This window comes from Lelliottia nimipressuralis (genome assembly GCF_004402045.1).
Taxonomy (GTDB): domain Bacteria; phylum Pseudomonadota; class Gammaproteobacteria; order Enterobacterales; family Enterobacteriaceae; genus Enterobacter; species Enterobacter chinensis.
Map to the genome: position 1 here is coordinate 113,450 of NZ_SOMG01000023.1, position 57,671 is coordinate 171,120.

47 protein-coding genes, 1 tRNA gene and 2 pseudogenes (2 of these 50 running past the window's edge) are annotated in these 57,671 nt (G+C 53.8%); 20 read left to right on the forward strand and 30 right to left on the reverse strand.

Translation table 11 applies throughout. From position 1 onward, the window contains the following. From dagF to E3U32_RS15400, 3 genes are all read left to right on the forward strand, one after another. Positions 1-697, forward strand: partial view of a 2-dehydro-3-deoxy-phosphogluconate aldolase gene (gene dagF, locus E3U32_RS15390; RefSeq protein ID WP_024907273.1) — the 3' portion only. Its footprint begins 44 nt before the window's first position; the window shows 697 of its 741 coding nt (coding positions 45-741); its start codon lies beyond the left edge, outside the window; it ends in the stop codon at positions 695-697. Between the two features lie 84 nt (positions 698-781). Then, the gene (locus E3U32_RS15395) at positions 782-1,918 is read left to right on the forward strand and encodes a lactonase family protein (RefSeq protein WP_134349472.1); all 1,137 of its coding nucleotides are present in this window, start codon (positions 782-784) and stop codon (positions 1,916-1,918) included. 19 nt (positions 1,919-1,937) lie between these two features. Further along, on the forward strand, positions 1,938-3,848 hold the full coding sequence (locus E3U32_RS15400) for a BglG family transcription antiterminator (RefSeq protein ID WP_134349473.1): 1,911 nt from the start codon (positions 1,938-1,940) through the stop codon (positions 3,846-3,848). A gap of 32 nt (positions 3,849-3,880) precedes the next feature. On the opposite strand, the gene nrdG is transcribed toward E3U32_RS15400, so the two are convergent. The 5 genes from nrdG to treR all read right to left on the reverse strand — a co-directional run bounded on the left by nrdG (position 3,881) and on the right by treR (position 11,155). Then, positions 3,881-4,345, reverse strand: coding sequence for an anaerobic ribonucleoside-triphosphate reductase-activating protein (gene nrdG, locus E3U32_RS15405; protein WP_134349474.1), 465 nt, complete (start codon positions 4,343-4,345; stop codon positions 3,881-3,883). Between the two features lie 105 nt (positions 4,346-4,450). After that, positions 4,451-6,589 carry an anaerobic ribonucleoside-triphosphate reductase gene (nrdD, locus tag E3U32_RS15410; protein ID WP_134349475.1) on the reverse strand — a complete coding sequence of 713 codons (2,139 nt, stop codon included), beginning with the start codon at positions 6,587-6,589 and terminating at the stop codon, positions 4,451-4,453. Positions 6,590-6,965: 376 nt separating this feature from the next. Continuing rightward, on the reverse strand, positions 6,966-8,609 hold the full coding sequence (gene treC / locus E3U32_RS15415) for an alpha,alpha-phosphotrehalase (protein WP_134349476.1): 1,644 nt from the start codon (positions 8,607-8,609) through the stop codon (positions 6,966-6,968). 51 nt (positions 8,610-8,660) lie between these two features. Continuing rightward, complete coding sequence (gene treB, locus E3U32_RS15420) at positions 8,661-10,079, reverse strand: PTS trehalose transporter subunit IIBC (RefSeq protein WP_134349737.1); 1,419 nt, start codon at positions 10,077-10,079, stop codon at positions 8,661-8,663. 128 nt (positions 10,080-10,207) lie between these two features. After that, on the reverse strand, positions 10,208-11,155 hold the full coding sequence (gene treR / locus E3U32_RS15425) for a trehalose operon repressor TreR (protein WP_134349477.1): 948 nt from the start codon (positions 11,153-11,155) through the stop codon (positions 10,208-10,210). Positions 11,156-11,545: 390 nt separating this feature from the next. Between treR and mgtA the strand changes: the two genes are divergently transcribed. Next, a complete protein-coding gene (gene mgtA / locus E3U32_RS15430) occupies positions 11,546-14,254 on the forward strand; it encodes a magnesium-translocating P-type ATPase (RefSeq protein WP_134349478.1) in 2,709 nt (902 codons plus the stop codon). A gap of 153 nt (positions 14,255-14,407) precedes the next feature. After that, positions 14,408-16,789 carry a beta-N-acetylhexosaminidase gene (locus E3U32_RS15435; RefSeq protein WP_134349479.1) on the forward strand — a complete coding sequence of 794 codons (2,382 nt, stop codon included), beginning with the start codon at positions 14,408-14,410 and terminating at the stop codon, positions 16,787-16,789. 85 nt (positions 16,790-16,874) lie between these two features. On the opposite strand, the gene gbpA is transcribed toward E3U32_RS15435, so the two are convergent. The 5 genes from gbpA to E3U32_RS15460 all read right to left on the reverse strand — a co-directional run bounded on the left by gbpA (position 16,875) and on the right by E3U32_RS15460 (position 20,463). Next, positions 16,875-18,326: an N-acetylglucosamine-binding protein GbpA gene (gene gbpA / locus E3U32_RS15440; protein ID WP_134349480.1), complete on the reverse strand. Its 1,452-nt coding sequence runs from the start codon at positions 18,324-18,326 to the stop codon at positions 16,875-16,877. 131 nt (positions 18,327-18,457) lie between these two features. After that, entirely contained in the window at positions 18,458-18,844 is a 387-nt protein-coding gene (ridA, locus tag E3U32_RS15445) for a 2-iminobutanoate/2-iminopropanoate deaminase (RefSeq protein ID WP_134349481.1), read from the reverse strand. 73 nt (positions 18,845-18,917) lie between these two features. Continuing rightward, complete coding sequence (gene pyrI, locus E3U32_RS15450) at positions 18,918-19,379, reverse strand: aspartate carbamoyltransferase regulatory subunit (RefSeq protein WP_134349482.1); 462 nt, start codon at positions 19,377-19,379, stop codon at positions 18,918-18,920. 12 nt (positions 19,380-19,391) lie between these two features. Next, the gene (pyrB, locus tag E3U32_RS15455; protein WP_025759900.1) at positions 19,392-20,324 is read right to left on the reverse strand and encodes an aspartate carbamoyltransferase; all 933 of its coding nucleotides are present in this window, start codon (positions 20,322-20,324) and stop codon (positions 19,392-19,394) included. Between the two features lie 34 nt (positions 20,325-20,358). Continuing rightward, positions 20,359-20,463, reverse strand: coding sequence for a pyrBI operon leader peptide (locus tag E3U32_RS15460; protein ID WP_022646880.1), 105 nt, complete (start codon positions 20,461-20,463; stop codon positions 20,359-20,361). Here E3U32_RS15460 and E3U32_RS15465 point away from each other — a divergent pair. Next, positions 20,443-20,560: pseudogene (locus E3U32_RS15465) on the forward strand (hypothetical protein). The gene E3U32_RS15460 and the pseudogene E3U32_RS15465 sit on opposite strands and share 21 nt — an antisense overlap. Positions 20,561-20,563: 3 nt before the next feature. Here E3U32_RS15465 and E3U32_RS15470 read toward each other — a convergent pair. The 5 genes from E3U32_RS15470 to arcA form a co-directional block, all read right to left on the reverse strand. Continuing rightward, positions 20,564-21,043, reverse strand: a complete 480-nt coding sequence (locus E3U32_RS15470; RefSeq protein WP_047346435.1) for an arginine repressor — start codon at positions 21,041-21,043, stop codon at positions 20,564-20,566. A gap of 80 nt (positions 21,044-21,123) precedes the next feature. Continuing rightward, positions 21,124-22,527, reverse strand: a complete 1,404-nt coding sequence (locus E3U32_RS15475; RefSeq protein ID WP_134349483.1) for a YfcC family protein — start codon at positions 22,525-22,527, stop codon at positions 21,124-21,126. Between the two features lie 47 nt (positions 22,528-22,574). Continuing rightward, complete coding sequence (gene argF / locus E3U32_RS15480; RefSeq protein WP_032647051.1) at positions 22,575-23,579, reverse strand: ornithine carbamoyltransferase; 1,005 nt, start codon at positions 23,577-23,579, stop codon at positions 22,575-22,577. Between the two features lie 25 nt (positions 23,580-23,604). Then, positions 23,605-24,516, reverse strand: a complete 912-nt coding sequence (gene arcC / locus E3U32_RS15485) for a carbamate kinase (protein WP_134349484.1) — start codon at positions 24,514-24,516, stop codon at positions 23,605-23,607. 10 nt (positions 24,517-24,526) lie between these two features. After that, positions 24,527-25,747, reverse strand: a complete 1,221-nt coding sequence (gene arcA, locus E3U32_RS15490; RefSeq protein ID WP_134349485.1) for an arginine deiminase — start codon at positions 25,745-25,747, stop codon at positions 24,527-24,529. 675 nt (positions 25,748-26,422) lie between these two features. Here arcA and E3U32_RS15495 point away from each other — a divergent pair. The 5 genes from E3U32_RS15495 to E3U32_RS15515 all read left to right on the forward strand — a co-directional run bounded on the left by E3U32_RS15495 (position 26,423) and on the right by E3U32_RS15515 (position 33,223). Further along, entirely contained in the window at positions 26,423-26,875 is a 453-nt protein-coding gene (locus E3U32_RS15495) for a YhcH/YjgK/YiaL family protein (protein WP_134349486.1), read from the forward strand. A gap of 226 nt (positions 26,876-27,101) precedes the next feature. Beyond that, complete coding sequence (gene yagE / locus E3U32_RS15500; RefSeq protein ID WP_134349487.1) at positions 27,102-28,010, forward strand: 2-keto-3-deoxygluconate aldolase; 909 nt, start codon at positions 27,102-27,104, stop codon at positions 28,008-28,010. A gap of 14 nt (positions 28,011-28,024) precedes the next feature. Continuing rightward, positions 28,025-29,992 carry a xylonate dehydratase YagF gene (gene yagF, locus E3U32_RS15505; RefSeq protein WP_134349488.1) on the forward strand — a complete coding sequence of 656 codons (1,968 nt, stop codon included), beginning with the start codon at positions 28,025-28,027 and terminating at the stop codon, positions 29,990-29,992. Positions 29,993-30,218: 226 nt separating this feature from the next. Continuing rightward, positions 30,219-31,601: an MFS transporter gene (locus E3U32_RS15510; RefSeq protein WP_134349489.1), complete on the forward strand. Its 1,383-nt coding sequence runs from the start codon at positions 30,219-30,221 to the stop codon at positions 31,599-31,601. Between the two features lie 11 nt (positions 31,602-31,612). Next, complete coding sequence (locus E3U32_RS15515) at positions 31,613-33,223, forward strand: glycoside hydrolase family 43 protein (RefSeq protein ID WP_134349490.1); 1,611 nt, start codon at positions 31,613-31,615, stop codon at positions 33,221-33,223. 4 nt (positions 33,224-33,227) lie between these two features. Here E3U32_RS15515 and xynR read toward each other — a convergent pair whose 3' ends face one another. The 3 genes from xynR to argL all read right to left on the reverse strand — a co-directional run bounded on the left by xynR (position 33,228) and on the right by argL (position 35,247). Then, positions 33,228-33,986: a DNA-binding transcriptional repressor XynR gene (gene xynR, locus E3U32_RS15520; protein ID WP_134349491.1), complete on the reverse strand. Its 759-nt coding sequence runs from the start codon at positions 33,984-33,986 to the stop codon at positions 33,228-33,230. 191 nt (positions 33,987-34,177) lie between these two features. Then, a complete protein-coding gene (argF, locus tag E3U32_RS15525) occupies positions 34,178-35,182 on the reverse strand; it encodes an ornithine carbamoyltransferase (RefSeq protein WP_046092339.1) in 1,005 nt (334 codons plus the stop codon). Beyond that, the gene (gene argL / locus E3U32_RS23805) at positions 35,152-35,247 is read right to left on the reverse strand and encodes a putative translational regulatory protein ArgL (RefSeq protein WP_213014347.1); all 96 of its coding nucleotides are present in this window, start codon (positions 35,245-35,247) and stop codon (positions 35,152-35,154) included. Before argL ends, argF (E3U32_RS15525) begins: the two co-directional genes overlap by 31 nt. 99 nt (positions 35,248-35,346) lie before the next feature. On the opposite strand from argL, the gene rraB reads away from it, so the two are divergent. The 4 genes from rraB to E3U32_RS15545 all read left to right on the forward strand — a co-directional run bounded on the left by rraB (position 35,347) and on the right by E3U32_RS15545 (position 37,521). Continuing rightward, entirely contained in the window at positions 35,347-35,772 is a 426-nt protein-coding gene (gene rraB / locus E3U32_RS15530; protein WP_039261087.1) for a ribonuclease E inhibitor RraB, read from the forward strand. A gap of 46 nt (positions 35,773-35,818) precedes the next feature. Continuing rightward, positions 35,819-36,577: a tRNA isopentenyl-2-thiomethyl-A-37 hydroxylase MiaE gene (gene miaE / locus E3U32_RS15535; RefSeq protein WP_134349492.1), complete on the forward strand. Its 759-nt coding sequence runs from the start codon at positions 35,819-35,821 to the stop codon at positions 36,575-36,577. Positions 36,578-36,607: 30 nt separating this feature from the next. Next, positions 36,608-37,330, forward strand: a complete 723-nt coding sequence (locus E3U32_RS15540; protein ID WP_134349493.1) for a topoisomerase II — start codon at positions 36,608-36,610, stop codon at positions 37,328-37,330. A 106-nt stretch (positions 37,331-37,436) separates the two neighbouring features. Further along, a tRNA-Leu gene (locus E3U32_RS15545) sits at positions 37,437-37,521 on the forward strand. A 437-nt stretch (positions 37,522-37,958) separates the two neighbouring features. Here the strand turns inward: E3U32_RS15545 and E3U32_RS15550 are convergent. From E3U32_RS15550 to hsdR, 9 genes are all read right to left on the reverse strand, one after another. Beyond that, positions 37,959-38,231: a hypothetical protein gene (locus E3U32_RS15550; protein WP_134349494.1), complete on the reverse strand. Its 273-nt coding sequence runs from the start codon at positions 38,229-38,231 to the stop codon at positions 37,959-37,961. After that, positions 38,215-39,351: a PAAR domain-containing protein gene (locus E3U32_RS15555; protein ID WP_134349495.1), complete on the reverse strand. Its 1,137-nt coding sequence runs from the start codon at positions 39,349-39,351 to the stop codon at positions 38,215-38,217. Before E3U32_RS15555 ends, E3U32_RS15550 begins: the two co-directional genes overlap by 17 nt. Before the next feature lie 10 nt (positions 39,352-39,361). Then, entirely contained in the window at positions 39,362-39,823 is a 462-nt protein-coding gene (locus E3U32_RS15560; protein WP_208527917.1) for a hypothetical protein, read from the reverse strand. A gap of 1,084 nt (positions 39,824-40,907) precedes the next feature. Beyond that, the gene (locus E3U32_RS15575) at positions 40,908-41,219 is read right to left on the reverse strand and encodes a hypothetical protein (RefSeq protein WP_048990848.1); all 312 of its coding nucleotides are present in this window, start codon (positions 41,217-41,219) and stop codon (positions 40,908-40,910) included. 676 nt (positions 41,220-41,895) lie between these two features. Beyond that, complete coding sequence (locus tag E3U32_RS15580) at positions 41,896-42,999, reverse strand: nuclease (protein ID WP_134349496.1); 1,104 nt, start codon at positions 42,997-42,999, stop codon at positions 41,896-41,898. A 138-nt stretch (positions 43,000-43,137) separates the two neighbouring features. Continuing rightward, positions 43,138-45,039 (reverse strand): AAA family ATPase, encoded by a 1,902-nt coding sequence (locus E3U32_RS15585; protein WP_134349497.1) that lies wholly within the window; start codon positions 45,037-45,039, stop codon positions 43,138-43,140. 44 nt (positions 45,040-45,083) lie between these two features. Next, on the reverse strand, positions 45,084-46,877 hold the full coding sequence (locus tag E3U32_RS15590) for a restriction endonuclease subunit S (RefSeq protein ID WP_134349498.1): 1,794 nt from the start codon (positions 46,875-46,877) through the stop codon (positions 45,084-45,086). Continuing rightward, on the reverse strand, positions 46,877-48,349 hold the full coding sequence (locus tag E3U32_RS15595; protein WP_134349499.1) for an N-6 DNA methylase: 1,473 nt from the start codon (positions 48,347-48,349) through the stop codon (positions 46,877-46,879). Before E3U32_RS15595 ends, E3U32_RS15590 begins: the two co-directional genes overlap by 1 nt. Before the next feature lie 71 nt (positions 48,350-48,420). Beyond that, positions 48,421-50,862: an EcoAI/FtnUII family type I restriction enzme subunit R gene (gene hsdR, locus E3U32_RS15600; RefSeq protein ID WP_134349500.1), complete on the reverse strand. Its 2,442-nt coding sequence runs from the start codon at positions 50,860-50,862 to the stop codon at positions 48,421-48,423. A 329-nt stretch (positions 50,863-51,191) separates the two neighbouring features. Between hsdR and E3U32_RS15605 the strand changes: the two genes are divergently transcribed. After that, positions 51,192-52,052, forward strand: a complete 861-nt coding sequence (locus E3U32_RS15605) for a hypothetical protein (RefSeq protein ID WP_166790951.1) — start codon at positions 51,192-51,194, stop codon at positions 52,050-52,052. Positions 52,053-52,380: 328 nt separating this feature from the next. Here E3U32_RS15605 and E3U32_RS23970 read toward each other — a convergent pair. From E3U32_RS23970 to E3U32_RS15615, 3 genes and pseudogenes are all read right to left on the reverse strand, one after another. After that, positions 52,381-52,518 (reverse strand): annotated as a pseudogene (locus tag E3U32_RS23970) (phosphorothioated DNA-binding restriction endonuclease); the annotation flags it as partial. Between the two features lie 33 nt (positions 52,519-52,551). Next, a complete protein-coding gene (locus tag E3U32_RS15610; protein WP_134349502.1) occupies positions 52,552-54,585 on the reverse strand; it encodes a hypothetical protein in 2,034 nt (677 codons plus the stop codon). Between the two features lie 315 nt (positions 54,586-54,900). Further along, complete coding sequence (locus E3U32_RS15615; protein WP_134349503.1) at positions 54,901-55,770, reverse strand: phosphorothioated DNA-binding restriction endonuclease; 870 nt, start codon at positions 55,768-55,770, stop codon at positions 54,901-54,903. Between the two features lie 302 nt (positions 55,771-56,072). On the opposite strand from E3U32_RS15615, the gene E3U32_RS15620 reads away from it, so the two are divergent. The 4 genes from E3U32_RS15620 to E3U32_RS15635 all read left to right on the forward strand — a co-directional run. Continuing rightward, on the forward strand, positions 56,073-56,540 hold the full coding sequence (locus E3U32_RS15620) for a SymE family type I addiction module toxin (protein ID WP_134349504.1): 468 nt from the start codon (positions 56,073-56,075) through the stop codon (positions 56,538-56,540). A gap of 167 nt (positions 56,541-56,707) precedes the next feature. Next, on the forward strand, positions 56,708-57,238 hold the full coding sequence (locus tag E3U32_RS15625; RefSeq protein WP_134349505.1) for a DUF2778 domain-containing protein: 531 nt from the start codon (positions 56,708-56,710) through the stop codon (positions 57,236-57,238). Further along, complete coding sequence (locus E3U32_RS15630; RefSeq protein WP_134349506.1) at positions 57,213-57,476, forward strand: hypothetical protein; 264 nt, start codon at positions 57,213-57,215, stop codon at positions 57,474-57,476. Before E3U32_RS15625 ends, E3U32_RS15630 begins: the two co-directional genes overlap by 26 nt. A gap of 21 nt (positions 57,477-57,497) precedes the next feature. Continuing rightward, positions 57,498-57,671, forward strand: the 5' end (the start) of a protein-coding gene (locus E3U32_RS15635) for a hypothetical protein (RefSeq protein ID WP_134349507.1). The gene runs 261 nt beyond the window's last position; 174 of the gene's 435 nt are visible here — the first part of the coding sequence; it begins with the start codon at positions 57,498-57,500; the stop codon falls past the right edge of the window.

The window sequence follows — 57,671 nt, forward strand, 5'->3', positions numbered from 1 at the left end:
CGTGCTGGCAGGCTCGAAAGCCAACGCCAGCGCCATTTACGAGGCGGCGGAAGGTCATGTGCTGGTGGGCGTGCTCTCCAAAAATTACCCGGATGTGGCGAGCGCGGTGGCCGATATGCGCGAATACGCCGCCCTGATTGATAACGCGCTCTCCGTAGGCCTGGGCGCGGGCGATCCGAACCAGTCGGCGATGGTGAGCGAAATCTCCCGCCAGGTACAGCCGCAGCACGTTAACCAGGTCTTTACCGGCGTTGCGACCAGCCGCGCGCTGCTGGGGCAGAACGAATCGGTCGTCAATGGCCTGGTCTCGCCGACCGGCACCGTCGGGATGGTCAAAATCTCCACCGGCCCGCTGAGCAGCGCGGCACCGGACGGTATCGTGCCGGTTGAAACTGCGATTGCCCTGCTGAAAGATTTCGGCGGCAGCTCAATCAAATACTTCCCGATGGGCGGCCTCAAGTGCCGTGACGAGTACAAAGCGGTAGCGGAAGCCTGCGCCCGCCACGACTTCTGGCTGGAGCCAACCGGGGGAATCGATCTGGAAAATTATGAAGAGATCCTGCAGATCGCTCTGGACGCGGGCGTGAGCAAAATCATCCCGCATATTTACAGCTCAATTATCGACAAAGCCAGCGGCGATACGCGCCCGGAAGATGTGCGCACGCTGCTTGCGATGACGAAGAAGCTGGTGAAGTAAAACCTGCCCCTCACCCTAACCCTCTCCCTTTGGGAGAGGACCGGGGTGAGGGGAAACACACCGCACAAACCTGAAGGAGCCACCATGCACACCCGTAACCTGCTTGTCGCTTCACTCTCTTTACTTGCTACCGCCGCCGTTGCCCAGAACCAGTATGCCTGGGTGGGTACCTATAATCCGAACGGCGAAGGGCTGTACCGCTTTACCGTTGACCCGCAAAGCGGCGCGCTCGATAACAAAACGCTGGTGAGCAAACTGCCGAACGCCGCGCAGCTGGCCGTTTCACGCGACGGCAAAACGCTCTATCTGGCAAGCGAAGTGGAGCAGGGCGTGGTGCAGGCGCTGCGCGTGGGCGATAACGGCGAGCTGAGCGAACTCAATCAGGTGACCTCCGGCGGCGCGGGGCCGGTGTATCTCTCCCTGACGCCGAACGGCAAGCACCTGCTGGTGGCCAACTACGTCAGCGGGTCGATTGCCGTATTACCGGTCAAGGCAGATGGCAGCCTGGGTGACGCCACGGATCAGCACCAGGATCGGGGTGAGCCGGGCGCGGCAAAACCGGAAGCCGCTGCTGAGGGCAGCTTTGCCATCAGCGATCACAACGGTCCTCACGCGCACATGATCGCCGCCGATCCGAGCGGGAAATACGTGTTTTCCACCGATCTGGGGCTGGATCGCATCTACCAGTACCGCTTTGACGATCGAACAGGCAAGCTGACGCCGAACGATCCGCCGTTTGTCAGCGCCTCCTCAAAAGGGGCTGGGCCGCGCCACTTTGTCTTTACGCCGAAAGGCGATGCCCTGTGGCTGATTAACGAAGAGGCGTCTACGCTGACCCACTATTCGGTGGAGGCAAACGGTACGCTGAGAGAGGGCAAAACGGTTTCTGCCCTGCCGGAAGGGTACAAAGGTACCAGTTTCGCTGCCGGACTGGCGTTAAGCGCCGACGGTAAACAGCTGTATGTGGCTAACCGTTTGCATAACAGCATCGGGCACTTTACCGTAACAGCGGAGGGCACGCTGACGCATCAGGACGACGTGTGGACGCGGGGCGACTATCCGCGCACCCTGACGCTCGATAAACAGGGACGCTGGCTGTACGTCATGAACCAGCGCAGCGACAACATTACCCGTTTCCGCGTCGATCAGGACGGCAAGCTAAGCTTTGAGCCAGACTATACCCCGGTCGGCAGCCCATCCCAGATGGTCATTTCACCTTAAGCCGTAAGAGGACAACGACGTGCGATTCCCGAATCAACGTTTAGCGCAACTTTTCGAACTGTTGCAAAACGAGACGCTGCCGCAGGACGAGCTGGCGCAGCGGCTGTCGGTCTCCACGCGAACCGTCCGTGCGGACATCACCGCCCTGAACGCGCTGCTGGCAAGCCACGGCGCGCAGTTCATCCTGAGCCGGGGCAACGGCTACCAGCTCAAAATTGAGGATGCCGAACGCTATCAGCAGCTGCAGGCCTCCCACCCGCGCGCGCTGCGTATTCCGCGGACCGGGCCGGAGCGCGTGCATTATCTGGTGGTGCGTTTTCTGACCTCGGCGTTTTCCCTCAAGCTTGAGGATCTGGCGGACGAGTGGTTCGTCAGCCGCGCCACGCTGCAAAGCGACATGGCGGAGGTACGCGAGTGGTTCCACCGCTATAACTTGACGCTGGAAACCCGTCCGCGTCACGGGATGAAGCTGTTTGGCAGCGAGATGTCGACCCGCGCGTGCCTGACCGATCTGCTCTGGGAGCTGGCGCAGCAGGATAGCCTGAACCCGCTGGTGACGGACGTGGCGCTGAATGTGGGCGTGGCGGAGCAGATGGTGCCCGTGCTGCACGACGCGCTGACGCGTCATCACATTCGCCTGACCGATGAAGGCGAGCTGTTCCTGCGCCTGTACTGCGCGGTGTCGGTGCGCCGCATTAGCGAAGGTTACCCGCTGCCGGAATTCCATGCCGAAGACGTGGAAGAGAACGTGCGCGAGGCGGCGAAAGATATCGCCGTGACCATCCAGCAGCTGGCGGGCAAAGCGCTTTCGCCCTCGGAGGAGAGCTGGCTGTGCGTCCACATCGCCGCGCGGCAGATTCAGGAGATCGCGCCCAGCGCCATTAACGCCGATGACGACGAAGCGCTGGTCAACTACATCCTGCGTTACATCAACACCCACTATAACTACAACCTGCTCAGCGACGAGCAGCTGCATGCGGATCTGCTCACGCACATCAAAACCATGATCACCCGCGTGCGGTATCAAATCATGATCCCCAATCCGCTGCTGGATAACATCAAGCAGCACTACCCGATGGCGTGGGATATGACCCTGGCGGCGGTGTCGAGCTGGGGCAAATACACGCCGTACGTCATCAGCGAAAACGAGATCGGCTTCCTGGTGCTGCACATCGGCGTCGGGCTGGAGCGTCACTACAACATTGGTTACCAGCGCCAGCCGCGCGTGCTGCTGGTGTGCGACGCCGGTAATGCGATGGTGCGCATGATTGAGGCGGTGCTGCAGCGCAAATACCCGCAGATTGAGGTTACGCGCACGCTCACCCTGCGCGAGTACGAGCTGGCGGAAATGATTAGCGAAGACTTTGTGATCGCCACCGCCCGCGTCAGCGAAAAGTCGAAACCGGTGGTGACGATCGCCCCATTCCCGACCGACTACCAGTTAGAACAGATCGGCAAGCTGGTGCTGGTGGACCGCACCCGACCGTGGATGCTGGATAAATACTTCGATGCAGCCCATTTCCGTATTCTCGACAAACCTGTCGACCAGCAAACGCTGTTCCATGAACTGTGCGCGCAGCTTGAAGGCGAAGGCTTTGTTGGTGCGGAGTTCCTGGATTCGGTCATCGAGCGTGAAGCCATCGTCAGCACCATGCTCGGCGACGGCATCGCGTTGCCGCACTCCCTCGGCCTGCTGGCGCAAAAAACGGTGGTCTACACCGTGCTCGCCCCGCACGGCGTCCAGTGGGGTGACGAAACCGCGCACGTTATCTTCCTGCTCGCCATCAGCAAAAGCGAATACGAAGAGGCGATGGCGATTTACGATATCTTCGTCACCTTCCTGCGTGAACGGGCGATGACGCGACTCTGTAGCTGCGGTGATTTTGCCGAGTTTAAGGCGGTGGCGATGGAGAGTTTGAGCCGGTTTTGAGATAAGGGCGGACGGATAACATCCGCCTTTGATCAACGCAGATGATGCACTACCTGGTTACTGCTGCCGCGCCAGATAAGCGACGGGTCTTTTAAATCCTGCACAAACTTGCCGTCGACCAGGACGTTAATCAGATCCACTATTTCCATTTGCTGCGCGTTCAGCTCATCCAGCCTGTAGCCTGTCCAGACCCAGATGTCTTTTCCCGCACACTCTGCCCGAATGCGCTTCACCAGCTTCAGGATATCCGGCACGTTTTGCGGATGCAGCGGATCGCCACCGGAGAGGGAAATCCCCTGGCGGTGAATGCGCGTGTCGTTCAGGTCGCTGATGATTTTATCTTCCATCTCCGCGGTGAACGGCATGCCGGAATTAAGGCGCCAGGTGCTTTTGTTGTAGCAGCCGGGGCATTCATGAACGCAGCCTGAGACAAACAGGGTGCAGCGGGTGCCGGGGCCGTTGACGATGTCGACGGGGTAGTATTGATGAAAGTTCATAGCGGATAACCAAGCCGGGTGGCGCTGCGCTTACCCGGCCTACAAAAGAGTGCGGTCCGTAGGCCCGGTAAGCGCAGCGCCACCGGGCATTAACGCGGCAGAGGGTTAACCGATCTGCCCATTCCCTAAATGCTTCACGCGGCGCTTCACCTCTTCCTGCTTGCCGGCGTTAAACGGACGTGCATCCGGGCTGCCGAGATAGCCGCACACGCGGCGGGTGACGGAGACGCGAGCCGCGTCGTGGTTGCCGCATTTCGGGCAGGTAAAGCCTTTGCTGGTGCACTCAAACTCACCGGTAAAACCGCACTCATAGCACTCGTCGATTGGCGTGTTGGTTCCGTAATACGGCACGTGCTGGTAGCTGTAATCCCATACGTCTTCCAGCGCTTTCAGGTTGTGCTGAATGTTCGGATACTCGCCGTAGCAGATGAAGCCGCCGCTGGCGATAGGCGGATACGCCGCTTCGAAGTCGATCTTGTCGTACGGGTTTACCTTTTTCTCCACGTCGAGGTGGAAGCTGTTGGTGTAGTACCCTTTGTCGGTCACACCTTCCACAATACCGAACTCGGCGGTATCCAGACGGCAGAAGCGGTCGCACAGGTTTTCGCTCGGCGTGCTGTAGAGGCTGAAGCCGTAGCCGGTCTCCTCTTTCCACTGGTCTACCGCGTCGCGCAGGCGCTGAACGATGGCGATGCCTTTCTCACGCAGCGCGGCGCTGTCGTACATGTGCGTGCCGCCGGCCAGCGCGTTGATGGTTTCGTGAATGCCGATATAGCCCAGCGAAATCGACGCGCGCCCGTTTTTGAAGATCTCAGACACGTCATCGTCCGCTTTCAGGCGCACGCCGCAGGCTCCTTCCATATAGAGGATGGGCGCGACGCGGGCTTTGACACCTTCGAGGCGCGCAATGCGGGTCATCAGCGCTTTACGCGCCAGCTGCAGGCGCTCGTCCAGCAGCGTCCAGAAGGCGTCTTCATTACCTTTCGCTTCCAGCGCGATGCGCGGCAGGTTCAGGCTGATAACGCCCAGGTTGTTGCGTCCGTCGTGGATCTGCTCGCCGTTTTCATCTTCGTACACGCCGAGGAAGCTGCGGCAGCCCATTGGCGTTTTAAACGAGCCGGTGACCTTCACCACCTGGTCGTAGTTCAGAATGTCCGGATACATGCGCTTGCTCGCGCACTCCAGCGCCAGCTGTTTAATGTCGTAGTTTGGATCGCCAAACTTGTGGTTCAGGCCGTCGCGGATGGCGAACACCAGTTTCGGGAACACCGCGGTTTTGCGGTTTTTGCCGAGTCCGGAGATACGGTTGCGCAGGATGGACTGCTGGATCAGACGCGATTCCCAGCTGGTGCCCAGACCGAAGCCGAAGGTCACAAACGGCGTCTGGCCGTTGGCGGTGTGCAGGGTGTTTACCTCATATTCCAGCGACTGGAACGCGTCGTAGCACTCTTTCTCGGTGCGGGAATGCGCATAGCCGTCAGCGTCCGGGATCTGCCACTCTTCGGCCGTTTTACGGTGCTTGTTGAAGCTGGCCGTCACGAACGGGGCCAGCACTTCATCAATACGGTTAATGGTGGTGCCGCCGTAAATATGGCTGGCGACCTGGGCGATAATCTGCGCCGTGACCGCGGTGGCGGTGGAGATCGACTTAGGTGGCTCAATCTCGGCGTTACCCATTTTAAAACCGTGGGTCAGCATGCCCTTCAGGTCGATCAGCATGCAGTTGAACATCGGGAAGAATGGCGAGTAGTCGAGATCGTGGTAGTGGATCTCACCGCGCTCGTGCGCCGACACTACGTCGCGCGGTAGCAGATGCTGACGGGCATAGTGTTTGGCCACGATACCGGCCAGCAGATCGCGCTGGGTAGGGATCACTTTACTGTCTTTGTTTGCGTTTTCATTGAGCAGCGCAGAGTTGGTCTGCTCCACCAGGCCGCGAATTTCCTGGTTCAGACGGCCGCGCTTTTCGCGCTGAACGTCACGATCGTGGCGATATTCAATGTAGGCGCGCGCCAGCTGCTTGTAGGGGCCCGCCATTAGCTGGTTCTCAACCGCGGTCTGGATCTCGTTGATATCGACCTGGCTGCGTTCATTCATCTGGCTGCTAACGACTTCTGCGACGGTGGCGCAGTAATCTGCGTCATCGACTCCCGCTGCTTTAGCTGCACGCAGAATGGCTTCCTGAATGCGCTCTGATTTAAACGGCACTTTACAGCCATCACGTTTCATCACATGCGGTGTCATGATCACTCCATTTTTTAAAAACAGGTTATCCACAGAGGCGGAGAAGTATTCAGAGGCTGTATTGTCAGCCAGGTGAGAGACTTCCCTCGTTTCTGACCCTTGTTATCCACAATTCCGGAGAGCGGAGTCGCCGTCTTGTTGTTGGAATAGTAGACGATTAATACAAGATGTTGGGTCGGCGTGCATTTTAAGTTCTACATATAGTGATTTGCATCAAACATGTTTGCGATTTATTTGATTCAGAACAAAGTAAAAAGACGAGAGTACAAACGGCGGGCGCTGTAGCGATTGTAAATACGAAAAGGAAAAATCTGATTAATTATTCAACAAAAACAGTAAAGTAAGCCGGGCGCAACGGGTGCGCCCGGCGAAGGCATTACGCCCGTAGCCACCAGACGGCTTCAAACGGCCGCAGCGTCGTTTTCTGCGGTGACGGATAGTTGCTCATCACCGTCTGCCACTGGCCGCTCAGAAGGTCATTTGTCCATTCATGAGGGTTATCGCTCAGGTTCGCCATCACGATCAGGGTCTGTCCCTGCCACCGGCGGCGATAGCACCACAGGGAAGGGTGCTCAGGAAGCAGATCCTCATAATCACCCCACGTCAGCACCGGCAGGGTTTTGCGCAGGCTGATGAGTGACTGGTAGGTGTAAAACACCGAATCCGGGTCATCGAGCGCCGCGCGGGCGTTCACGGTCTCATAGTTATCGCAGACGCCAATCCAGGGTTCACCCTCGGTAAAGCCCGCGTTGTGCGAGGCATCCCACTGCATCGGCGTGCGGCCGTTGTCGCGAGACTTGCTCGCCAGAATCGCCAGGAGTTCGTCCGGTTCGCGGCCGTTGGCCCGCAGTTCGGCGAACATGTTCAGGCTTTCCACGTCGCGGTAATCGGTGATGCGGCTGAAGTGCGGGTTGGTCATGCCCAGCTCTTCGCCCTGGTAGATGTACGGCGTGCCCTGCATACCGTGCAGCACCATGCCGAGCATCTTCGCCGCCGGTACGCGGTATTCCCCTTCGTCACCAAAGCGCGACACGATGCGCGGTTGGTCGTGGTTACACCAGAACAGCGCGTTCCAGGCTTTGTTATGCATGCCCTGCTGCCAGTGGCGGAAGAGGGTTTTCAGCGCTACGAAGTCCGGCTTCGCCTTCGTCCATTTTTCGCCGCCGGGGTAGTCCACCTTCAGGTGGTGGAAGTTAAAGGTCATCGACAGCTCGCGTCCGTCGAGGGACGCATACTGCTGGCAGTTTTCCAGCGAGGTCGAGGACATTTCGCCCACCGTCATCAGGTTGCGCGGCGTAAAGACGTCGCGGCTCATCTCCTGCAGATATTCATGAACGCGCGGCCCGTCGGTATAGAAACGGCGACCGTCGCCGATGTCGTCATTTGGGAAATCCTGATCTTTCGAAATCAGGTTAATCACGTCCAGACGCAAGCCGTCCACGCCGCGATCGGCCCAGAATTCGCACACCTTTTTCAGCTCGGCGCGCACGGCAGGGTTTTCCCAGTTGAGATCCGCCTGCTCCGGGGCGAAAAGGTGCAGATAATACTGCTCACTCTCGGCGTGCCAGCGCCAGGCGTTGCCGCCAAACTTGGAGCGCCAGTTGTTGGGAAGCTGCTCCGGCGTGCCGTCGCGCCAGATGTAGAACTGGCGGTACGGGCTCGCTTTGTTCAGCGATTCCCGGAACCAGGCGTGCTGTGTGGAGGTGTGGTTAAACACCATATCCAGCACGATGCGAATGCCGCGTTCGTGCGCCCCGGCAACCAGCGCGTCGAAATCATCCAGCGTGCCGTAGGCCGGGTCAATGGCGGTGTAATTCGCCACGTCGTAGCCGTTATCCACCTGCGGGGAGATATAAAACGGCGTCAGCCAGATGGCGTCGATGCCGAGGGTTTTCAGGTAGTCCAGACGCTGCGTTACGCCGCGTAAATCACCGGTGCCGCTGCCGGTCGTGTCCTGAAAACTCTTTGGATAGATCTGATAGATGACGCCGTTCTGCCACCAGTGAGGAAGGGTATTCATAATGCGTTCCTGCAAATGCGAAGGGGCGCAACTGCGCCCCGAAAAAGGAGGTTAAACAATCTGCAGCGCGCCCTGACGGAACTTACGCTGATAAACCACGGTGGTGAGCGCCATTGGGACGATAATCGCGATGGCCATCGCCAGGGCAAACACCTGCCAGAAAGCGGGCTGAATAGAGAGGATACCCGGCAGCCCGCCAACGCCAATCCCGTTTGCCATCACGCCGTACAGACCACACACCAGGCCTGCCAGACCGGAACCGATCATCGCGCAGAGCATCGGGAAGCGGTATTTCAGGTTGATGCCGTACATGGCCGGTTCGGTGACGCCGAGGTAAGCGGAGATAGCTGCCGGAACGGAGATCTCACGCTCGTTATGCTTACGGCTGACGATGATGATCCCGGTGACCGCCGACGCCTGCGCAATGTTAGACAGCGCGATGATAGGCCAGACCGGCGTGCCGCCGAGGCTCTGGATCATCTGCATATCAATCGCCAGCGTGGTCTGGTGTACGCCGGTGATCACCAGCGGGGCGTACAGGAAGCCAAACAGCGCGGCACCAATCGGCGCGAAGCTGCCGGTCATCAGGTGACGGACCGCGAAGGCCACGCCGTCGCCAATCATGCGGCCAAACGGACCGATAAACGCATGCGCCAGGAACACCGCCAGAATCAGCGAGCAGACCGGCACTACTACCAGATAAAGGTAATCCGGCACGATGCGCTTCAGCCGCGTTTCAATAAAGCCCAGCGCCAGACCAGCCAGCAATGCCGGAATCACCTGCGCCTGGTAGCCCACCTTAGCGATGGTAAACAGCCCGAAGTTCCACACTTCCGGCACCTGCTGACCAAGTAAGTAAGCGTTCATTAACTGCGGAGAGACCAGCGTGACGCCCAGCACGATACCCAGAATCGGGGTGCCGCCCATCTTGCGTACCGCGGACCAGCAAATCCCCACTGGCAGGTAGAAGAAGATCGCTTCGCCAATCAACCACAGGAAGTCGTACACGGTTTTCAGCGCCGGATACATCTGCGCCAGGGTTTTGCCGTCGCTCATCGGCACATCACCAATGACGTTACGGAAACCTAAAATTAAGCCCCCGCTGATCAGCGCTGGCAGCAGCGGGAAGAAGATCTCCGCGAAGTGGGAGATCAGCTGCTCGTGCCATTTCATATTCTGACGTGCGGCCTTCTTCGCCTGCTCTTTATCAGCGGAGGAGTGCCCGGTTGTTGCCAGCAGAGCCTGATAGTAATCGCCCACTTCGGTACCAATCACCACCTGGAACTGCCCGGCGTTGGTGAAGCAGCCTTTTACCATTTTCAACTCTTCAATGGCTTTCGGATTGGCCTTGGCCGGATCGTTCAGCACGAAGCGCAGGCGGGTAATGCAGTGGCTGACGGTCGCGATGTTTTCACGTCCGCCGACCAGGACGATCAGCTGATCGATATCGGCTTGTTTGACTTTACTCATCATGAAACCTCATGACAGATGGTGAAGGGGGTAATGACCTGAGCGCAAGCCTACTCCTTCAGCGTGACGGCGAAAATGGGAACGTTCCCGAAATCGGGCGAAGATCACAATAAACCGTTGAGCGGGGGTTAAGAAAGGTGGGCGGGAATAACGATCTGACGCGGCTCAGCGCGCCCGTTGATCTGCTCGATAAGCTGCGCGGCGGCCTGTCTGCCAGACTCGGCGTAGCCCGGATCGACGGTGATAATTTCCGGGTGCAAAAACTTCATCAGCGGCGTACTGCCCACGCTCGCCACCTGCAGGTTATCGATGCGTTGTTCCTGGATATATTTGCTCGCACCCAGCGCCAGGGTATCCGTGGCGCACACCAGCGCGGTGGTCTGTGGCGTCAGAACGCCAGCGACCTGCTCGTAGCCCTGCTTCATGCCCAGCCCCGGCAGAGAGGCCACGGCGGAGAGGTTGTGCTGTTTGCAGAAGGCCAGATAGGCTTCATGGCGACGCTTGCCGGTGGTGATGTCCGCGTGAGGAACGCCGAGGAAGCTGATGTGGCGATGGCCTTGGTCGTACAGGCGCTGCATTAGGGTAATAATCGCCCCTTCATCGTCATAGCAGACGGACGCGAAGCCGTGGGCATCACGCGCCAGCAGCACCAGCGACGGCTGCCAGGGTTTCAGCATCTCGTCTTTGATGCCGGTAAAGCCAAACAGCACCACGCCGTCAATGTTGCGCCGCTGGAGCATACCCAGATGCTCTTCAACCAGCTGCACAGAGAACTGGCTCTCCATCATGATCGGATCATAGCCCTGCTCGTAGAAGGCGGGCAGCATGGTCTGGACGGCGAGATTTTCGGAGAGCGAATCCAGACGCGAGACAATGATCGCGACAACTTTGTCACTCTGCCCGCGCATGGCGCGCGCGGAGCGGGAAGGCGAAAAGCCGTGCTGGTTCATGACCGCCTCAACGCGTTCGCGGGTGCGTTCGCTGACACCACTTTCGTTGTTCAGCACGCGCGACACGGTGGATTTCCCCACGCCGCTTAAACGCGCGATGTCTTTAATCGTAAGGCGGTTCTGCATGCTGTATTCCCTGTAACAACGACAAAGTGGTCAATTGAGCCTAATGCTATAGCGCGATTTCGCTATGGGCAAAGTCTGGTTTACGTTCGGTTTATTTGCGTGGGGTTATAATACCGTCCGATGCGCCACGAACGGTATGGATAAATCCTTATACTGCGTGGCGAAACCTGACTTTTTACTTACCGGAGGCCACATGGATCCCGATCCCACACCTCTCCTGAACGGGAGAATGCGTTCTATCCGGTAAGCCAGCCTGTTGCTGACTCACCGGTGATGTGAGGCAGCAACGTCATAAACGTTCCTGCTTGAAAAATTGAGTGCCTCTCAGGTACGGCTTTGCCACGCCTGAAGGAATGCTGCATCCGCGTTTGCGGATGCGGAGGAATGACTATGTTTAAAAATATTACCCGTCAGCTGCAGGCGCTGCTGAGCCGCCACCTGCCACACCGTCTTGTTCAGCGCGACCCGCTGCCCAATGGCAAAAACATGGCGGGCGCCGCGATCCCCGCGTCCCTGACCGAGCGCTGCCTGAACGTGGCGGCGATGGATGAAAACGAAGTCTGGCGCGCCTTTGGCGGCCACCCGGAAGGGCTGAACGCGACAGAAGTCGAAAAAATCCGCGCCGTGCATGGCGATAACCAGATCCCGGCGCAAAAACCGTCTCCGTGGTGGGTGCATCTCTGGCTCTGCTACCGCAACCCGTTCAACCTGCTGCTGACCGTTCTCGGCCTTATCTCATATGCCACGGAAGATCTGTTTGCCGCAGGGGTGATTGCCCTGATGGTGGGCATTTCCACGCTGCTGAACTTTATCCAGGAAGCCCGCTCCACCAAAGCGGCAGACGCCCTGAAGGCGATGGTCAGCAACACGGCAACCGTTTCGCGCGTGATTAACGATCTCGGCGAAAACGCCTGGGTGGAGCTGCCCATCGACCAGCTGGTACCGGGCGATCTGGTGAAGCTGGCGGCGGGAGATATGATCCCGGCGGATTTACGCATCATTCAGGCACGCGATCTGTTCGTCGCGCAGGCTTCCCTGACCGGGGAATCCCTGCCGGTTGAAAAGGTGGCGCGCAGCCGCGATCCGCAGCAGATGAACCCGCTAGAATGCGACACCCTGTGCTTTATGGGCACCACGGTGGTCAGCGGTACGGCGCAGGCGATTGTCACCGCCACCGGGGGCAACACCTGGTTTGGTCAGCTTGCCGGACGCGTCAGCGAGCAGGAGAGCGAACCCAATGCCTTCCAGAAAGGGATTGGCCGCGTCAGCATGCTGCTGATCCGCTTTATGATGGTGATGACGCCGATCGTGCTGCTGATCAACGGCTACACCAAAGGCGACTGGTGGGAAGCGGCGCTGTTTGCGCTCTCCGTGGCCGTCGGCTTAACGCCGGAAATGCTGCCGATGATTGTCACCTCCACGCTGGCGCGCGGGGCGGTCAAACTGTCCAAACAAAAGGTGATCGTCAAACACCTCGACGCCATTCAAAACTTTGGCGCGATGGACATCCTCTGCACCGATAAAACCGGCACGCTGACGCAGGATAAAATCGTGCTGGAGAACCACACCGATATCTCCGGCAAAACCAGCGAGCGCGTGCTGCACAGCGCGTGGCTGAACAGCCATTACCAGACCGGGCTGAAAAACCTGCTCGACGTCGCGGTGCTGGAAGGGGTGGATGAAGAGTCGGCCCGCACGCTCTCCGGACGCTGGCAGAAGGTGGATGAGATCCCGTTCGACTTCGAGCGCCGCCGTATGTCGGTGGTGGTGAGCGAGCAGCAGGACGTCCACCAGCTGATCTGCAAAGGGGCGCTGCAGGAGATCCTGAACGTGTCGACGCAGGTGCGCTATAACGGCGACATCGTGCCGCTGGACGACACCATGCTGCGCCGCATCAAGCGCGTTACCGACAACCTGAACCGTCAGGGGCTGCGCGTAGTGGCGGTCGCGAGCAAGTTCCTGCCCGCGCGCGAGGGGGACTATCAGCGTATCGACGAATCCGATCTGATCCTCGAGGGTTACATCGCCTTCCTCGATCCGCCGAAAGAGACCACCGCACCGGCGCTGAAAGCGCTGAAGGCGAGCGGTATTACTGTCAAAATCCTGACCGGTGACAGCGAGCTGGTAGCGGCCAAAGTGTGCCACGAAGTGGGGCTGGACGCGGGCGATGTGGTGGTGGGGAGCGATATTGAGCACCTCTCCGATGACGAGCTGGCGAAGCTTGCCCAGCGTACCACGCTGTTTGCCCGGCTGACGCCGATGCACAAAGAGCGCATTGTCACCCTGCTCAAGCGAGAAGGGCACGTGGTGGGCTTTATGGGTGACGGCATCAACGATGCGCCTGCGCTGCGTGCGGCGGATATTGGTATCTCCGTGGACGGCGCGGTGGATATCGCCCGCGAAGCGGCAGATATCATCCTGCTGGAAAAGAGCCTGATGGTGCTGGAGGAGGGCGTGATTGAAGGACGTCGCACCTTCGCCAACATGCTCAAGTACATCAAGATGACCGCCAGCTCCAACTTCGGTAACGTCTTCAGCGTGCTGGTGGCGAGCGCGTTTCTGCCGTTCCTACCGATGCTGCCGCTGCATCTGCTGATCCAGAACCTGATGTACGATGTCTCTCAGGTGGCGATCCCGTTTGATAACGTCGACGACGAGCAGATCCAGAAGCCGCAGCACTGGAACCCGGCGGATCTCGGGCGCTTTATGCTGTTCTTTGGCCCGATCAGCTCCATCTTCGACATCCTGACCTTCTGCCTGATGTGGTTTGTGTTCCACGCCAACACCCCGGAACATCAGACTCTGTTCCAGTCCGGCTGGTTCGTGGTGGGACTGCTGTCGCAAACGCTGATTGTGCATATGATCCGCACCCGCCGCATTCCGTTCATCCAGAGCCGTGCCGCGTGGCCGCTGATTGTGATGACGGGGATTGTGATGGCGCTCGGCATCGCGCTGCCGTTCTCACCGCTGGCAAGTTACCTGCAGCTGCAGGCGCTGCCGCTGAGCTACTTCCCGTGGCTGGTGGCGATCCTCGCAGGCTATATGGTGCTGACCCAGATGGTGAAAGGGTTCTATGCGCGTCGGTATGGGTGGCAGTAACGGCAAGCCCGGTGGCGCAGCGCCACCGGGCAATAGCTTTCCTCTCAAATTCAACAACCTGTGATCTCCGTCGGCGCATTCGCTTGACGACAAAATGAACGCATGTTAACAGAATGTTTTGCCTTTATTTGGCCCGTCAGATAAGGAACATTCATGTTACGGTACAGTCTCTTAACCGCCGGGCTGATGCTCGGCGCGTCGGCGTTTGCCGCCCCGGCAGGCGATCTCCCTTTAATGCCCTGGCCCGCGAAGGTCGAACGCCCGACAACCCAGGGCGCGCTGGTGCTGAGCAACAACGTATCCATTAGCGTCAGCGGGGACGATCTCGGTGACGCCGTCAATCGCCTGCGCCAGCGTATTGCCCTGCAAACGGGCTGGACGCTCCAGCCGCAGACTGAAAAGCCAGAGAAACCGACCATCCGCATTGCCATCGCCAAAAAGGTCAAACCGCAGCCGCTGCCTGACAGCGACGAAAGCTATAAGCTGACGGTGGACGCCAACGGGGTGAATATCTCCGCCAACACCCGTTTCGGTGCATTGCGCGCTATAGAAACCCTGCTCCAGCTGGTGCAGAACGGTGCGGAAAATAGCTCGCTTCCGTGGGTCTCTATTGAGGATTCCCCACGCTTCCCGTGGCGCGGGCTGCTGCTGGATTCGGCGCGCCACTTCATCCCGCTGCCGGACATCAAGCGGCAGATTGACGGCATGGCGGCCGCCAAACTTAACGTGCTGCACTGGCATCTGACCGACGATCAGGGCTGGCGCTTCAGCTCGACGCGCTATCCAAAGCTGACCCAGCTTGCCAGCGACGGGCTGTTCTACACGCCGGAACAGATGCGCGAGGTCGTGCGTTACGCCACCGAGCGCGGCATCCGCGTGGTGCCGGAGATCGACATGCCGGGCCACGCCTCGGCAATTGCCGTGGCCTATCGCGAGCTGATGAGCGCGCCGGGGCCGTATCAGATGGAGCGACACTGGGGCGTGCTGAAGCCGGTGCTGGATCCGACAAAAGCGGCAACCTATGCGTTTGCTGAGGCGATGGTCAGCGAACTGGCGGCGATCTTCCCCGATCCGTATCTGCATATCGGCGGCGATGAGGTCGACGACTCCCAGTGGAAAGCGAACCCCGCCATTCAGCAATTTATGCGCGATAAGAAGCTTGCTGACAGCCATGCGCTGCAGGCTTACTTCAACCGCAAGCTGGAAACGATCCTCGAGAAACACCACCGGCAGATGGTCGGCTGGGACGAGATCTACCATCCCGATCTGCCAAAAAGCATTCTGATCCAGTCCTGGCAGGGGCAGGACGCGCTGGGGCAGGTGGCGCAGAACGGCTACAAGGGCATTCTGTCGACCGGTTTTTATCTCGACCAGCCGCAGTCCACCGCCTATCACTACCGCAACGAGATTGTCCCGCAGGGGCTGAACGGCGTGGACGTGATAGCGGACACCGACAGCGCCCAGAGCTGGGCCTTCTCTATGCCGCGCCTGAAAGGCAAGTCGGTAGAGGGGAGCTTCACGCTGGTGAAAGGGGATGCCGGCTGGCGCGGGTTTATTGATTTTGCCGGCAAATCCCGTCGTGCGGTGCAGGATATTGAATGGCGCGATGACAGCCAGGTGACCTTTACCGTCGACACCTGGATGGGCGAAACGCGCCCCGTGGTGTCGGTGAATAACGATACCCTCACCGGCTACTTCCTGGTGGGGAACGTCCGCTATCCGATTAGCGGCACGCGCCTGGACGAAGTGCCGAAAGGCCTTCCGCCAGTCGTGCCGGATGTGGCGAACCAGGCCAACCTGCTCGGCGGCGAAGCCGCGCTGTGGGCGGAAAACGTGGTCGCGCCGGTGCTGGATATCCGCCTGTGGCCGCGCACTTTTGCGGTGGCGGAGCGCCTGTGGTCCGCGCAGGACGTCAACGATGTCGACAACATGTACACCCGCCTGCAGGCGATGGACAGCTGGTCAGCGGTGTCGGTCGGGCTGCAGCAGCATACCCAGCAGCAGGTGCAGTTCACGCGCCTTGCGGGCAATGCCGATACGCTGCCGCTGCAAATCCTCGCGCAGGCAGTTGAGCCGGCGCAGTATTACACCCGTCAGCACCTCAAGTTCCAGGCCGGAAACTACCATCAGTTTGAGCCGCTCAACCGCTTCGCGGATGCGCTGAACGCCGAAAGCGCCACCGTGCGGCAGATGAACAAATGGGCTGACCGTCTGGTGAGCGACGCAGAAGACGCGGAAAGCGCCGAGGCGCTGCGCCACGTCTTTACCCGCTGGCAAAGCAACACCAGCGATGCGCTGGCGTTAAGCGAAAACAGCTATCAGCTGAAGGCGATCAAACCGGTGATTCAGGAGGTCGACAAGCTTTCGTCGATTGGCCTGCGGCTCACCGATCTGGTGGCACGTCAGGGCACGCTGGACGATAAAGAAATAGCGTCGATTCAGAGCGAGCTGGATAACGCGGCGAAGGTGCAGGACGAGGTGGTGATTGCGGCAGTGTACCCGCTGGAGACGCTGCTCAGAGCGACGCGGAATTAGTAAAAATGCCCGGTGGCGCTACGCTTACCGGGCCTACGTAACGTGTAGGCCCGGCAAACGCAGTGCCGCCGGGCATGAAGGCGTCTCAGTTCTTAAGAACCCACGCCTCTTTCCATGCTGAACCCGCACCCGGCTCAAACTGGGTGGCATGTTTACTCCACTGCATGCAGTAGCCGCTGTATGGGAAAGGCTTACACTGGTAGGTCTTACCGTCTTTCGGCTGCAGCACCACGGTGCCGGCTTTGTACGACGCGATATTATCCGGGAAGATAAAGTCATGTTGACCGGAGTTGTCCGCCGCCGCTTCGCCTTCCAGCATCAGGTTCAGGACATCCTGCGCAAACAGCGTGCCGTCTTTGTTGGTGGCGTAGTACTTGAGCATGTGATGGCCCGCTTCAACGCCGGTTAGCGTCATGGTGACGTCCTGATTCGCGTTGTTCATCTCCTGCTTCAGATACCCTTTTTCCGCGCCGTGATGGTTCATGACGTGGGCTTCGAAATCGACGTTACCGTGGGTATTTACGTGGAAGGTCACGGTGGCGTTGCCCTGTTCGATTTTGCTGTACTGCAGGCCGGAGACGGCAATCGTCTCGTTAACCTCCGCTTTCTGCTCCTCATAAGAGATCGCAACAGATTTCAGCGTGCTGCCGTCTTTCACGTAGACGCTGTTCGCGCCGTGAACCGGGCTAATCTCGCCGCCTTCATCCTTCACGCCGACGCGTACGTTCTGGTGCGCGGTGTTAATTTTCTGCGCCAGATCGTAAGACCACTGGTTGGCATCGCCCTGGGCGGCGGTGGCGATCGTCATGTCGGTGCGCATGGACGTGACTTCACCGTGAGCGTCGAAGAAGCGGGCAATGACTTTATCGCCTGCGTTCAGGTTATTACCGGCAATCTGGCCGCTCAGGGTTTTGCTCCATTCGGAAACAACGCCCGGGGTTTCATCCGGCGTAACGTTGCCGCCGTTCCCAAAATCAACGTCAATGGCCTGGTAGAAACTGTTTGAGGTATCCGCAATTTCCCAGACGCCATAAATCACCTGGTAACCCGTGCGTGCCGGCACATTACAGGTCATGGCTTTACGCATCTCAGGCGCCTGGCCATTTCCATTAACGGTACAGAACGGGGTTAATTCAAACTGATCGCGGGTCAGGGGCTTATTCGGATCCCAGTTTTGTCTGGTGATGTAATAACGCCAGTTGGTGGTTTTGTGCGGTGCGGTGTGGTACCAGACGAATTCATGCGCGCCTGCGGTCATTGGCGTTTTCGTCCAGGCGTTCATACTCTGTTTATCCAGCTGGGAGTAGTTAGCGATCCCCGCGCTGGCGAGCTGGCCGTCCGGCGGTAGCGCCCCCGTCGGGAAACCGGAGGTTTTCTCCACGCTCTGCGGTTCATACTGTACGGAACCGCAATCAATATTTTGACCGAGCTTACACATATAAGCGCGGCTGGCAGGTGATTCAATATAACCGTGCGCCAAAGCGGATGAAGCAACGGTCATCGTCGCTACCGCCAGCGCAATTTTTGATAATTTCATTGTTAGTCCATTAATAATAAATATGCAGCTCGATGTTATTAATGGCGGGTGGGGGACGTCATGCTGTGGCGAGAGGAAAAATAGCCAAAAAAAATGGACAGCCGAGGCCGCCCATTATTTATTGAAATAAATTAACGACGTACGGCAATCGCTTCGATTTCAATTTTCACGTCTTTTGGCAGACGTGCCACTTCCACGCAGGAGCGCGCCGGGAAGCTGGCATTGTGCTCGGTGAAGAACGCTTCGTAGGTGGCGTTAACGGTGGCGAAATCGTTCAGATCTTTCACGAAAACGGTGGTTTTCACGATATCGCCCACTTTCAGGCCCGCGGATTCCACGATAGCCTGCACGTTTTCCAGCGACTGACGCGCCTGTGCCGCTACATCTTCCGGCACCGCGCCGGTTTTTGGGTTCACCGGGATCTGACCTGAAGTGATGATCATGCTGCCCAGATCAACGCCCTGAACGTAGGGGCCGATAGCCGCGGGTGCATTTTCCGTCGCGAGTACTTTGCTCATGTTTTCTCCAGAATTACAGCGTTAAGAATGTTCCCGGCCATTATAACAGCCGGGATTTCATTACCAACCTCAATTAGTTGGCCAGCACCACATAATGAGAAAACTCTTTTTCGCAGTATTTGCATTTGAGTGCGATGTCATCAGCGCGTTTTTTCACTGCAAAGCTGGAGGACACCGGCTCAGCGTGGCTGATGCAGTTGCTGTTCGGGCAGACCAGCACGCTCTCAATGCGATCCGGCAGGCTCGGACGGGATTTGCCGACCACTTCATACTCGTCGATGCGGTTGACGGTGGCCTCCGGCGCGTACAGCGACAGCTGGTTGACCTGCTCGTCGGTCAGGAAGGTATTCTCAATTTTGATCAGATCCTTGCGGCCCATCTCGCCTGAAGGCAGGTTCAGGCCGATGGTGATGCGCTGGTCGGTTTCGGTCAGTTTGAACAGCGTCAGCAGCTTAAAGCCCACCTGCGCAGGGATGTGGTCAATCACGGTGCCACGCTTGATGGCTTCAACCTGGAGTTTGTTATCGTGTGTCATGGTCATTTCCCCTTACAGAGCCAATTCGCGATTCAGAACCAGTGCCAGTAACGCCTGGCGGGCGAAGATGCCGTTCCCGGCCTGCTGGAAGTACCAGGCGTGCGGCGTTTTATCCACGTCTGTGGTGATCTCATCGATGCGCGGCAGCGGGTGCAGGACCTTCATGTTGTCGCGCGCGCCCTCAAGGTCGCTGGCGCGCAGCACGAACTGCGCCTTCACGTTGGCGTACTCGGACGGGTCCAGACGCTCTTTCTGCACGCGAGTCATGTAGAGAATATCCACGTGGCTCATCACCTCTTCGATGCTGGCGTGCAGGCTCCACTGGATGCCTTTTTCGTCCAGCATGTCGAGAATGTACTGCGGCATCGCCAGCGCGTCCGGGGCGATGAAGAAGAAGCGGTTGCCGTTAAATTTCGCCAGCGCCTGGGTCAGGGAGTGGACGGTACGGCCGTACTTCAGGTCGCCGACCATGGCGATGTTCAGGTTCTCGAGCGTGCCCTGCGTCTCCTGAATGGTGAACAGATCCAGCAGGGTCTGCGTCGGGTGCTGGTTGGCACCGTCACCTGCGTTCAGCACCGGAATGCCGCCGGAAAATTCGGTTGCCAGGCGCGCCGCGCCTTCTTGCGGGTGGCGCATCACAATCGCGTCTACATAGGTGCTGATGACTGAAATGGTGTCCGCGAGGGTTTCGCCTTTTTTACCCAGCGACGTGTTGCTGCTGTCCGAGAAGCCCACCACGCTTGCGCCCAGGCGGTGCATAGAGGTCTCAAAGGAGAGGCGGGTGCGGGTCGAGGCTTCGAAGAAGCAGCTCGCAATCACCTTGTGCTTCAGCAGCTCCGGTTGCGGATTGGCCTTCAGTTTTGCCGCGGTTTCCAGAACCAGTTCCAGCTCTTCGCGGCTGAGGTCGTTTATGGAAATGATGTGTTTTTGATAAAGCGGATTCATGTTTATCTCCTGACGCCGGGCAAAAAAAAGCCCCTCAAATGAGGGGCTCTGGGAATAGGTTTAGCAACGGGAAGAAAAACGGCAGGCCAGCGTCTGATTTCAGACGCGGTAAGACGTTATGTCGTACACGCTTGACCATGCTTCCTCCCGGCAAATTGTCGGGCATTATACGCAGCTCGCTTTTCGGATCAAGCGATTTAATGCACACTTTACTCAATGCAAACGGTTCTTTGTGAATATTAATTCGTTCTGAGTAAATAATTAATTTGCTTATGCACCAGCGCGGTGCGCTTCACCACCCGGGGGGCGACCCAGACGATACTGCTGCCGGCCACCACGCCTAAAATTTCCGGAAGCTGGTGATAATCCAGAATACGCGCCACCGCGCGGCCATATCCGGCGACGGTATGCACAAGGATAAACTCGCTATTATGTTCGACGCTCACCACCATTTCCGAAACGGTACGCGCGGCGTCGGGGGCAGGGCGCAGTTGAGGATTCAACGAATAAATCTTTAGCCCTTTGGCATTTCGAATTTTTATGACTCCGAGCAACTTCAGCAGACGCGAAACGGTCGACTGGCTAATGCTGTCAAACCCTCTCTCCTGCAGGTCGCGACGGATCTCTTCCTGCGAAAGATAACCCTTTTCGGCGACCAGACGCTTGCACACCGTGAGCTGCAGTTGTTCTTTGGGAGAGTACTCTTCGTAATCCATCATGTTTCCCATATCAGTTCCCGAAATAACCGGTGACACCGCACCGATCCGTAGGCCGGATAAGCGCAGCGCCATCCGACAAATTACAACAACGCCCCCAGGCTTAACGCCACCATAATCACCACCGTCAGGATCGCCAGCAGCGGCGCGACCCATTTCAGATAGCGCACGTAAGGCACCCGGGCGATAGCCAGACCGCCCATCACGACGGCGGAGGTCGGTGTGACGAGGTTAACGATGCCGGAGGCCGACTGGTAAGCCGTAACCACCAGGTCGCGGTTGACGTTAGCGAAATCGGCAAGCGGTGCCATGATCGGCATCGTCAGAACGGCCAGGCCGGATGAAGAAGGCACAAGAAACGACAGCACGACCTCCAGCCAGTACATCACGTTGATAAACGCCACCGTGGACAACCCGCTGACCAGCCCTTCCGCGCTGTGCAAAATGGTGTGGGTAATCATGCCCTTATCCATGATCACTACGATACCGCGCGCGATGCCGATAATCAGCGCGACGCCCAGCAAATCTCGCGCGCCGTTGATAAAGGTTGAGGTCAGCTCCTCTTCACTCATGCGGGCAATCAGCCCGACGATAATCGCGCTGGCGAGGAACACCGCCGAGATTTCCGCCATCCACCAGCCCAGCACCGCCACGCCGTAAATCATCACCGCAAAGGCGAGAGCAAAAATCACGAGGATGATTTTGCGCACCGGGGTAAATTCCAGCGACTGCTCGCCTTTGTTGCCGAGGAAGTGAGCGCGGTTTTCCTCCTGTTTGTCGGCGACAATAGAGAGAGACGGATCCAGGCGCACCTTGCGGGCGTAACGCATCACCCATGCCACGCAGATGACCCAGCCGATGACCAGCAGCGCCACGCGCAGGGCGATGCCGTTGGTGAAGGGGATCCCGGCGGCGTTGGCGGCGATCACCGTCGCGAACGGGTTAATGGTGGAGCCGAGCGTGCCGATCCCCGCGCCGAGCAGCACGGTGGAGGCAGCGACAACCGGATCGAACCGGGCGGCCAGCATCACCGGCACCAGCAGGGTGTAGAACGGCAGCGACTCCTCGGCCATGCCGTAAATCGTGCCGCCTGCGGCAAACAACGCCATCAGGATCGGGATCATCCACTCTTCGCGTCCGCGCAGCCGGGTGGTGACGCGCTCGATCCCGGCGTCAATCGCCCCGGTTTTGGTGACGATCCCGAGAAATCCCCCGATGATCAGGATAAATAGCGCTACGTCGATCGCCCCGGCCTGGCCGGAAACCGGATCGTACAGGCCGGCAATCGGCGCCATCAGCACGGAAACGATCCCCTGCGGATGCGCCGCCACGTGTGCGTAGGTTCCGGCAACCGGGACTTCTTTGCCGAGCGCCTCGTTCATCGCCATCTGGTACTGACCGGCGGGGACGACCCAGCTCAGCGCCGCAACAGCGGCAATCAGAAAGAAGAGAATGGTGTAAGCGGAGGGAAACTTGAACTTGCCCATGATGTTCTCCTTAAACCCGGCGCACCCCGCGGCGCGCCGGGCGGTGATTAGTCGCCGAGTGTCGCCACCATGACCGCTTTAATGGTGTGCATGCGGTTCTCTGCTTCGTCGAAGACGATGGAGTTCGGTGATTCAAAGACCTCTTCCGTCACCTCCAGCCCCTTCAGGCCGTAGGCCATCTCGATTTCTCGGCCCACTTTGGTGTGCTCGTTATGGAACGCCGGCAGGCAGTGCATAAACTTGACGTTCGGATTGCCGGTGGCTTTCATCACGTCCGCATTGATTTGATACGGTTTCATCAGGCTGACGCGCTCGGCCCAGGCCTCCTTCGGCTCGCCCATGGAGACCCACACGTCGGTGTAGAGGAAATCGGTCCCCTGCACGCCTTCTTCCACGTCGTCGGTGAGGGTGATGCGCGCGCCCGTTTCTTTCGCGATGGCACGGCACTGCTCAACCAGACCCGCTTCCGGCCAGAAGGATTTCGGTGCGACCAGGCGGATATCCATCCCCATCTTGGCCGCGCCGACCATCAGGGAATTGCCCATGTTGTTGCGCGCGTCGCCCAGATAAGCAAAGCTCAGCTCCGGCAGGGTTTTGCCCGGCGCGTGCTCCAGCATGGTCATCAGGTCGGCGAGGATTTGTGTGGGGTGGAACTCGTCGGTCAGGCCGTTCCACACCGGTACGCCCGCGTACTCGCCCAGCTCTTCGACGATGGCCTGGCCGTAGCCGCGGTATTCGATGCCGTCATACATGCGGCCCAGCACGCGGGCGGTGTCTTTCATCGACTCTTTATGGCCGATCTGCGATCCGCTTGGGCCGAGGTAGGTCACCTGCGCGCCCTGGTCGAACGCGCCCACTTCGAAGGCGCAGCGGGTGCGGGTGGAGGTTTTTTCAAAAATCAGGGCGATGTTTTTCCCAACCAGGGTTTGCTTCTCGCGCCCGGCTTTTTTGGCCGCCTTCAGCTCGATGGCGAGGTCGATCAGGTACTGGATCTCTGCCGGGGTGTAGTCCAGCAGTTTGAGGAAGTTGCGGTTTTTCAGGTTGATGGTCATGGGTAAATCCTTTTTAAATAAGTGTTCAGTTACGAATCAACGTGCCTTTCTCGCCCGCGAGGATCTCCGCGCCGTCGGCCAGCGCGCCGATCCCGGCAATCCCATTGCAGGCTTCAACAAACTCGCGGCAGGCGGCCACTTTCGGCCCCATCGATCCGGCGTCGAACTGCATACCTCTGAGCAACTCCGGCGTCACCTGCGCCAGCGGGCGCTGGGTCGGTTTGCCCCAGTCGAGGTACACCGCGTCGGCATCGGTGAGGATCAGCAGGGCATCGGCCTCAATCTGGCGCGCCAGCAGGGCGGCGGAGAGGTCTTTGTCGATCACCGCCTCAATGCCGCGATAGCCGTTGGCGTTTTCCACCACCGGCACGCCGCCGCCGCCGTTGCAGATCACCAGATGGTCGCGCTGAATAAGCGCCGTGATGGCGTCGCTCTCAACGATGCGTTTCGGCTGTGGTGAGGGCACCACGCGGCGGAAATAGCCGCCGTCGGCCTTGAACACCCAGCCTTTCTCCGCGGCCAGCGTTTTCGCCTGCGCTTCGCTGTAGACCGGGCCGATGTATTTGGTCGGGTTGCTGAAGGCCGGGTCGGCGGCGTCCACTTCCACCTGCGTGAGCAGGACGCTCACCTCGCGCTGGGGCAGACTGTTTTTCAGCGCTTGCTGGAGCATGTAGCCGATCATTCCCTGGCTTTCGGCGCCGAGAACGTCCAGCGGGTAGGGGGCGACCTTGTCGTAGGCGCTGTTCTGCAGCGCCAGCAGCCCGACCTGCGGCCCGTTGCCGTGCACCAGCACCACGCGCCACTGCGCCGTCAGCCCGGCGATGGTGCGGGCGGCCAGCTCGATGTTCTGGCGCTGGATGTCGGCCTCTAACGGTTCACCGCGCTTGAGCAGCGCGTTGCCGCCCAGGGCCACTACCAGAGTAGGTTTTCGTTCCATGATGGCTCCTTTAAATTCCGTCGCGTTCCAGCGGGCAGCTCATGCAGCGCGCGCCGCCGCGGCCGCGTCCCAGCTCGTCGCCCGGGATGGGCAGCACGGTGATACCTGCCTTGTCGTACTTCTCGTTGGTCCAGACGTTGCGCTCGTAGCCAATCACCACGCCGGGGCGGATGGTCAGGACGTTGTTGGCGTCGTTCCACTGCTCGCGTTCGGCTTCAAAGGCATCGCCACCGGTGGTGATCAGGCGCACCTGGTTAATGCCGAGCGCCTTCTCGATGGCGTGCAGCAGGTCGGTTTCCTGGGTACGCAGCAGGCCGCCGCGTCCGTCCGGGGTGAGCGTCCAGCACTGGGCATCTTTGCGCACCACTTCCGGGTAGACGGAGAAGGTGTCCACGTCGATGTGGGTCATGACGGTGTCGAGGTGCATGCAGGAGCGGTGTTTTGGCAGCTCAACGGCGATCACGCGCTCGGCCTGGCGGTGTTTGAACAGGCTGTTGGCGAGAAACTCCACGCCCTGCGGGGTGGTGCGTTCGGACATGCCGATCAGCACCGCACCGCGGCCAATGACTAATACGTCACCGCCTTCTAAGGTGGCGTGGTCGTAATTAATATTTTCGTCGCCGAAATACTTAATAAAATCACCGTCGGCAAACACCGGGTGCCAGCGATATATTGCCCGCAGGTTATTCGTTTCGCGCTGACGCGCCGGTTTGGCCATCGGATTAATGGACACGCCGTTATAAATCCAGCAGGAGGTATCGCGGGTAAATAAATGGTTCGGCAGCGGCTTCATAATAAAATCATTCGCCGTGTGGGTATCGACTACCATATTTTTAATGGCTGCCGGAATTTCACCGTAGGTTAATCCGCCGCTTAATCTGCGCGCCAGTTCGCGGTGCGGCATATCCGCCAGCCAGCCGCGGACGTCGCCGGCAAAGGTGGGGCCGAGACGGTAGTCAGAGATTTGTGTATCCAGCAGCCAGGCCTTCGCCTCTGCAATATCAAGGGTTTGTGTCAGAAGGTCGGTCAACAGCAGGACTTCCACACCCTGCTCGCGCAGCGTGTTTGCGAAAATGTCATGCTCCTCACCCGCCCGTTCAACCGAGAGCACATCATCGAAAAGCAGCTCCTGACAATTCGATGGCGTTAAACGTTTCAGACTTAAATTCGGACGGTGCAGCATAACGCTACGCAATTGACCAATTTCAGAACCGACGTAATGCTTTTCCATAATTATTCCTTTAACTGTTTTTCAGAATAAAAAGGGCATGCGCCATGTGATGTATTTAATTGCATGGCGGCTAAGCTCAATTGATTTCGTGATTTATACTAGGCAGTTAAATAATCCGTAATGTGATATTGCTCACGCGAAACCGGATATTAGGGGGTTTGTTTTCATTTGCATGATTCGCATCAGATAATGATTAATTTCATATTATTGAGGGGTGAATAGCTAAGCAGGATCCGGTGGCATTATTTGAGGTTGTTATTATTTTGTAGATTTTAATCTTTTGGAATATGTTGTTATGTGGCTGATTTTAAATGATAAATATTATGCATAAGAATGGCTATGCAATTAACGTAATTAACTATTTTTGACTTAAGAAAAATCAATAAATAATTATGGTTTTTTAGAGCAAATTATCAAAATAGTAAAGTGTGAGGCGGCAACGGGTTTTGTTAATTAGAGAGCATGATCAAGAGGTTAGAACAGCCGTGCGATAAGCACGGATCGAGGTTATGCATAACCCCTGCATAAATGCCTGGGCAGGGTTAACAGCAATTTAACACCATTCCCGATAAACATGCGCTCGCGCAAACCTCTTCCAAAAAGGGCTGGTATGGCAGCCGGGATTCTCGTATAAAAGATAAAAATGAAACAATGTTTTATATTGAGGGTTAAAACATGATTGTTGGCAACATCCACCATCTGCAGTCCTGGCTGCCTGACGAGCTGCGTCAGGCCATTGAGCACGTTAAGGCCCACGTCACCGACGCCACGCCGCTCGGGAAACACGACATCAACGGCAACAGCCTGTTTTATCTGGTTTCTGAAGACACGACCCAGCCGTTCGCCGAGCGCCGCGCCGAGTTCCACGCGCGTTATCTGGATATCCAGATTGTGATGAAGGGTCAGGAAGGGATGACCTTCAGCACCCTGCCGCACGGTACGCCGGACACCGACTGGCTGGCGGAGAAAGACATCGCGTTCCTGCCGGAAGGCGAGCAGGAAAAAACCGTGGTGCTGAGCGAAGGGGATTTCGTGGTGTTCTGGCCGGGTGAGGTGCATAAGCCGCTGTGCGCGGTGGGAGCGCCTGCGCAGGTGCGAAAAGTAGTAGTGAAAATGCTGGTGAAGTAAGACCGTCCTCTCCCACAGGGAGAGTGTAAAAGTTCCCTCTCCCTGTGGGAGAGGGTTAGGGTGAGGGCACCAGACCGCACCCACGCATAATGTGATCCAGCTTATATTTCCCGCACTCCCTCTTCCCTTCCCATTTACCTGCGCTTTTTCTGCGTCATATTATGATCGTTAAATTAATGAACGCTGTTCTATAATGTAGAACAAAATGATTCAGCAAGGAGATCTCATGCCGCAGTCCGCGTTGTTCACGGGAATCATTCCCCCTGTCTCCACCATTTTTACCGCCGACGGCCAGCTCGATAAGCAGGGCACCGCCGCGCTGATCGACGATCTGATCAAGGCAGGCGTTGACGGCCTGTTCTTCCTGGGCAGCGGCGGCGAGTTCTCCCAGCTCAGCGCCGAAGAGCGTAAAACCATTGCCCGCTTTGCTATCGATCGCGTCGATCGCCGCGTGCCGGTGCTGATCGGCACCGGCGGTACCAACGCCCGGGAAACCATTGAGCTGAGCCAGCACGCGCAGCAGGTGGGCGCGGACGGCATCGTGGTGATCAACCCCTACTACTGGAAAGTGTCGGAAGCGAACCTGATCCGCTATTTCGAACAGGTGGCGGACAGCGTCACGCTGCCGGTAATGCTCTATAACTTCCCGGCGCTGACCGGGCAGGATCTGACCCCGGCGCTGGTGAAAACCCTGGCCGACTCGCGCAGCAACATTATCGGCATTAAGGACACCATCGACTCCGTCGCCCACCTGCGCAGCATGATCCACACCGTGAAAGCCGCCCATCCGCACTTCACCGTGCTGTGCGGCTATGACGATCATCTGTTTAATACCCTGCTGCTCGGCGGCGACGGGGCGATCTCGGCGAGCGGCAACTTTGCCCCGCAGGTGTCGGTGAATCTTCTGAAAGCCTGGCGGGATAAAGACGTGGCGAAAGCGGCTGAGTATCATCAGACCTTACTGCAAATTCCGCAGATGTATCAGCTGGATACGCCGTTTGTGAACGTCATTAAAGAGGCGATTGTGCTCTGCGGCCGCCCGATTTCCACGCACGTGTTGCCGCCCGCGTCACCGCTGGACGAGCCGCGTAAGGCGCAGCTGAAAACCCTGCTGCAACAGCTCAAGCTCTGCTGAGCCGGACGATAACCATGACCATCGAGACAATTTTCACCCCGCAGGACGATGCGTTTTATGCCGTCATTACCCACGCGGCGGGGCCGCAGGGCGCGCTGCCGCTGACCCCGCAGATGCTGATGGAATCCCCCAGCGGCAACCTGTTCGGCATGACCCAGAACGCCGGGATGGGCTGGGACGCCAACAAGCTGACTGGCAAAGAGGTGCTGATTATCGGTACCCAGGGCGGGATCCGCGCCGGGGACGGACGCCCGGTCGCGCTGGGCTACCACACCGGGCACTGGGAGATCGGCATGCAGATGCAGGCGGCGGCGAAGGAGATCACCCGCAACGGCGGGATCCCGTTCGCGGCCTTCGTCAGCGATCCGTGCGACGGGCGCTCGCAGGGCACGCACGGCATGTTCGACTCTCTGCCGTACCGCAACGATGCGGCGATCGTGTTTCGCCGCCTGATCCGCTCCTTGCCGACGCGCCGGGCGGTGATCGGCGTGGCGACCTGCGATAAAGGGCTGCCCGCCACCATGATTGCGCTGGCCGCGATGCACGACCTGCCAACCATTCTGGTGCCTGGCGGGGCGACGCTGCCGCCGACCGTGGGGGAAGACGCGGGCAAGGTACAGACCATCGGCGCGCGCTTCGCCAACCATGAACTCTCACTGCAGGAGGCCGCCGAGCTGGGCTGTCGCGCCTGCGCGTCGCCGGGTGGCGGCTGTCAGTTCCTCGGCACGGCAGGCACCTCACAGGTGGTGGCGGAAGCGCTCGGTCTGGCGCTGCCGCACTCCGCGCTGGCACCGTCCGGGCAGGCCGTGTGGCTGGAGATCGCCCGTCAGTCGGCGCGGGCGGTGAACGAGCTGGATAACCGCGGCATCACCACGCGCGATATCCTCACTGATAAAGCCATCGAAAACGCGATGGTGATCCACGCGGCGTTCGGCGGCTCCACCAATTTACTGCTGCACATTCCGGCCATCGCCCACGCGGCGGGCTGCACGATCCCGGACGTTGAACACTGGACGCGCGTTAACCGCAGGGTGCCTCGCCTGGTGAGCGTGCTTCCCAACGGCCCGGACTATCATCCGACCGTGCGCGCGTTCCTCGCAGGCGGCGTGCCGGAGGTGATGCTCCACCTGCGCGATCTCGGCCTGCTGCATCTGGACGCCATGACCGTCACCGGCCAGACGGTGGGCGAGAACCTCGACTGGTGGCAGGCGTCCGAGCGCCGTAAGCGCTTCCGCCAGTGCCTGCGCGAGCAGGACGGCGTGGATCCGGATGACGTGATCCTGCCGCCCGGGAAGGCAAAAGCGAAAGGGCTGACCTCGACGGTCTGCTTCCCGACGGGCAACATCGCGCCGGAAGGATCGGTGATCAAGGCCACGGCGATCGACCCGTCGGTGGTGGATGACGATGGCGTTTACCGCCATACCGGCCGGGTACGGGTGTTTGTCTCGGAAGCGCAGGCGATCAAGGCCATCAAGCGGGAAGAGATAAAGCAGGGCGATATCATGGTGGTGATCGGCGGCGGGCCGTCCGGCACCGGCATGGAAGAGACCTACCAGCTCACCTCTGCGCTGAAGCATATCTCGTGGGGCAAGACGGTGTCGTTAATCACCGATGCGCGCTTCTCGGGCGTGTCGACGGGCGCCTGCTTCGGCCACGTGTCGCCGGAGGCGCTGGCGGGCGGGCCGATTGGCAAGCTGCGCGACAACGACATCATCGAGATTGCGGTCGACCGTCTGACCTTGACGGGCAGCGTCAACTTTATCGGCACGGCGGAAAAGCCGCTGACGCCGGAAGAGGGCGCGCGCGAGCTGGCAGTAAGGCAGACGCACCCGGACCTGCACGCCCACGACTTTTTGCCGGACGATACCCGGCTGTGGGCGGCATTGCAGTCGGTAAGCGGCGGCACCTGGAAAGGCTGTATTTATGACACCGATAAAATCATTGAGGTAATTAACGCCGGTAAAAAAGCGCTCGGCATTTAATTATTTTATGAGATAAAACCGTCTGCGGTAAATATTCCGCGGACGGTTTTCGCGTGTCTGTAATTTTCTAATATAAACAATAAGTTGTGATATATCGTTGGCGTCACAAAAGCAAAATAACGTAATTCAAAAATAAGATATGACCATTGCTGGTTAATTGAACAGCTCATTACACTCCATTAACACGATGTTGTAATTCAGCACACTACATAAGGGTGTAATTCTGATGACGCAATTAACCATGAAAGACAAAATTGGCTACGGGCTGGGTGACACCGCCTGCGGCTTCGTCTGGCAGGCCACGATGTTCCTGCTGGCCTACTTCTACACCGACGTCTTCGGCCTGTCGGCGGGGATTATGGGCACGCTGTTTTTGGTCTCCCGCGTGCTCGACGCCGTGACCGACCCGCTGATGGGGCTGCTGGTAGACCGCACGCGCACGCGGCACGGCCAGTTCCGCCCGTTCCTGCTGTGGGGCGCTATCCCGTTCGGCATTGTCTGCGTGCTGACCTTCTACACGCCGGACTTCTCCGCGCAGGGCAAAATCATCTACGCCTGCGTGACCTACATTCTCCTGACCCTGGTCTACACCTTCGTTAACGTGCCGTACTGCGCCATGCCGGGCGTCATTACCGCCGACCCGAAAGAGCGTCACGCCCTGCAGTCCTGGCGCTTCTTCCTGGCGGCGGCGGGCTCGCTCGCCATCAGCGGCATCGCGCTGCCGCTGGTGAGCATCATCGGCAAAGGGAACGAGCAGGTGGGCTATTTCGGCGCCATGTGCGTACTGGGCCTGAGCGGCGTGGTGCTGCTCTACGTCTGCTTCTTCACCACCAAAGAGCGCTACACCTTTGAGGTGCAGCCGGGCTCGTCGGTGGCGAAAGATCTCAGGCTGCTGCTGGGCAACGGCCAGTGGCGCATCATGTGCGCATTCAAGATGATGGCGACCTGCTCTAACGTGGTGCGCGGCGGGGCGACGCTCTACTTCGTGAAATACGTGATGGATCACCCGGAGATGGCGACCCAGTTCTTACTCTACGGCAGCCTCGCCACCATGTTCGGCTCGCTCTGCTCCTCCCGACTGCTGGGCCGCTTCGACCGCGTCACCGCCTTCAAGTGGATCATCGTCGCCTACTCGCTGATCAGCCTGCTGATTTTCGTCACCCCGGCGGAGCACATCGCGCTGATTTTCGCCCTCAACATTCTGTTCCTGTTCGTCTTTAACACCACCACGCCGCTGCAGTGGCTGATGGCCTCTGACGTGGTGGATTACGAGGAGAGCCGCAGCGGACGCCGCCTCGACGGGCTGGTGTTCTCCACCTACCTGTTCAGCCTGAAGATTGGCCTGGCAATTGGCGGGGCGGTGGTGGGCTGGATCCTGGCGTACGTGAACTACTCCGCCAGCAGCAGCGTGCAGCCGGTGGAGGTGCTCACCACCATCAAAATTCTGTTCTGCGTGGTGCCCGTGGTGCTCTACGCGGGCATGTTCATCATGCTGTCGTTTTACAAGCTCACCGACGCCCGCGTGGAGGCCATCAGCCAGCAGCTGATCAAGCATCGCGCGGCACAGGGCGAGGCCGTTCCTGACGCCGCGACAGCCGCATCCCATTAACCGGAGGCAATATGGAAATCACTAACCCGATACTCACCGGCTTCAACCCGGACCCGTCCCTGTGCCGCCAGGGCGAGGACTACTACATCGCCACCTCGACCTTCGAATGGTTCCCCGGCGTGCGCATCTACCACTCCCGCGACCTGAAAAACTGGTCGCTGGTCAGCACCCCGCTGGACCGCGTGTCGATGCTGGACATGAAGGGCAACCCGGACTCCGGCGGCATCTGGGCGCCGTGCCTGAGCTACGCCGACGGGCGGTTCTGGCTGCTCTATACCGACGTGAAGATTGTCGACTCGCCGTGGAAAAACGGCCGCAACTTCCTCGTCACCGCGCCCTCCATCGAGGGCCCGTGGAGCGAGCCGATCCCGATGGGCAACGGCGGGTTTGACCCGTCCCTGTTCCACGACGACGATGGCCGCAAGTACTACCTCTACCGCCCGTGGGGGCCGCGCCACCACAGCAACCCGCACAACACCATCGTGATGCAGGAGTTTGACCCGCAGACCGGCACGCTCTCGCCGGAGCGCAAAACCCTGTTTACCGGTACGCCGCTCTGCTACACCGAAGGCGCACACCTGTACCGCCACGCGGGATGGTACTACCTGATGGTCGCCGAGGGCGGCACCAGCTACGAGCACGCCGTCGTGGTGCTGCGTTCAAAAAACATCGACGGGCCGTACGAGCTGCACCCGGACGTGACGATGATGACCAGCTGGCACCTGCCGGAGAACCCGCTGCAGAAGAGCGGCCACGGTTCGCTGCTGCAGACCCATACGGGAGAATGGTACATGGCCTACCTCACCAGCCGCCCGCTGCGCCTGCCCGGCGTGCCGCTGCTGGCCTCCGGCGGGCGCGGCTACTGTCCGCTGGGCCGCGAGACCGGTATCGCCCGCATTGAGTGGCGCGACGGCTGGCCGTACGTGGAAGGCGGCAAGCACGCGCAGCTGACCGTGAAAGGTCCGCAGGTGGTGGAACAGCCCGCTACCGTTCAGAACGGCTGGCGGGACGATTTCGACGCCAGTTCGCTCGACCCGGAGCTGCAGACCCTGCGCATTCCGTTCGACGACACCCTCGGCTCGCTCACCGCGCGCCCGGGCTACTTACGGCTCTACGGCAACGACTCGCTCAACTCGACCTTCACCCAGTCGACCGTGGCGCGCCGCTGGCAGCACTTCACCTTCCGCTCAGAAACGCGGATGCAGTTCTCGCCGGTCCACTTCCAGCAGAGCGCGGGGCTGACCTGCTACTACAACAGCAAAAACTGGAGCTACTGCTTTGTGGACTACGAGGAGGGGCAGGGCAGAACGATTAAGGTTATTCAGCTCGACCACAACGTGCCGTCGTGGCCGCTGCACGAGCAGCCCATTCCGGTGCCGGAGAGCGCGGAGAGCGTCTGGCTGCGGGTGGATGTGGATACGCTGGTCTACCGCTACAGCTACTCGTTCGACGGCGAGACGTGGCACACCGTGCCGGTAACGTATGAGGCGTGGAAGCTATCGGACGACTACATCGGCGGGCGCGGCTTCTTTACCGGCGCGTTTGTGGGACTGCACTGCGAGGACATCAGCGGCGACGGCTGCCACGCGGACTTCGACTACTTCACCTACGAGCCGGCCTGACGGCTCAGGCCGGGTAGCCCAGCGCGCGTGACAGCTGGAGCCCGGCCTGCTGAAGCTGCTCGCGGAAATTAGCCAGCTCTGCGTCGTCCACGCGTGAGGTCAGCGTCGACAGGCTCAGGGCGGCAATCACGCGGGACTCATGGTTCCACACCGGCACCGCTACGCAGCGCACGCCCTGCTCGTTCTCTTCGCTGTCCAGGGCGTAACCCTGCTCGCGGGTCTGCGCCAGGGCGCTCATTAAGGCTTCGCGAGAGGCGAGAGTAGCGGGCGTAAAGGTGGTGTACTGATACCCCTCCAGCAGGGCGTTCAGCTCGGCCTCGCCCAGCCAGGCAATCAACACCTTGCCGATGGCGGTGGCGTGAACCGGCAGGCGGCGGCCGATGCGCGAATAGGCGATAGCGGCCAGCTTGCCTTCAATCTTCTCGATATAGACCCCTTCACGCCCGTCCAGGATCCCCAGATGGGTGGTCTGCCCGGTCCGCTGGGACAGCTCCGTCAGCCAGCCTTTCGCCTTCTGGCGAATATCGATGGAGCCCACGACAAAATGGCCGCGCTCGACCAGCTTCATGCCGAGGCGATACTTGCCGTTCTCCGGGTTCTGATCGATATAGCCGTGAAGCTGCAGGGTTTTCAGCAGCGAGTGGAGGGTACTCTTGCTCAGCCCCATCAGCTTGCTGATGTCGGTGATCTTAAGCTCGGTGGCCTGCTCGTTGAACAGGTCGAGGATCTGCAACGCACGTTCAACAGACTGAATAATCGGCATAATGCTGGCATGTCCACGCTGGAATTAAGGCGAAAACGTACCTTTTTCGGGGTGAAAAATCAATGAAATGGAGCCGGCCTGATCCGCCCGGCGGCGCTTCGCTTGCATGGGCCTACGGGTTTTGTAGGCCGGGTAAGCGCAGCGCCACCCGGCAAAAAGAGCGCGCAGAATCAATAAAGTGGGAGAGAAGATCACTCCCCAAGTGTCGCCACCATCACCGCCTTAATCGTATGCATCCGGTTTTCCGCCTGGTCGAACACGATGCTCGCCGCCGACTCAAACACCTCGTCCGTCACTTCCATCCCGCCGTGCAGGTCGAACTCTTTCGCCATCTGCTTGCCGAGCGTGGTCTGGTCGTCATGGAACGCCGGCAGACAGTGCAGGAACTTCACGTCCGGGTTGCCGGTCAGCGCCATCATCTGCGCATTCACCTGATACCCGCGCAGCAGCGCAATCCGCTCCGCCCACTTCTCTTTGGCTTCGCCCATCGACACCCACACGTCGGTATAGATAAAGTCCGCGCCCTTCACGCCCGCCGCCACGTCTTCCGTCAAGGTGATCTTCCCGCCGTGCTTCTGGGCCAGCGCGCTGCACTCCGCCACCAGGCTCTCTTCCGGCCAGCAGGCTTTCGGGGCCACCAGGCGCAGATCCAGCCCGGTCAGCGCCGCCGCTTCCAGCATCGAGTTGCCCATGTTGTTGCGCGCATCGCCCGCGTAGACCAGCGTCATCTCGTTAAACGCCTTGCCCGGCAGGTGCTCCTGCATGGTTAGCAGGTCCGCCAGCAGCTGCGTCGGGTGGAACTCGTTGGTCAGCCCGTTCCACACCGGCACGCCCGCGTACTGCGCCAGCGTCTCGACCACTTCCTGACCGTGACCGCGGTACTGAATGCCGTCGTACATCCGCCCCAGCACGCGCGCGGTATCCTTAATTGACTCTTTATGCCCAATCTGGCTGCCGCTCGGCCCTAAATAGGTAACGCGTGCGCCCTGGTCAAATGCGGCAACTTCGAAAGAGCATCGTGTACGGGTTGAGTCTTTTTCGAAGATGAGCGCGATGTTTTTACCGGTAAGCTTTTGTACTTCCTTGCCATTTTTTTTATCGGCTTTGAGCTGTGCGGCAAGGGTCAGCAGAGAAGTGAACTGTGCAGGGGTAAAGTCGAGCAATTTCAGAAAGTGTTTCTTGTACAGATCAGACATTTTATCCTCACATGGCGAACGCCACTTATTGAATTAAAATTCACTTTATATGTGTAATTATTCATTTGCAACCCCGTTTCACAAATCTTTCCAACAAAGGTGGAGGCAAACCCGTCCGTGTGTGAAAATAGAAGTATCTGCCGCACTTTAAAGAGGATTGAGCCATGGCAAACCCGGAACACCTGGAAGAGCAACGCGAAGAGACGCGTCTGATTATTGAAGAACTGCTGGAAGACGGTAGCGATCCGGACGCGCTGTACACCATCGAGCACCATTTCTCTGCGGATGATTTCGACGCGCTGGAAAAACTGGCGGTAGAGGCCTTCAAGCTGGGTTACGAAGTGACCGAGCCGGAAGAGCTGGAAGTGGAAGAGGGCGACACCGTCATCTGCTGCGACATCCTGAGCGAAGGCGCGCTGAAGGCGGAGCTGATCGACGCGCAGGTAGAACAGCTGATGAACCTTGCCGAGAAGTTTGAAGTGGAATATGACGGCTGGGGAACCTACTTCGAAGATCCGAACGGTGAAGACGGCGAAGAAGGCGACGACGAAGATTTCGTCGACGAAGACGACGACGGCGTGCGTCACTAAGCGTTTCAGGCGGTGGCGCGCGCCACCGCTTTTTCAAGGCAGAACCATGGATTACCCGCAGATACTCGCCCCCGTACTCAACTTCCTCCAGTGCCCGACCCCGCAAGCATGGATTGATAAAGCCCGCGACCCGGCGAACCTGCCGCTGCTGCTCACCGACCACATGGTGTGCGAGCTCAAGGCCGCCCAGACCGCGTTATTACTCGTGCGCAAATACGTCGCCGACGAAAGCGGTGCCGACGCGCTGCTCGACTGGCTCAAACCCTACGAGCAGTTCACCTTCCGCGACGGCCCGGAGCCGGACTTCATCGCCCTGCACAAGCAGATTGGCAAAAGCGTGATGCCCAAAACCGACGACCCGTGGGGCCAGGCGCTCATCGACAGCATGGTGCTGCTGATTAAAGAAGAGCTGCACCACTTCTGGCAGGTGCGCGAGGCGATGCTGGCCCGCGATATTCCGTACGTCAAAATCACCGCCAGCCGCTACGCCAAAGGGATGCTGAAGGAAGTGCGCACTCACGAACCGCTGACGCTGATCGACAAGCTCATCTGCGGCGCCTACATCGAAGCCCGCTCCTGCGAACGCTTCGCCGCGCTGGCCCCGTACCTCGACGACGACCTGCAGAAGTTCTATCTCTCGCTGCTGCGCTCGGAAGCGCGTCATTATCAGGACTACCTGACGCTCGCCCAGCAGGTGAGCGACGACGATATCTCACCGCGTATAAAGCTTTTTGGCGAAATTGAAGCCACACTTATCTCGACACCGGACACCGAGTTTCGCTTCCACAGCGGCGTGCCGGTGTAAACCGGCATAACTCAAGGATAAGGATGCGAGATGAATAAAACGTGGACCCGTATTGTGATTGTCGTCATTGCGGCTGCCGCCGTGGCGTTCTGGGTGTTTTTCGACAGGCAGCGCGCCCCGGAACGGCAGATGGATAACGCCCTCAACGCGATGCCCGCCTGGCAGGTGATTAAGGAACAGGAGCCCGCGCTGCATCAGCGCATCCTCGACCAGATGGCTGCCCTGCAAAAAGCGGGCGAGCCGGAGCAGCAGATTATCGACACCATCCAGCCGCAGATCCTGCATCTGCAGATGACGCGCCTGCAAAACGCCCCGGACGCCAACGTGGTGAACTACATGACCATCAATATGGAGCAGACCGCCGCCATCCAGAAGGTGAGCGACGACGCCTGTTTCCGCTTCCTCTACCCGATGGTGAAGGGCGGCATCAACCCGATGCGCATGCTGGATAAAGACCTGATGGCGCGGCGCATGCAGGCCGACGCCGACATGATGCGCGCGGCCTACGGCAAAAACCGCCACACCGTGACCCCCGCCGAACGTGAGGCGGCTGTCGAGGATGTGCGACCGATTATGAAGGCACTTGCCGATAAGTACGGCGAGGACATCCAGCTGCTGCAGATGCCGGAGAAGGCGGCGGGCAAAGAGAAGCTCTCCTGCGATATGGTGCAGGAGATGTGGGCGAAGGTGCTGGCGCTGCCGGAGCAGAAGGCGGCGGGTGTGATTCGCCTGGCGGTGTCTGAGCTGGAGTGACGAAGGGCGCTGGTTTTTTGGGCACTTAGCGCGGGTTTAGCGCGTCGTCGCTTGCATGGCGGCGCGCGACAGGTATAATCCACAACGTTTCCGCATCCCCTTCAGTGCCGAAGTGGCGAAATCGGTAGACGCAGTTGATTCAAAATCAACCGTAGAAATACGTGCCGGTTCGAGTCCGGCCTTCGGCACCAAGTCACTAAATTCCTTACATTACAGCTGGTTAGACGATTAAATCTGTCTCTTTTGCTTGTAAGAAATGCTCTGTTATGTCCCTTGAAAAAGCCGCTGTGGTTGATAGTGATAATTGGGATGTTAACTCATAGCGACATGTAGTTCCAGGCGTCAAACAGGTACCGATTGAACACTGACTGAACTCGAATGCTATGACGTTGCAGGGAATAAACAGGTTTATTGTGGTGTTCGTACCTGCACACGAAATGCAGGCTCTGCCAGCGATTCGGCCTCGCTCCTTCGGGTACATGGTCATCCTGATAAACTTCACTATCTGACACTCCCTGGTGAAGTCGCCTAACGGCTCCGCGCGTTGTCTTACCTCCAACGGCATTAGGCTTGTATTGTCTAAAATCAGTGAGGAGGGGAAAGGCTGGATCTCTCCAGCCTTTGACGGTCATCTCACTTTCTTGAAGATGAGCAGGATCAGAGGGACGCAAATCACGAAACCGTAAATTGCCGCATCAAAAACACCGCTTGTAGCTTGGGCAAGTGAATCAACAGCCTGGTAATACTCTTTTAATGGAACAGGATTTGAGACAAGAGTCTGATTTTCAGAGAAAACCGCGAATGCTTGTGAGGCGACAAACAGACCGAAGAAGTAACCCAAGCTGACAATGCAAATCCCTCCCCATCGGAGAATGGTTTTAGTCCTATTCGTCAACGTCATAAGATCCACCTAATACACCGCCAAAAGTACCGCTGGAATACTGTGATAATGAATCGCCTGTAGCCGCTGCTTCGGCTGCAATGTGCTGAACTTTACCCTTTGGTGACTCTTGGTATCGCGGCAAATTGTCCTTGTTGGGATACATTTTTTTAAACTCGCCTGTCATTTCAACAACTGTCATTGATGAGAAGTCAGAACTTTTTGACTCAAGATAACGCTGCAATGAGACAGGGATTGTGAAATCTTCTGCGGATTCGATAGGAATCTGCGTCGTAGTAGATGTGTAGTTGTGCTCGAATACCCTTGAACCAGCAAACTTAATCCCTTCAACAGAGTGAGTGGTACAGTTGTTTCCTGTTACGTCGTACTCATCAATTGTGCGGCCTCTGCGTTGGGTTGTTTCTTTCATTTCCGATGTGCGAATCGCTGGTTCACCCTTATTCCAAAGATCTTCAAAGAACTGCCTTGTTTTTGTCGGATCAGCATCATCTATTCGAAACGCTCTTGCGCCCATCCGGTACAGCTCTGCTCTATAGTAAACCCTCGCATCTTCACCTTGCAGAAAGTTTAAAATTCCGTCACCAGTTAAATTCCCTGGGCCTGTTCTGCCGTAGCGACCATAGGTATAGAGATAAATCGAATTGTCTTGATGTACGGAAACGAAAGCGTGTCCTGCATCGGTGATTTCTGTCCAGATGTAAACGCCGTTCAATAACGGATTATCTTCTGGCTTGCAGGTGTTAGCAAAGCTGTTTTGCTTCTTCGCTACCTGTGCGTGCTGCACTGGCTCTACAGGCGCTATCGCCCAGGAAGGGGTATTCACCTCAACTGTGCCAGGCGCGATAAGAAAATTAGTACCCTGTGGACAACCGCAGCGGATTTCCGCACCATCCACGGCGACTGCGACGCTATTTGAGCAACGAGGATCACCGCTAACAATTACCCCCACTTTCCCGCATTTCGGGCAAGGAGTGGTCTTATCGCCGATGTAGAGTTTCCACAAGCCCATAACAGACATACCGGGGCGGGCGGCAATACATTGTGCGCCTGTAGAGGTTTTATCTCCTTGTAGACCAACGTTCTTACCGTGAACTGTGCAGCCTCTGTTAACCGATGCCATAGTGACCGCCTTATTTCAGAAAGTTTTCTGGCAACGATTCCCCTGCACGGACTACTCTTCTTCCGGCATTTTGTGGGCAGCTAATAATTTCATCGCCGTTATCCAGCAAGCTACCAACAAGGGCGATTGATTCGCCTGGTGTGTTTCCCGCACCATTGGAGATCTTCGCGGACGTTCCATCTGGGTAACGCACTTCATCGCCAACTCGAGACACATTTAGCATTGTGCCGTCATCAAGTTTGATCTGCCGTCCGTTATATTCACTGAAAACTTTCCCACCATTACGTGTCAAGCTGCCCTCTGTAGCGATCAGATAAGCTGCTGTAACTGGATGAGCGAGATTGTAGGCGTTTTGTTTTTCGATGAGAGAACGGGATTCATCGTTCATTGCGGCGAGTTGTTCGGCTGTAAATGGTGATTCGTCAAAAGCTGCTAGCATTTCAGGTGTAAGTTCGTTGGTGTACTGCTTCATAGGTCCCTCTACTTGCTATGGAAATAATTTCAGCGGCTATTTTACAAACAATAACCACATTAACAATAAGTATTATACTTAAGCGAAACTGTGTTTCGTAACAACCCGTAAAGGGGGTTAGTCCTCCTTGAATGTCCTAGTGTATTTGCACTTTTCGGACGGTCTGATCGTCACAGTCTCCGTAAGGTTGGCGTTGCTGTAGATACACACCTTCGCGTTGCCTATCTCCTGTTCATCTGTCTGATCCCTGTGGAGGCGTGGGCTGGCAGTAGAGCCAGCGTCAGCACAAACAAGCATTTCATGTTAATCACCCCAATATGTTTGCAAAGGCAGCGCCCACGCTCTTAGTGTCAATCTTCAAATAGTTCATGGTCACTTTAGGGTCTGAAGAGTTAAGCGCTTTCATAGCTAAGGCAAGGTTGCCATTGGATTTCTCCATACCTGCGTTGCAGAAAACCTGCGAAAAGAATGACACCCTATGGTTCCTTTTATTCCCACACAGGAGCTAAAACTAAGTAACGATCTCGCTTGTAAATCATGTTAACCCCAGTAATTTTGTCAGGGCTTTTGCACTTGATTTTGAACAGTGTGAAATGTCGACGTTATTACCTGTTTTTGCATTTTATTCAGAGTATTAGAGGAGCTTGCCAGACAAGCGAACGACCGTAGAAATACGTGTCGGTTCGAGTCCGGCCGTCGCTCCGTTAGTACTTCCAAGACCATCTGAGAAAGTCCAATTACCCTTAAAAATGAATGCACACAGTGATTTTACATCCTAAGTCTTCCATGGATGCCCGTTGAAATGCGGATAACATAGGGGGCATTTTAACTTCGATATGAACTGTGCCCCCAAATAAAGCTGAATGGTAGCCTGATCTAAATCTACACTAAAAAAACAAAATCTATAAAATGGCTGATGCGATGGTTTGTATCTGAAGGCTTTTGAAGGAAGATAATAAAGTTTATTTAAATCAGAATATTATGCGTATCTCTTTTGTAAATCATAATCGAGTATCTGGAACTTAATAGCGTTACCTCACTGTGATGCATAAATTTAAAAGGCTACCTTAGTAGCCTCATATAATTAAGAGTATTGATCCCAATCTCTGGGGATAAACCAGTTGGGTGTCCAGCTAACAAACTCTTGCGGGTGAAAATTTTGAGCGATTACCACTAGAGATTTAATAGCTTCAGGCCTCAAACTGAGAACATGATTTTTTTTATCACTTTCGTAATCCCAAAAATGAAACCTGTCACTTTTATCATGTGCTCTACGGCTAGGGCCGAAGTCCATAGGAGCGGTTAATCTCGTGATTGTCGCGTTATCTTCTTTTGAATAAAAAGTTAACATGATTTTAGAGCGACTATGAATCGCATCAATAAATTTATCGCGCATATACTCTCCTTTGTAGTTACTTAGATAATATTCACGATTAGTAGGTTATTGTGTGTGATCGACGCAGCATTTAAACAAACATTGCGAAGTCAAAACTTATTTTTAATTATTGTTATCTGGATGCCCCCACCACGCCTGCGCAGCATGCGCATGAATAGCCTTCAGGCCTACCTATTGTGGTGCTGACGATGAATTTTGTGTCGGTAAATCGCATGCTAATCCATGCAAGTTATGCATGCATGGATTTTTAAGGAAAAGCGGAGAGATTTTTAGGGTTAGTTGGGCGGTCTACTGCGCCGTCGGTTTTGCGCACTGCCGTGTGCAATTCAGATTCTGCGGAGGCGTGAATTTTTCACTTGTGGCCTGGTCGACATATAGCGCCCCAAGAATATACTGACCGAGTAGTGTATGGCTTAAATATAAATGGCGGGTTATTGCCCTGAATAATTAATCTCGTAGGTTGTAAGAGCTGTGACAGGCTCCGTACCGTAAGACGCCAGTTACGGATGCGATGCCCTGAGGTTCTCTAGAGAGTTAATATAACGAAAAAGTGTGTAATTATGGCATATGTTTGATGCTTTCTGGCACTGCAATCCCTGCAAAGTAAGGCGCTCAACACGCCTTACTTTGCAGGGATTGCAGTACTTTGAAGGACTTTTCACGTCTCTTTTACAACTTATTTCTCTGTATCCCATTGCGTGAAATAGCGCTTCAATTTTTCCACAGTAAAACGCCATTTGGGAGTCGTTGGTTTACAAACCGTGTTTTGGTTGCCAAAGAAACCTACCTCATTCACCGCTTCGAGTTCGGATCGGGTTTCCAGCCATTCCACAGGAACAAAATATTCTGATTTGTCGGGATCGTCTGCATTCTGGCGATATAGATCGCTGTATTTAAGAACATCTATTGCAGGCATTTCGCCGTGTTCCGTTTTGATCGTAAAGCTGCTGGCTGGTTCAACTGCGCTCTGAACAATACCGACTCCAACGTAACCCGTTGCTGGGATTTTTACCCAAACGCGGTCGCCCGGCTGAAGCTGTTTTAAAGTCTGACTATACCAGCTTCCACCACCCGCACTGATAAAGCCATATCGACGTGCCTCTTCCCAGACGCGGCTTTGCGGATCGCCGAACGAGACATAAAACTCGCCATTCCAGGGTTCCTTAGCATTGGCACTTGTTCCGGCAGTGGCCTGCGCGGCATTTGTTTGCGTTTCGCTCGGATCGATAAGCCAGGCACGACTTAAGAACTGTTCGTCACCGTGCTGGAACACTTTAAAGAACAGAACGTTAATCGAGATGCCATTCTTGCTCAGATAATCGACAATACGCTCGGTGGAGGGATCCAGCTCCGCCGCCACGATAATGATTTGATGCGACTGATTGAGCGACTCTTCTTCCAGTTCGGTATTAAAGCGTTGCTTAAATGCCGAGCCTAGATTTCCGCCACCAGAAAATTTTTCATAAATCTGCGACAGGCGATCGGCGGTTAAATCATCCACCCAAGAAGCGTAATCTAGCGCCTGCGCGACTACTTCACGCGGTGTGCGGTCACGCTTAAGCTCAATCAGGATCAGCGAGGCATCCGGCGCAATCGCCAGCAGATCGATACGCCCTTTATCGAGCGTATTTTCCTGATGGCCGATGATCATCCACTGATCAGAGAGGATAGTGGGGTCGTTTAAAATCATCTTCTCCAGCAGTTGCTCGCTGGCGAGTTTGCTGATAGTTAGCGGCTGGGGATTCTCCCCTATCCGCCAGATTGCATGATGAACTGGCATTAGTGCTTCCTCTTTAAATCTGAATCTCAAGTTATTGTTTTGATATATGCTCTTACTTTAAAAAGAAGTAGATCAGAGTGTATCGTTTCAATTTAATGGTATTAAAAATTAAGTATCTATGATGCTAACTCGAGAAATTTATGCATGGCATTTGCTCTCTATGAAATCGAACAGTGACCTAAATATTTCAAAACTCTCTGCTGGGAATGCCGGTACTATTGTTTTAGCAAATTCAGCTTTATCACCCGCAAACTCTATGATTTCACTACCTGCGGTGAAAGATCGTTTTATGAACCATTTCCCAAGCAATTCCTCTTTATAAAACAATAGTTCTATAGATAAGTGCGAGCCTCCGCGCCCCCCCCATGCTTGATTTTCTTCGTCAATAACTTGTTTTTTAATGTCATTATCCTTGGGAACAGGGAGCAACAAAGCATAATGATATTCATATTTTAATTTTTTAGCTAATCCAGAATATGGGTCCATAACAATATCTAGACCTTTAAGCCCTTTCCAATCATTATATGCATCGTCAAAATCAAATAAGGCAAACATTTTTCTGTTAGGGAAGTTTAGCTTCAATTCATCACGGGAGAATAAATTTCTCAAGAAAGTACGGTCGAAAGCATTTTGGATTCCAAATGGACAGTTTCGTCCAGGGTTTAGCTTATCCCAAGCAATGTTGAGAATTATTTCATCAGTGACCCCTTCAGTAAAAAGCACATTTCCAGAAGATGTTTTGAGAAATTGATTTAATACCAACCTGGCTTCAGTTTCTGAAAAAGAGATGATTCCGGCAGATAGATCACGAATAACCTGGTTTTTATCTTGCTTGCAGAATTTTATCTTGTGGTTTTCAGTATATATCACGGAAATATTTTTTTGCTCTAATGAAGCGATAGTTGAAGCACTGTGAGTAGTGACTAAAATGTGGTTTTTACATAACGCAATTGTATTAATTTCTTTTACTTGATTAATAAATTGATGCTGCCATTCTGGATGCAAAAAGGCATCAGGCTCATCAAGTAACGTCACACAGTTTTTATTTTTGAAAAACTCCGAAACTGCATAAATATAAACCGATTGAAATTGCCCATCACTAAAGGAACTAATGTCCCCTTCAACATTAGAATCCAATCGTAAGGGTACAGTTATATCAGAAAGCATTCCTAAAACTTTAAGGTTATCAAACTGCTGAAAAAGTTCATCCCAACGATTTACAAATTTCTCTTGTAATTTTTTTATGGATATATACAGTATGTAATGGTCTTCAGCTTGAAAGTAACCTTCATTAACGGATATTTGATCAGTATTATCCCATATGCATTGCGTTAAAGAATCAAGAAAGTTTTTAGTAATGCCTACTGCATTCCAATATCGATCCGTTTCATCGTTAAGCAGAATATTAAAATCTCTTTTACCCTTAGCATAATCAGGGCGATCTAACTTTAATCTAATGACAGGTTCAGTAACTTCTTTGGTACCAGGTTTTGTTAGGCCCAGCTTGCTAATTGCAAGTTTATTTAGAATATAATTCCTAGCAGGATTATCTTGATGCTGCGATATAATAAGAGTTAGAAGCAGACTTTTGTAATCCGGCCCGATTCCAATAAATTTACGTGAATCGGATAAATCAGCACCTTTAATTTTTCTCTGAAATAATGATTTATAATTACTAATTAAGCTAGACACAGTAGTATTATGCCCGGTGTAATATACAAGTATATTTTCAGGAAAGGGGATTTTTCCTAATTTTCGTTGGCCATCCTCATCATTGATGAGCAACCGATCCTTTGTCCATTCAATTTTAGTCACAATCCTATCAATTTCGTAAAATATACGATACTCAAAAGTAATTGTGTTGTTCTCTTGACCAAACTGATCAATATGACGAAAAATCTCAATGATAGCTTCAAAAAAATTAGATTTCCCGCTTGCATTTTTCCCAACAAAAACATCAATGCCACTGTTATCATCAAAATCTATCTGGAAGTCTTGAATGTTTTTGTATCGCGAAATGTAAATGGATTTTATACGCACCTAATACTCCTTGGTCTTCTATCAATAACGCAATAATGGGTACATTAATTTTTAAAATTAAAAACAATAGAGTCAGTTAAATTCTTTTTAATATCTTCACTTTTCACAATTAGAACTTTAAGAGTGTCGATAAGCACTAAAACACTTTCTGTAGCTGAAATTATCTTCTTTTTTTCATTGTAAGGAGGCAATGCAACAGGCAATAGAGATACTTGATTTCGTGTAACATTTTTCATTGATGCGCTGGTACCACCAGCTACAATTTCGTAATATTCACGTGAAAGCATAGAATTATTCACAATATTGATATACTTCACATCTATCAAATCGGAAAATTGGAAACGTATAATTTTATCACTAAGCATTAAATGCTTAGGCACCGTTTGAGGTACAACCACAGAGCGGGCAACCAACTCGGATGTATTTGCTCTTGATAAAAGGAAATCATTCCCTTTAACTTCATATTCATGTTTAGGCTCCAATGTTACCGGTAGCGCCTTGTTTTCCTCAGCATTGAACTCCCCCCAAGTAACTGCACTGATTTTCAAGACCCCCCAGTCATCGCCATTTCTTGGATGGGACTCGCATTGCGGGCTCCACCCGGCCTCTGAACCAAGTGCCAAATCACCTAAACGACACCATTCCCATCCCTTTGGTAGCACATAAGTTTTTTCCTCATCACTCACTGGCGGCAAAGGTTTTTGTTTTTTGATTTTTCCTTCTTTAACTAGTTGCGCTTTTTCCTGCTCAATACGTTTAAGCAACTCAGATGCAGGTTCGTTGTTAGGATCTTGCGGCACCAGTTTACCCATCACAGCCAGTTGCAGAATAGTTTGCTTAAGCGCATCGATACTCGCTTCGGTAGTAAACAGTGTGTCGAAATGCTGACTAATTCGCGCCCAGTTTTCGGCGAGTTCTTCTGCATTTGGGCTGTCGGCCAGGGTTGCTAGTAGAGTTTCTATCAGCTGTTGATGCGCTTCCAGACTGGTTAGCGATTGCTGTTCAAGTTGGTCGCAAAGAGACATGAGTTCTTCTACTTTAGAAGCAATTCGATTCTGTTCGCTAATAGGAGGAACTGAAATAACAAGAGGGTTTAACTTTTCGAGAGAAATATTAGCAATATTTGTTGTCTGACTTGAACTATCAATAAGAATAGATTTTATATTAGGAGAACGTAATACTGACATCAGAAAAGCAGCATTAAAACCATATGGCCTAATGACGCTTAAGAAACCACCAAAAGTTGCGTAGCCAGTAGGAATATTATTGACGTATGCAACTTTTCCAACCAACTCTCGACTGTTTGCCATTGACATAACAATATCGCCTTTTTCGGCGAATTGTTCAGAGCGTTTCACAAATGATTCACTGACATAAAGTAAATCATCCCATTCTATGCTGTCTTGAACATTCGCTGTCCTCAGGCAAGGAACTTTTCCTTCTGATGGTTCTTTATGCTTTTCACTCGCAGGGAATGTAATTCCACGAATAATTGCAACTGTGTTACCTAAACGAGCACACTCCCATCCCTTCGGCAGATCAAACGGCTTCTCATCCTTGCTAATCTCAGGCAGCGGCTTTTGTTTTTTAATTTTACCCTGCTTCACCAGCTCGGCTTTCTCAGCAGCAATACGCTTTAACAACTCAGACGCCGGTTCATCACTCGGATCCTGCGGCACCAGTTTGCCGCGCACCGCCAGCTCAAGAATCAGCTCGCGCAGTTTCTTAATGCCATAAAGGTCGATTTTGCCGTTACTGCCACGCCCGGCCGTGGAGCGGGTTTGCAGCGCAGAGGACCAGATATCGATATGGTCGGTGATCAGCTTCTCTACGGTCATCAGTTCGCCCCCTTGTTGCCCGCCAGAGCTGCACCAAGAATATCGCGCAACTGGTTACGCAGCTCGCTGATGTCTGCCTGCTGTTTCTGGTACTTCGCCAGCAGTTCATCCGGATCGTGGCTGATGGTTTCACCCTGGTACGGGTTCTTGATATCAAGGTTGAAGTTACGGGCGATGATGTCACCGATGCCCACTTTCCACGCCTGGTTGTTTTCTTCGCGGCTGGCAAAATCGTCAGCTTCATTCCCCCACCAGTCGATTTCCGCCTGGAACTCTTCAAACTTCATCGGTTTGGTTTTGCTGTAGTTCTTCACGCCGTCCGGGTACGGATGCTCGTAGAACCACACATCTTTGGTTGGCTGGCCTTTGGTGAAGAACAGAATATTGGTTTTGATACCGGTGTACGGGTTAAACACGCCGTTCGGCAAGCGCACAATGGTATGCAGGTTGCACTCTTCGGTGAGCAGCTTTTTGATTTTGGTTTTTACACCTTCACCAAACAGCGTGCCGTCTGGCAATACCACCGCCGCGCGGCCTTTGTCTGCCAGCACTTCGATAATCAGTTGCAGGAACAGGTCGGCGGTTTCGCGGGTCTGCATCTCTGCCGGGAAGTTCTTCTCAATGCCGTCTTCTTCAGTGCCGCCAAACGGTGGGTTGGTGACAATCACATCAATCTGCTCATCCCAGGAGGAGAGAGGCTTGTTGAGCGTGTTGTCATGACGGATTTGCACCGGTACTTCAATGCCGTGCAGCAGCATATTTGTGGTACACAGCAGGTGTGGAAGCTGTTTTTTCTCGACACCGTGAATTTGCTGTTGCAGGGTTTTATGGTCTTCGGTGGTTTTAACGTAGTTGTCTTTTACATGGTCGAACGCGCAGGCAAGAAAGCCGCCGGTACCACATGCCGGGTCCATAATCGATTCGCCCAGTTTCGGATCAATACGGTTGACCATAAAACGCGTCACCGCACGCGGGGTATAGAACTCACCTGCATTTCCGGCGCTTTGCAGGTCGCGCAGAATCTGTTCGTAGATATCGCCAAACAGGTGGCGCTCCTGGCTGCTGCTGAAGTCGATTTCATTGAGCTTGTTGATCACCTGACGCAGCAGCGTACCGTTTTTCATGTAGTTGTAGGCATCGCTGAACGCCTGTTTGACCACAAAGCCACGCGGGTTCTTATCGATCGGCGCGGTGAGGTTTTTCAGCGTCGGGAACAGATCGTCATTCACAAATTCCAGCAACGCATCACCGGTGATGCCTTCGCTGTTTGCCGCCCAGCTACGCCATAAATAACGCTGCGGGATCGGGAACTGGTAGTCATCCTGTTCCAGTTCCAGCTCTTCTTCTTGGGTATCAAAAATCTTCAAAAATAGCAGCCATGAAAGCTGCCCCAGACGCTGGGCATCGCCGTCCACACCGGCGTCTTTACGCATAATGTCCTGAAGAGATTTAATGACTGAACTAATCGACATGTTTTCTTTCCATACTTAAAAAGGATGCCACCGGTCGCAGTTGCGGCCAGTGGCAATAAATTTACGTGTTATCAGGCTGAGCGCGGCGGAAGCTGGTAAATTTCGTTTTCCAGTTCGTTAACGGCTTGCTCATACCCCTTTTTGTCGCCAAAGCGGGTTTTGATGATCTCAATTGGGCGACCCAGTGCATCGAACGGCTTCAGTTTTAGCACCTGAACATCCTCGATTTCTTGCACGCCTTCATCGGCGTATTTGTCCAGCAGGGTATTGAGAACCTGCTGAGCCGGTTCGGCGTATTTAGTAAAATAGTTACGCTTACGTACGTTGGCCGCGCGCTCCTGACGGGTTAACGGCGGCTGACCGTACACCACATGACAGAGCAAATCAAACGGGTCGAGATCTTTACCCACCTCTTCGGCCAGCACGTCCCACAGAATTCCCAGCTGCGCCAGTTCTTCAATAATCGCCTGCTTGCGAGGCGCCTCCTGCCATTTGCGCACGAAGCTATCCAGCGAGGCGTACTCGCTGTCTTTCAGCATCGTTTTGCGGGTGTAATCCTGGAAGGATTCAGTGACTAACTTGCCGTCAGAATCGTAATACTGAACGCGCTTCGCCAGGACTTTCACCGCCACGCCATTCACATAGAATTTGCGGACTTTATCTGCATCATCGCTATGAAATTCACCGTTTCCGGAATGGTTGTCGCGGCTAACATGATACTCAGCGGCGTCTTCTCGCATTTCATTGGGTGGATTATCCCCATCATCGTTCGTGGTTTCTTCATCCAGCCGCTCATTGAAGTCGGAACTTTCATCGGAGATATCGTCGGGTTTAACCACCAGTACTTTTTCCGGCAAACCGTCAAAGCGTGGGTCGGCAAACAGCTCGGTCGCTTTTTTGAAGTCGAGTATGGTGAACCACAGCTTGCCGTGCCTTTCGTTGATACGTGTGCCGCGCCCGATGATCTGTTTAAATTTAGTCATCGACTGGATGTTCTGATCCAGTACCACTAGTTTGCAGGTCTGCGCATCAACGCCGGTTGTCATCAGCTCTGATGTTGTCGCGATAACGGGGTAGGCTTTCTTAGGATTAATAAAGTTATCGAGTTGTGCCTTGCCGATTTCATCGTCGCCGGTGATTTTCATTACGTACTTTTCATTCTTCAACACCTGCTCAGGGTTGAGCACCACCAGCGCGTGGCGCATGCGGTCGGCGTGATCGATGTCGTTGCAGAAAACAATGGTTTTATCCATCGGATTGGTGCGTTTCAGGTAATCGGTGATGGTCTGCGCTACCAGCATGGTGCGTTCATCAATGACCAGTTTGCGATCAAAATCTTTCAGGTTATAGATTCGGTCTTCAATCTCTTCGCCGTACTTATCCAGCTGGCCTTTGACGGGCCGCCAGCCCTGAACATCAATATCTATATCAACGCGCACAACTTTATAGGGAGCGAGAAATCCGTCTTCTATACCCTCTTTGAGAGAATAGGTGTAAACCGGCTCACCGAAGTAGTCGATATTAGAGACGTCTTCCGTTTCTTTTGGCGTCGCAGTCAGGCCAACCTGTGTGGCGCTGCCGAAATATTCCAGAATCTCTCGCCAGGCTGAGTCTTCAGACGCACTGCCACGGTGGCATTCGTCAATCACAATCAGGTCGAAGAAATTTGGATCTACCTGTTTATAGGCTTTCTGATGTTCTTCCGGTCCGGTAATTGCCTGGTATAACGCAAGATGGACCTCGTACGCCGGATCAATGGTACGTCCGGTAACTTTGGTCATTGCTGTACCGAAAGGCTGGAAATCATTGTTCTTGGTTTGATCGACAAGGATATTGCGGTCAGCGAGGAAAAGGATGCGTTTGTTGTTTTTGGCCTTCCAGAGCCGCCAGATAATCTGGAATGCGGTATACGTTTTACCCGTACCGGTTGCCATGACCAGCAGAATGCGATTCTTACCTGCCGAAACGGCATCCACCGTTCGGTTAATCGCCTGCATCTGATAGTAACGAGGAGCTTTCCCGCTACCGTCGTCAAAATAGTCCTGACTGATAACGGGCAACTGCTCCTGAGTGAACCCTTTCCAGACACAGTATTTTTGCCAGAGTTGTTCAGGCGTTGGGAAGTCGCTGAGGGCAATTTCGGATTCGAGCTGATGCGGATTGGTTTTATCGTGGAAGATGAACCCATCACCATTGGAGGCAAATACAAAGGGCACGTCGAGCAGGCTGGCGTAGTCCAGTCCCTGCTGCATCCCTTTGCTGATGGCGTGCTTGTTAGCCTTGGCTTCGATAACTGCCAATGGCAAGTTAGGCTTGTGATACAGCACGATATCAGCAGACTTAACTTTGATACGTGAGGCCAATTTGCCACGGACGACAATCTTGCCATCTCGCAGTTTCACTTCCTGACGAATCTGCGCCAAATCATCCCAGCCTGCCTCCTTAACCGCAGGAAGGATAAATTTGCTAATGATATCCGTTTCAGTCAGGTGCGTTTTGTTCACGCCAGCCATAGCAGAGCACTCCACGATATTGGGTTAGGTCTGATTTTACACAGAATAGTGTCTGACGTAATGACCTGAAACGAGGTTTTGGGTCGTTAGCGTTAAAATCTCTTCTTGGCAAGGCAATTTCTGAACTTCTCTATCATAGATTTTCATTTTTTATAATGTCTGAAGTTAACTACATAAACGAAATATGGACTCAATTGTCTGTCAAACCAGTGATTATTCAAATCGTACACCAGCTTTTCCCATTAATTTGAACTGGATCAACTCATCTAATTAAATGTACTTTATAAGTAATGATAGGATTGATAGATAGCTTGGACGAGGGGATCTTAGTGGATAAAGCTTTGTGTACTATTGATGAAAAAGAATGGAGTGCAGATGCATTTTTCGCATTACCTCCTGCTGAGATCCAACTGAAGAGACGGAGTTTGCTTTGTACAGAATGCAAGGGGGATGCATGGTTCAGGCGTGCAAGTTACGGAAATGACTCACCTCATTTTTGCGCCCATCACCTAGAAAACTGCTCACTAGGGACATCATACGAAGCTGTAGGGGAAGGTGATGAAAATAGGGGATTACCTGCTTCAGATGCTGACAGCGGCATAGTACTTGATTTGAGATTAACGCAAGGCTACGACATTAATGTCAAAACAGCAGCGGATAACTCTGACACTACACCTCAGGGACAAAAATTCACGGGTGAAAAAATTGTTGGTGGTGGGAATCAAAAATATCCTGCACACTATACTTTAAAAAACCTGCTTTACAAGTTAGTACAGTCTAAAGGATCATGCTACGCAGATAAAAAGGTAGGGTTCACAGAACAATCCTTTAATGATTTACCGGGCCGTGGGGGAGAACTATTTGTCGAATTCATTAACGTTGCACCATGGATGGACGGTGCACGTAGAATTTTTTGGGGTTTTATTAGTGATGTTGGGCAAACAAGAGATGGAAAAATTTGGTTAAATGCAGGTAACATTAAATCTGGCTTAAGCGTTTGTATCAATCGCGAAATTGCAAGTGAGTTTAAAGAGCAGTTTAAAGTCAAAAACAGTCTTGATGAATTAGATGGATGTCATGCACTAATTATTGGTACATGCACATATGCAACAACAGGTAAACCAATACTATGGTGTGGTGATCTGAGTTATATCGTACTGAGAAGATATAAATTAGACCAAGATTTATAAAATCAGCTTGTTTTGCAAAATGCATATGAATATATATGTCTAACTAATATAAATGGAAAGCACGCTAATTTTACGAAGGTAATAGACTGTACGTGGAAAATAATTTCCCACTCCATGTGTTCAATGAACTATAAAATAACATGGCTAGATATAAGCCTGAATATAGATAATCGATGAGTTTATAATTTAGTTGGTTATCTTTTAATGGTGATATAAATTCTCACACCTCCCCTAAATACCTCCCTGATGTGCTATTCCACAAAATCCTACAACGGATAATTTCTTTCACAAACTGAAACGCAATTTTCTTCTCTGCAAAAAATTAAAGCAATCGACTGATAACCCCGCTACCATCTAACACTTGGGGTATCGTTACCCACATACTTTCATCCAGCCAAATCGATCCCTTCTCAAACGGCTTATGATGAATCGCACATAATGCTAGTTTGTTCGGGATCTCACCTGGCCGCTAAACTGCCTCTACTTCACGTGATTCATGTCAGTAATATTTTACAAATTGATTTGGAAAGACTCGTTCGACATGAGCCAATTGCTCTTGCCATCCCATAAAATCAATTTCGTATGTAAGCGATACTACCTCATCAAACTTCTCACCGAGATTGCTGGAGCATTTTACGGACTCTCTGCACATAGAATCGTAAATCTTTATCAAAGTTGGAAACGAAAGATAATCCTTGAACAGAGTCTGAGCCTCTTCGAGGGTCTGCCAGAGTGGAATGCCGTACTGATGTTTATCGTAAGGTACTGTTGCCATAAAACGCACCTCACGATCTCTAAGGTAATGAAACAAAAGTGCCGGATCTATAATCGGCACACCATTTAATGGAAAGCCAGCATGAAATTGACCGTTGATGATTACTAGTGGGATTACCTCTATTTTCTCTGTTCCTGATAAATGGGGGTAATAATCCCGACAAAAATGCTCAAGATGCTCCCTAACAAAGGTTGCTTTTCTAATTGCTTGGTTGGTTTTGTGCATCAGTCCGTTAGAGTCGAAAAGTTCATTATCATAATCTAGCGGAGTTATGGATGTTTTACGGCTACGAGCTTCTACAACAATTAGTAAATTTCCAAAAGCAAAAGAAAGATCTATCTCTTCGCTATGCCCATGATAGCTTGGTTCAATTGCATTCGTATAGTGCAAATGTTCTTTCATTACCTGATTTCCATTTCGGCACTCTTCCAATACTCTGAGCAAATCTTTCTCAAATAAACTTCCACGGCGAGTATCTTTGGGATCTATTTTGGCCATCCAGCAATCAATATTGCGGGTGAGACTTGCAGTCAGAAATGCGCTGATCGGGAAAATATAATTATCCTCAATAGAAACCAGAGGTTGCACCCATAAATCTTCCTGTGGTGATTTCCCTTTCCAGGTCAATAAATCTAAAGCCGCGATGATTTCAGCTTTACTATATTCACAACATTGTATTAGTAACTCAATAATAATAGAGCGCTCAAACTGAGGAGCAAGATGAAGTAATGTTGACCAGTCGTTTATTGACACGTTTGTATGTAGTTTTTCATCAATTTGAACAGCTAGCACAGATAGATGAACCCATACATCTAAAACACTTTGTAAAGTGCGTTCAATACAGGGGAGTGATTTCCTTGTTAATAACGCTTTAAGATGGTCATCAAGCTGAATAAGAGCCGATAAAGGCTGAAATCTGGCTATCATTTGAGCCCGTTGAGATAATGTTTGCCACGGTACTATGCTCAAAGCTGTACCAGGATCAAAATGTAAATAAGTAGAAAAAAGATGGATGTTATTAAATTTGTCCATTATGGTTCGAGCTTCAGTAATCGAGGTGGCTAAAAAATGATCTCGACGAAATTCGGCAATCGTTTTCATGCGGTGATAGTCAGAATGACATTGCATGAAAAAGACTCTTTTGTGCTGATAAGTGAATATTGCACGGCCATAAAGCAAGTCTTGCCAAAGTGAAGAAAAATTATGAAAATGCTGAGACATCTTCATTTCTGAGAGATAAAGATCAAGTTTTGACAACTTTATTGGACGATCATCAGGAAATAATATATGCATGTGATCCTTATATTTAAATAGCTCGAATAATGGGCCTCTAAGACTGTCAAGTCTATGCATATTTACACTATTAACACTAACTGGATCGCTTTTTCCTACCTTCGAGGTTTTTGAAGTAATAAACTGTTCTATAGCTGTATTGCTTATATCGTCAAACTTCTCGTTCTGTTCGTCACATACTTGCCAAAAAGCATAATTAGCGCTGGCTATATGCGCCCTAATCATTTCGTGATATTCAGGTCTGCAACCTGTTAAGAAGCAAATTTGCTTCCGAGTGTTCTCTACGCATTGGAAATGAAAATTAAGCCAATTAGCTCCTGAAATGTATGCAGAGGCTTCTGCAGTTAACGGACCTATTTCATTCATGAATTTAATCCAGTGATCTGGTTTGAATTCATTCAACTGAGCGGGATGTGGCAATTTCTTATCTCTTGCCGCTTTGATAAGGGGATGGATGGGTCGCATATTTCCTCTCTACATGAGCGTATACCAAATGACACTATAACTCTTTGGATACATCAAGATAAAGAGTATATAACAAAGAAAAAATGAAACTTTGATCACAATGTGAGCAAGGTTTTGTGGCGTGGAAAAGACATAGATCTTGTATCTATTTAATTCATAACTGGCGATCAAAGTTGCCTGCTTGATGAAAATATTGTGTTCATAAGGAACATCTCTTTTTTGCAAGATTATTAATGTATGAGTACGGGTATATCTATTTATATACTGCATCGATATAATTCTATTAGGTATGAAATTCTGGTCCAGTCTTCGAATTCACTCTCTAAACACCTCTCTTCGATGCCACTCCACAAACCCCTCCCTTGGATAATTCCCTTTCACCACCGGCAGCGCAATCTGCTTCCCGACAAAATCCCAGAACAGCTGCCCAACAATCCCGCCTCCATTAACCGCCTCCGACACCAGCACCCGCATACTCTCATCTAGCCCAATCGATCCCTTGTCAAACGCCTTATGATGAATCGCACACAGCGCCAGTCCGTTGGGGATCTCACACGGTCCGCCAAACTGCTTCCACTTGATATGCGCGGCTTCGAGTCCAACGGAGGCGTTATCATGTCGCATGTTGAATCCGCAGATGGCACATTCATAGTTATACGCACGCAACACCTGCTGGCGGAACAGCGGATCGCGAACCTTACGGATCTGCTTAATATCAAAACCCATCTCATCCGCGATCTCCTCCTGAATACTTTCAGGAAAGTGCGCTTCAAGGATCTGCTGCGCCAGCGAGCCGATCAGATTTTTGTTCTTATTCAGCAGCGCAAAGTGTTCTTCATCAAACCCGCCTGCAACGTTATTTTCTATAAGTTCTTTAACAGGCGGTTGCTTACTGCCAGTGGTCGAACAAAACTCTGTATTCTTCAGATCCCAAAAACCGTCCCCTTTGAGCCGCCAGAAGGGCATATTCGGGTAATGCGCCTTCCTCTGTGGGCCAAAGCGTTCTAACAGGTTAAGCAGCTGCTCATGGACCTCGGTTCCATAATCAAACAGTCGCGCATGCCCCTGCTGATAGTTCGCCAGCACGTACAGAAGCAATAAAGGCTTATGCGGCGCACGCTGCTCGCCTTTGCGCCAGATGGTGATGTCGGCAATTGCCTGTTCGAGAGTTTTGCTGGAAGCCATCGCGTTACGGAAGAAAGTAAATAATTGCGATGATGCTCGTAAAACCCAGACCAATCAACCCGCAATCAACAAAAAACATGACCTTACCGCACACAACCCTATTTCCTGAATCCCCCTCGCAAATTCTAAATTTACCCCACACCAAACCGCTGTATTTATATTCAGCCCTGTATAATGAGCACCAGAAATTACGCCGAACGGCAAAGGAAGTATCAAAGAATATTTAAAGAGAGAATTCGCGATATGAAGGTGCTGCAACACCCCCATACCGCTAACCACAAACAACTGAGATGGAGTTGAAAATGGCTGTGACGAATTTTAAGCCAGAGTTTACTGTTTGCAAAACAGAATCAGACGCTTTCACCGGCATGATTGAAAACCGCGAGCTGGTACGCAAAAACAGCGCCCGCCGACTTCACGGCAACCAGACCAACGCGGCGCCCGTCCATCCCCGCGCAGAAACGCCGCAGGACAGTGCCGCCTGCTGCGAACTGTATGCCCGCATAGACATGAAATACCTTCTTCTGGGTGGCGACTGGTTAACCCGTGCAGGCTTTATCAACGGCATGCCGGTAAAAATCCGCGCCATGAAAGACTGCATTGTGATTACGCCACAGCATACAAGAGAATTATGGGGATGCCTGGAAGGTATGAGCGTGGTGAATATAAATAAACAGAAAGTCGCGCAGTGGTTGAAGACGTTTCCGGGCGCGTTGAATGATACGGGAGATATACCTATGGTGAAGCGCGGAAATGGTCTGGCAGAGTAAGAATAATATCTAAAATATCCCTTCATTAATCATGTAAAAGGATAAGTTAATACGGGCTTGAATACGCATGCCCGTATTTTTCCTTTTTTAAATGAATTATTTAACTCCGCTGGTGCACTCAATAAATCGGTTGTAACATTCTCCGCAAAGCGACAGGGAGGATTGCTATGCAGATTTGTAGGATGGATTACAACGATGTCTCAGCCGATGGAAGAAGGCTGAAACTACACGTTTATGGCGTTGGGACGTTTCCCGTTTTTTCAGGAATAGAACCCGTAACCAATATTGCAGAGTGCGTCTTTATCAGGAATGCAGCAATACCTGTGGGTACGTACTGGATCGTTGATGCACCGGAAGGCAGTATTGCTAATCGGGTTGAGCGGTTTGTAAAAGACTTCAAGAACGGGACCGACCATTCTGAATGGTTCGGCTTGTTTAATGCTTCGACCATGGCTGATAACGTATTTGTGAATGGGGTAGACAGAGGCTCATTTCGACTTCATCCATTGAGGCCGAATGGTGAGGGAGAGTCGTGGGGATGCATAACGTTCTATAATATCCCTGATTTTCAACTAGTCAGACAATCTTTGCTTGCACGTAAGAAGATTCGTGTTCCTGGTGGTAAAGGGTTGATGGCATATGGACGTATTGATGTAACAGGAAGGGCTGATTATGCTTCATGCAAAGTTAAAAAATAATATCCTGGTTGGCCTGGCGTGCCTCATTGCTTCCTTCTTTATCGTCCTGTTCCCCCTGGGTGGCTTGCTCGATTACTTATCTCAAGCCAGCAATGATTTTTTAAATCGCACCGGTTTGGGGTTTGCTGATGGTGAAACAGACCCATCATTCCTGTGGGTGTTGGGTGGGATGATGTTCGTCGTTACCGCGTTACTGATGTATATCATCCGAAAGATATGCATCCTGAAACGTGCTTGAGATATTTCATTGGCGCTTTCTATGACATTCCCCTCAAAAGTCCTGAAGTGGTGCGCACTCGGGATTGCCACGGTGTTTATCCTCAGATGGCTGTTTGTCTGGCTTGTGGCATTCGGTTCTGATGATACGACTGTTTATACAGAAAACGATGTTTTCCACTACCACATGCTGACAGACAAGGATATTGAAAACGCC

Excerpts from the sequence above, each read along its gene's own strand:
- E3U32_RS15395 (WP_134349472.1), top strand. The coding sequence starts at position 782 with ATGCACACCCGTAACCTGCTTGTCGCTTCACTCTCTTTACTTGCTACC.
- nrdG (WP_134349474.1), bottom strand. The coding sequence starts at position 4,345 with ATGAACTTTCATCAATACTACCCCGTCGACATCGTCAACGGCCCCGGC.
- nrdD (WP_134349475.1), bottom strand. The coding sequence starts at position 6,589 with ATGACACCGCATGTGATGAAACGTGATGGCTGTAAAGTGCCGTTTAAA.
- treC (WP_134349476.1), bottom strand. The coding sequence starts at position 8,609 with ATGAATACCCTTCCTCACTGGTGGCAGAACGGCGTCATCTATCAGATC.
- treB (WP_134349737.1), bottom strand. The coding sequence starts at position 10,079 with ATGAGTAAAGTCAAACAAGCCGATATCGATCAGCTGATCGTCCTGGTC.
- treR (WP_134349477.1), bottom strand. The coding sequence starts at position 11,155 with ATGCAGAACCGCCTTACGATTAAAGACATCGCGCGTTTAAGCGGCGTG.
- mgtA (WP_134349478.1), top strand. The coding sequence starts at position 11,546 with ATGTTTAAAAATATTACCCGTCAGCTGCAGGCGCTGCTGAGCCGCCAC.
- E3U32_RS15435 (WP_134349479.1), top strand. The coding sequence starts at position 14,408 with ATGTTACGGTACAGTCTCTTAACCGCCGGGCTGATGCTCGGCGCGTCG.
- gbpA (WP_134349480.1), bottom strand. The coding sequence starts at position 18,326 with ATGAAATTATCAAAAATTGCGCTGGCGGTAGCGACGATGACCGTTGCT.
- ridA (WP_134349481.1), bottom strand. The coding sequence starts at position 18,844 with ATGAGCAAAGTACTCGCGACGGAAAATGCACCCGCGGCTATCGGCCCC.
- pyrI (WP_134349482.1), bottom strand. The coding sequence starts at position 19,379 with ATGACACACGATAACAAACTCCAGGTTGAAGCCATCAAGCGTGGCACC.
- pyrB (WP_025759900.1), bottom strand. The coding sequence starts at position 20,324 with ATGAATCCGCTTTATCAAAAACACATCATTTCCATAAACGACCTCAGC.
- E3U32_RS15460 (WP_022646880.1), bottom strand. The coding sequence starts at position 20,463 with ATGGTCAAGCGTGTACGACATAACGTCTTACCGCGTCTGAAATCAGAC.
- E3U32_RS15470 (WP_047346435.1), bottom strand. The coding sequence starts at position 21,043 with ATGATGGATTACGAAGAGTACTCTCCCAAAGAACAACTGCAGCTCACG.
- E3U32_RS15475 (WP_134349483.1), bottom strand. The coding sequence starts at position 22,527 with ATGGGCAAGTTCAAGTTTCCCTCCGCTTACACCATTCTCTTCTTTCTG.
- argF (WP_032647051.1), bottom strand. The coding sequence starts at position 23,579 with ATGACCATCAACCTGAAAAACCGCAACTTCCTCAAACTGCTGGACTAC.
- arcC (WP_134349484.1), bottom strand. The coding sequence starts at position 24,516 with ATGGAACGAAAACCTACTCTGGTAGTGGCCCTGGGCGGCAACGCGCTG.
- arcA (WP_134349485.1), bottom strand. The coding sequence starts at position 25,747 with ATGGAAAAGCATTACGTCGGTTCTGAAATTGGTCAATTGCGTAGCGTT.
- E3U32_RS15495 (WP_134349486.1), top strand. The coding sequence starts at position 26,423 with ATGATTGTTGGCAACATCCACCATCTGCAGTCCTGGCTGCCTGACGAG.
- yagE (WP_134349487.1), top strand. The coding sequence starts at position 27,102 with ATGCCGCAGTCCGCGTTGTTCACGGGAATCATTCCCCCTGTCTCCACC.
- yagF (WP_134349488.1), top strand. The coding sequence starts at position 28,025 with ATGACCATCGAGACAATTTTCACCCCGCAGGACGATGCGTTTTATGCC.
- E3U32_RS15510 (WP_134349489.1), top strand. The coding sequence starts at position 30,219 with ATGACGCAATTAACCATGAAAGACAAAATTGGCTACGGGCTGGGTGAC.
- E3U32_RS15515 (WP_134349490.1), top strand. The coding sequence starts at position 31,613 with ATGGAAATCACTAACCCGATACTCACCGGCTTCAACCCGGACCCGTCC.
- xynR (WP_134349491.1), bottom strand. The coding sequence starts at position 33,986 with ATGCCGATTATTCAGTCTGTTGAACGTGCGTTGCAGATCCTCGACCTG.
- argF (WP_046092339.1), bottom strand. The coding sequence starts at position 35,182 with ATGTCTGATCTGTACAAGAAACACTTTCTGAAATTGCTCGACTTTACC.
- argL (WP_213014347.1), bottom strand. The coding sequence starts at position 35,247 with ATGAATAATTACACATATAAAGTGAATTTTAATTCAATAAGTGGCGTT.
- rraB (WP_039261087.1), top strand. The coding sequence starts at position 35,347 with ATGGCAAACCCGGAACACCTGGAAGAGCAACGCGAAGAGACGCGTCTG.
- miaE (WP_134349492.1), top strand. The coding sequence starts at position 35,819 with ATGGATTACCCGCAGATACTCGCCCCCGTACTCAACTTCCTCCAGTGC.
- E3U32_RS15540 (WP_134349493.1), top strand. The coding sequence starts at position 36,608 with ATGAATAAAACGTGGACCCGTATTGTGATTGTCGTCATTGCGGCTGCC.
- E3U32_RS15550 (WP_134349494.1), bottom strand. The coding sequence starts at position 38,231 with ATGACGTTGACGAATAGGACTAAAACCATTCTCCGATGGGGAGGGATT.
- E3U32_RS15555 (WP_134349495.1), bottom strand. The coding sequence starts at position 39,351 with ATGGCATCGGTTAACAGAGGCTGCACAGTTCACGGTAAGAACGTTGGT.
- E3U32_RS15560 (WP_208527917.1), bottom strand. The coding sequence starts at position 39,823 with ATGAAGCAGTACACCAACGAACTTACACCTGAAATGCTAGCAGCTTTT.
- E3U32_RS15575 (WP_048990848.1), bottom strand. The coding sequence starts at position 41,219 with ATGCGCGATAAATTTATTGATGCGATTCATAGTCGCTCTAAAATCATG.
- E3U32_RS15580 (WP_134349496.1), bottom strand. The coding sequence starts at position 42,999 with ATGCCAGTTCATCATGCAATCTGGCGGATAGGGGAGAATCCCCAGCCG.
- E3U32_RS15590 (WP_134349498.1), bottom strand. The coding sequence starts at position 46,877 with ATGACCGTAGAGAAGCTGATCACCGACCATATCGATATCTGGTCCTCT.
- E3U32_RS15595 (WP_134349499.1), bottom strand. The coding sequence starts at position 48,349 with ATGTCGATTAGTTCAGTCATTAAATCTCTTCAGGACATTATGCGTAAA.
- hsdR (WP_134349500.1), bottom strand. The coding sequence starts at position 50,862 with ATGGCTGGCGTGAACAAAACGCACCTGACTGAAACGGATATCATTAGC.
- E3U32_RS15610 (WP_134349502.1), bottom strand. The coding sequence starts at position 54,585 with ATGCGACCCATCCATCCCCTTATCAAAGCGGCAAGAGATAAGAAATTG.
- E3U32_RS15615 (WP_134349503.1), bottom strand. The coding sequence starts at position 55,770 with ATGGCTTCCAGCAAAACTCTCGAACAGGCAATTGCCGACATCACCATC.
- E3U32_RS15620 (WP_134349504.1), top strand. The coding sequence starts at position 56,073 with ATGGCTGTGACGAATTTTAAGCCAGAGTTTACTGTTTGCAAAACAGAA.
- E3U32_RS15625 (WP_134349505.1), top strand. The coding sequence starts at position 56,708 with ATGCAGATTTGTAGGATGGATTACAACGATGTCTCAGCCGATGGAAGA.
- E3U32_RS15630 (WP_134349506.1), top strand. The coding sequence starts at position 57,213 with ATGCTTCATGCAAAGTTAAAAAATAATATCCTGGTTGGCCTGGCGTGC.